This window comes from Deinococcus budaensis (assembly GCF_014201885.1).
Taxonomy (GTDB): Bacteria; Deinococcota; Deinococci; order Deinococcales; family Deinococcaceae; genus Deinococcus; species Deinococcus budaensis.
The window spans coordinates 55,119-96,046 of the sequence record NZ_JACHFN010000014.1; the positions used below are offsets into that span (position 1 = coordinate 55,119).

General features: G+C 70.1%; 51 protein-coding genes and 1 riboswitch (1 of these 52 only partly in view). Of the genes, 30 read left to right on the plus strand and 21 right to left on the minus strand.

The window, feature by feature from the left end; translation table 11 throughout:
- Both HNQ09_RS15260 and HNQ09_RS15265 read right to left on the minus strand, forming a co-directional pair.
- On the minus strand, window positions 1-173 hold the beginning of the coding sequence (locus HNQ09_RS15260) for a hypothetical protein (protein WP_184031064.1). 322 nt of this gene lie to the left of the window's left edge; the window shows 173 of its 495 coding nt (coding positions 1-173); its start codon is at window positions 171-173; its stop codon lies beyond the left edge, outside the window.
- Between the two features lie 272 nt (window positions 174-445).
- On the minus strand, window positions 446-1,054 hold the full coding sequence (locus tag HNQ09_RS15265) for an NTP transferase domain-containing protein (protein WP_184031067.1): 609 nt from the start codon (window positions 1,052-1,054) through the stop codon (window positions 446-448).
- Between the two features lie 198 nt (window positions 1,055-1,252).
- On the opposite strand from HNQ09_RS15265, the gene HNQ09_RS15270 reads away from it, so the two are divergent.
- The 3 genes from HNQ09_RS15270 to coaD all read left to right on the plus strand — a co-directional run bounded on the left by HNQ09_RS15270 (window position 1,253) and on the right by coaD (window position 2,818).
- Window positions 1,253-1,690: a superoxide dismutase gene (locus tag HNQ09_RS15270; protein WP_184031070.1), complete on the plus strand. Its 438-nt coding sequence runs from the start codon at window positions 1,253-1,255 to the stop codon at window positions 1,688-1,690.
- Between the two features lie 73 nt (window positions 1,691-1,763).
- Complete coding sequence (locus HNQ09_RS15275) at window positions 1,764-2,315, plus strand: RsmD family RNA methyltransferase (protein ID WP_184031073.1); 552 nt, start codon at window positions 1,764-1,766, stop codon at window positions 2,313-2,315.
- On the plus strand, window positions 2,312-2,818 hold the full coding sequence (gene coaD, locus HNQ09_RS15280; RefSeq protein ID WP_184031076.1) for a pantetheine-phosphate adenylyltransferase: 507 nt from the start codon (window positions 2,312-2,314) through the stop codon (window positions 2,816-2,818). Before HNQ09_RS15275 ends, coaD begins: the two co-directional genes overlap by 4 nt.
- A gap of 76 nt (window positions 2,819-2,894) precedes the next feature.
- Here the strand turns inward: coaD and metK are convergent, their stop codons facing one another.
- From metK to HNQ09_RS15295, 3 genes are all read right to left on the minus strand, one after another.
- Window positions 2,895-4,121, minus strand: coding sequence for a methionine adenosyltransferase (metK, locus tag HNQ09_RS15285; RefSeq protein WP_184031078.1), 1,227 nt, complete (start codon window positions 4,119-4,121; stop codon window positions 2,895-2,897).
- Between the two features lie 188 nt (window positions 4,122-4,309).
- Window positions 4,310-4,852 carry a DUF3809 family protein gene (locus HNQ09_RS15290; protein ID WP_184031082.1) on the minus strand — a complete coding sequence of 181 codons (543 nt, stop codon included), beginning with the start codon at window positions 4,850-4,852 and terminating at the stop codon, window positions 4,310-4,312.
- A complete protein-coding gene (locus HNQ09_RS15295; protein WP_184031085.1) occupies window positions 4,840-5,088 on the minus strand; it encodes a DUF3248 domain-containing protein in 249 nt (82 codons plus the stop codon). The genes HNQ09_RS15290 and HNQ09_RS15295 overlap by 13 nt, the downstream gene beginning before the upstream one ends.
- Before the next feature lie 45 nt (window positions 5,089-5,133).
- Here HNQ09_RS15295 and HNQ09_RS15300 point away from each other — a divergent pair, with 45 nt between their 5' ends.
- Window positions 5,134-5,472: a hypothetical protein gene (locus tag HNQ09_RS15300; RefSeq protein ID WP_184031086.1), complete on the plus strand. Its 339-nt coding sequence runs from the start codon at window positions 5,134-5,136 to the stop codon at window positions 5,470-5,472.
- On the opposite strand, the gene HNQ09_RS15305 is transcribed toward HNQ09_RS15300, so the two are convergent.
- Complete coding sequence (locus HNQ09_RS15305) at window positions 5,406-5,639, minus strand: hypothetical protein (protein ID WP_184031089.1); 234 nt, start codon at window positions 5,637-5,639, stop codon at window positions 5,406-5,408. The two genes, HNQ09_RS15300 and HNQ09_RS15305, sit on opposite strands and share 67 nt — an antisense overlap.
- Before the next feature lie 30 nt (window positions 5,640-5,669).
- On the minus strand, window positions 5,670-6,578 hold the full coding sequence (gene rocF, locus HNQ09_RS15310; RefSeq protein ID WP_184031091.1) for an arginase: 909 nt from the start codon (window positions 6,576-6,578) through the stop codon (window positions 5,670-5,672).
- Between the two features lie 250 nt (window positions 6,579-6,828).
- Here rocF and HNQ09_RS15315 point away from each other — a divergent pair, with 250 nt between their 5' ends.
- The gene (locus HNQ09_RS15315; protein WP_184031187.1) at window positions 6,829-7,422 is read left to right on the plus strand and encodes a metallophosphoesterase; all 594 of its coding nucleotides are present in this window, start codon (window positions 6,829-6,831) and stop codon (window positions 7,420-7,422) included.
- A gap of 307 nt (window positions 7,423-7,729) precedes the next feature.
- The gene (locus tag HNQ09_RS15320; protein ID WP_184031094.1) at window positions 7,730-8,215 is read left to right on the plus strand and encodes a pyrophosphohydrolase domain-containing protein; all 486 of its coding nucleotides are present in this window, start codon (window positions 7,730-7,732) and stop codon (window positions 8,213-8,215) included.
- Window positions 8,216-8,221: 6 nt separating this feature from the next.
- On the opposite strand, the gene HNQ09_RS15325 is transcribed toward HNQ09_RS15320, so the two are convergent.
- The 6 genes from HNQ09_RS15325 to HNQ09_RS15350 are packed head-to-tail and all read right to left on the minus strand — an operon-like array spanning window position 8,222 to window position 11,546.
- Window positions 8,222-8,770: a single-stranded DNA-binding protein gene (locus HNQ09_RS15325; protein WP_184031096.1), complete on the minus strand. Its 549-nt coding sequence runs from the start codon at window positions 8,768-8,770 to the stop codon at window positions 8,222-8,224.
- 53 nt (window positions 8,771-8,823) lie between these two features.
- Window positions 8,824-9,321, minus strand: a complete 498-nt coding sequence (locus HNQ09_RS15330; protein WP_184031099.1) for a MarR family winged helix-turn-helix transcriptional regulator — start codon at window positions 9,319-9,321, stop codon at window positions 8,824-8,826.
- The gene (locus HNQ09_RS19210; RefSeq protein WP_184031101.1) at window positions 9,318-9,788 is read right to left on the minus strand and encodes a DMT family transporter; all 471 of its coding nucleotides are present in this window, start codon (window positions 9,786-9,788) and stop codon (window positions 9,318-9,320) included. Before HNQ09_RS19210 ends, HNQ09_RS15330 begins: the two co-directional genes overlap by 4 nt.
- Window positions 9,785-10,243: a DMT family transporter gene (locus tag HNQ09_RS15340; protein ID WP_184031104.1), complete on the minus strand. Its 459-nt coding sequence runs from the start codon at window positions 10,241-10,243 to the stop codon at window positions 9,785-9,787. The genes HNQ09_RS19210 and HNQ09_RS15340 overlap by 4 nt, the downstream gene beginning before the upstream one ends.
- A gap of 57 nt (window positions 10,244-10,300) precedes the next feature.
- Window positions 10,301-10,669, minus strand: a complete 369-nt coding sequence (paaI, locus tag HNQ09_RS15345; RefSeq protein WP_184031107.1) for a hydroxyphenylacetyl-CoA thioesterase PaaI — start codon at window positions 10,667-10,669, stop codon at window positions 10,301-10,303.
- 43 nt (window positions 10,670-10,712) lie between these two features.
- A complete protein-coding gene (locus tag HNQ09_RS15350; RefSeq protein ID WP_184031109.1) occupies window positions 10,713-11,546 on the minus strand; it encodes a MerR family transcriptional regulator in 834 nt (277 codons plus the stop codon).
- 73 nt (window positions 11,547-11,619) lie between these two features.
- Between HNQ09_RS15350 and HNQ09_RS15355 the strand changes: the two genes are divergently transcribed.
- Window positions 11,620-12,669 (plus strand): M42 family metallopeptidase, encoded by a 1,050-nt coding sequence (locus HNQ09_RS15355; protein WP_184031112.1) that lies wholly within the window; start codon window positions 11,620-11,622, stop codon window positions 12,667-12,669.
- An 8-nt stretch (window positions 12,670-12,677) separates the two neighbouring features.
- Here the strand turns inward: HNQ09_RS15355 and HNQ09_RS15360 are convergent, their stop codons facing one another.
- Both HNQ09_RS15360 and HNQ09_RS15365 read right to left on the minus strand, forming a co-directional pair.
- On the minus strand, window positions 12,678-13,781 hold the full coding sequence (locus HNQ09_RS15360; protein ID WP_184031115.1) for a restriction endonuclease, SacI family: 1,104 nt from the start codon (window positions 13,779-13,781) through the stop codon (window positions 12,678-12,680).
- Window positions 13,748-14,644, minus strand: coding sequence for a DNA adenine methylase (locus HNQ09_RS15365; RefSeq protein ID WP_221269882.1), 897 nt, complete (start codon window positions 14,642-14,644; stop codon window positions 13,748-13,750). Before HNQ09_RS15365 ends, HNQ09_RS15360 begins: the two co-directional genes overlap by 34 nt.
- 159 nt (window positions 14,645-14,803) lie before the next feature.
- A riboswitch (FMN riboswitch) is annotated at window positions 14,804-14,992 on the plus strand.
- A gap of 44 nt (window positions 14,993-15,036) precedes the next feature.
- Between HNQ09_RS15365 and ribD the strand changes: the two genes are divergently transcribed.
- From ribD to HNQ09_RS15385, 4 genes are all read left to right on the plus strand, one after another.
- Window positions 15,037-16,146 carry a bifunctional diaminohydroxyphosphoribosylaminopyrimidine deaminase/5-amino-6-(5-phosphoribosylamino)uracil reductase RibD gene (ribD, locus tag HNQ09_RS15370; RefSeq protein WP_343057854.1) on the plus strand — a complete coding sequence of 370 codons (1,110 nt, stop codon included), beginning with the start codon at window positions 15,037-15,039 and terminating at the stop codon, window positions 16,144-16,146.
- Window positions 16,146-16,790 (plus strand): riboflavin synthase, encoded by a 645-nt coding sequence (locus tag HNQ09_RS15375; RefSeq protein WP_184031121.1) that lies wholly within the window; start codon window positions 16,146-16,148, stop codon window positions 16,788-16,790. The genes ribD and HNQ09_RS15375 overlap by 1 nt, the downstream gene beginning before the upstream one ends.
- Window positions 16,787-17,974, plus strand: coding sequence for a bifunctional 3,4-dihydroxy-2-butanone-4-phosphate synthase/GTP cyclohydrolase II (locus HNQ09_RS15380; RefSeq protein WP_184031124.1), 1,188 nt, complete (start codon window positions 16,787-16,789; stop codon window positions 17,972-17,974). Before HNQ09_RS15375 ends, HNQ09_RS15380 begins: the two co-directional genes overlap by 4 nt.
- Before the next feature lie 358 nt (window positions 17,975-18,332).
- The gene (locus HNQ09_RS15385; protein ID WP_184031127.1) at window positions 18,333-19,592 is read left to right on the plus strand and encodes a DUF4388 domain-containing protein; all 1,260 of its coding nucleotides are present in this window, start codon (window positions 18,333-18,335) and stop codon (window positions 19,590-19,592) included.
- 60 nt (window positions 19,593-19,652) lie between these two features.
- Here the strand turns inward: HNQ09_RS15385 and HNQ09_RS15390 are convergent, their stop codons facing one another.
- Window positions 19,653-21,170, minus strand: coding sequence for a carboxypeptidase M32 (locus HNQ09_RS15390; RefSeq protein ID WP_184031129.1), 1,518 nt, complete (start codon window positions 21,168-21,170; stop codon window positions 19,653-19,655).
- 50 nt (window positions 21,171-21,220) lie between these two features.
- Between HNQ09_RS15390 and HNQ09_RS15395 the strand changes: the two genes are divergently transcribed.
- Window positions 21,221-21,739 (plus strand): RNA 2'-phosphotransferase, encoded by a 519-nt coding sequence (locus HNQ09_RS15395; RefSeq protein WP_184031131.1) that lies wholly within the window; start codon window positions 21,221-21,223, stop codon window positions 21,737-21,739.
- Between the two features lie 9 nt (window positions 21,740-21,748).
- Complete coding sequence (locus HNQ09_RS15400; protein ID WP_184031135.1) at window positions 21,749-22,483, plus strand: SIR2 family NAD-dependent protein deacylase; 735 nt, start codon at window positions 21,749-21,751, stop codon at window positions 22,481-22,483.
- Here HNQ09_RS15400 and HNQ09_RS15405 read toward each other — a convergent pair.
- Window positions 22,473-22,853, minus strand: a complete 381-nt coding sequence (locus tag HNQ09_RS15405; protein WP_184031137.1) for a hypothetical protein — start codon at window positions 22,851-22,853, stop codon at window positions 22,473-22,475. The genes HNQ09_RS15400 and HNQ09_RS15405 overlap by 11 nt on opposite strands.
- Before the next feature lie 198 nt (window positions 22,854-23,051).
- Here HNQ09_RS15405 and HNQ09_RS15410 point away from each other — a divergent pair, with 198 nt between their 5' ends.
- The 3 genes from HNQ09_RS15410 to HNQ09_RS15420 are packed head-to-tail and all read left to right on the plus strand — an operon-like array spanning window position 23,052 to window position 25,429.
- Window positions 23,052-24,506, plus strand: coding sequence for a DUF512 domain-containing protein (locus HNQ09_RS15410; protein WP_184031190.1), 1,455 nt, complete (start codon window positions 23,052-23,054; stop codon window positions 24,504-24,506).
- A 46-nt stretch (window positions 24,507-24,552) separates the two neighbouring features.
- Window positions 24,553-24,936 (plus strand): large conductance mechanosensitive channel protein MscL, encoded by a 384-nt coding sequence (mscL, locus tag HNQ09_RS15415; RefSeq protein WP_184031139.1) that lies wholly within the window; start codon window positions 24,553-24,555, stop codon window positions 24,934-24,936.
- 28 nt (window positions 24,937-24,964) lie between these two features.
- Window positions 24,965-25,429 carry a DinB family protein gene (locus HNQ09_RS15420; protein ID WP_184031141.1) on the plus strand — a complete coding sequence of 155 codons (465 nt, stop codon included), beginning with the start codon at window positions 24,965-24,967 and terminating at the stop codon, window positions 25,427-25,429.
- A gap of 124 nt (window positions 25,430-25,553) precedes the next feature.
- Here the strand turns inward: HNQ09_RS15420 and HNQ09_RS15425 are convergent, their stop codons facing one another.
- On the minus strand, window positions 25,554-26,765 hold the full coding sequence (locus HNQ09_RS15425; protein ID WP_184031142.1) for a vWA domain-containing protein: 1,212 nt from the start codon (window positions 26,763-26,765) through the stop codon (window positions 25,554-25,556).
- A gap of 151 nt (window positions 26,766-26,916) precedes the next feature.
- Here HNQ09_RS15425 and HNQ09_RS15430 point away from each other — a divergent pair, with 151 nt between their 5' ends.
- The gene (locus tag HNQ09_RS15430; RefSeq protein ID WP_343057856.1) at window positions 26,917-27,843 is read left to right on the plus strand and encodes a DMT family transporter; all 927 of its coding nucleotides are present in this window, start codon (window positions 26,917-26,919) and stop codon (window positions 27,841-27,843) included.
- A gap of 11 nt (window positions 27,844-27,854) precedes the next feature.
- On the opposite strand, the gene HNQ09_RS15435 is transcribed toward HNQ09_RS15430, so the two are convergent.
- A complete protein-coding gene (locus tag HNQ09_RS15435) occupies window positions 27,855-28,346 on the minus strand; it encodes a hypothetical protein (RefSeq protein ID WP_184031144.1) in 492 nt (163 codons plus the stop codon).
- 149 nt (window positions 28,347-28,495) lie between these two features.
- On the opposite strand from HNQ09_RS15435, the gene HNQ09_RS15440 reads away from it, so the two are divergent.
- The 7 genes from HNQ09_RS15440 to HNQ09_RS15465 all read left to right on the plus strand — a co-directional run bounded on the left by HNQ09_RS15440 (window position 28,496) and on the right by HNQ09_RS15465 (window position 33,743).
- Entirely contained in the window at window positions 28,496-29,140 is a 645-nt protein-coding gene (locus HNQ09_RS15440) for a response regulator transcription factor (protein WP_184031146.1), read from the plus strand.
- Between the two features lie 50 nt (window positions 29,141-29,190).
- The gene (locus HNQ09_RS19005; RefSeq protein WP_246363409.1) at window positions 29,191-29,448 is read left to right on the plus strand and encodes a hypothetical protein; all 258 of its coding nucleotides are present in this window, start codon (window positions 29,191-29,193) and stop codon (window positions 29,446-29,448) included.
- The gene (locus HNQ09_RS15445) at window positions 29,445-30,362 is read left to right on the plus strand and encodes a serine hydrolase (RefSeq protein ID WP_246363410.1); all 918 of its coding nucleotides are present in this window, start codon (window positions 29,445-29,447) and stop codon (window positions 30,360-30,362) included. Before HNQ09_RS19005 ends, HNQ09_RS15445 begins: the two co-directional genes overlap by 4 nt.
- A gap of 189 nt (window positions 30,363-30,551) precedes the next feature.
- Window positions 30,552-31,409: a c-type cytochrome gene (locus HNQ09_RS15450; protein ID WP_343057858.1), complete on the plus strand. Its 858-nt coding sequence runs from the start codon at window positions 30,552-30,554 to the stop codon at window positions 31,407-31,409.
- A gap of 77 nt (window positions 31,410-31,486) precedes the next feature.
- Window positions 31,487-32,152 (plus strand): Rieske 2Fe-2S domain-containing protein, encoded by a 666-nt coding sequence (locus tag HNQ09_RS15455; protein WP_184031151.1) that lies wholly within the window; start codon window positions 31,487-31,489, stop codon window positions 32,150-32,152.
- Complete coding sequence (locus HNQ09_RS15460) at window positions 32,149-33,465, plus strand: cytochrome b (protein WP_184031153.1); 1,317 nt, start codon at window positions 32,149-32,151, stop codon at window positions 33,463-33,465. The genes HNQ09_RS15455 and HNQ09_RS15460 overlap by 4 nt, the downstream gene beginning before the upstream one ends.
- Before the next feature lie 77 nt (window positions 33,466-33,542).
- The gene (locus HNQ09_RS15465; RefSeq protein WP_184031155.1) at window positions 33,543-33,743 is read left to right on the plus strand and encodes a hypothetical protein; all 201 of its coding nucleotides are present in this window, start codon (window positions 33,543-33,545) and stop codon (window positions 33,741-33,743) included.
- 81 nt (window positions 33,744-33,824) lie between these two features.
- Here HNQ09_RS15465 and HNQ09_RS15470 read toward each other — a convergent pair whose 3' ends face one another.
- Complete coding sequence (locus HNQ09_RS15470) at window positions 33,825-34,073, minus strand: DdrH (protein ID WP_184031157.1); 249 nt, start codon at window positions 34,071-34,073, stop codon at window positions 33,825-33,827.
- A gap of 128 nt (window positions 34,074-34,201) precedes the next feature.
- On the opposite strand from HNQ09_RS15470, the gene HNQ09_RS15475 reads away from it, so the two are divergent.
- From HNQ09_RS15475 to HNQ09_RS15500, 6 genes are all read left to right on the plus strand, one after another.
- Window positions 34,202-34,624 (plus strand): HesB/IscA family protein, encoded by a 423-nt coding sequence (locus HNQ09_RS15475; protein ID WP_184031159.1) that lies wholly within the window; start codon window positions 34,202-34,204, stop codon window positions 34,622-34,624.
- 229 nt (window positions 34,625-34,853) lie between these two features.
- The gene (locus HNQ09_RS15480; RefSeq protein WP_184031169.1) at window positions 34,854-36,614 is read left to right on the plus strand and encodes a peptide ABC transporter substrate-binding protein; all 1,761 of its coding nucleotides are present in this window, start codon (window positions 34,854-34,856) and stop codon (window positions 36,612-36,614) included.
- A 183-nt stretch (window positions 36,615-36,797) separates the two neighbouring features.
- Complete coding sequence (locus tag HNQ09_RS15485) at window positions 36,798-37,793, plus strand: ABC transporter permease (RefSeq protein ID WP_184031171.1); 996 nt, start codon at window positions 36,798-36,800, stop codon at window positions 37,791-37,793.
- Window positions 37,794-37,800: 7 nt separating this feature from the next.
- On the plus strand, window positions 37,801-38,733 hold the full coding sequence (locus HNQ09_RS15490; protein ID WP_184031173.1) for an ABC transporter permease: 933 nt from the start codon (window positions 37,801-37,803) through the stop codon (window positions 38,731-38,733).
- Between the two features lie 88 nt (window positions 38,734-38,821).
- On the plus strand, window positions 38,822-39,322 hold the full coding sequence (gene ruvC / locus HNQ09_RS15495) for a crossover junction endodeoxyribonuclease RuvC (protein ID WP_184031175.1): 501 nt from the start codon (window positions 38,822-38,824) through the stop codon (window positions 39,320-39,322).
- Window positions 39,323-39,331: 9 nt separating this feature from the next.
- Window positions 39,332-39,982, plus strand: a complete 651-nt coding sequence (locus HNQ09_RS15500) for a PrsW family glutamic-type intramembrane protease (RefSeq protein ID WP_184031177.1) — start codon at window positions 39,332-39,334, stop codon at window positions 39,980-39,982.
- 16 nt (window positions 39,983-39,998) lie between these two features.
- Here HNQ09_RS15500 and moaD read toward each other — a convergent pair whose 3' ends face one another.
- Window positions 39,999-40,673, minus strand: a complete 675-nt coding sequence (gene moaD / locus HNQ09_RS15505) for a molybdopterin converting factor subunit 1 (protein WP_184031179.1) — start codon at window positions 40,671-40,673, stop codon at window positions 39,999-40,001.
- Window positions 40,674-40,928 lie beyond the last annotated feature (255 nt).

Sequence of the window (40,928 nt, forward strand, 5' to 3'; positions counted from 1 at the left end):
GACTTGGAAAAGACGTCGGGCGAACCGGGCAGATGGGTGATCTCAAAGGCGCTGCGGTTGGGAAAATCAATCAGGCCGCTGGGCGCCACATGGACGACTTGCAACTCGGCGTGGACCACCCAGAGGGCCGCCGCGTGGACGGCGAGGTAAAGGGTGGGGCGTTCTTCGGTCATGCGTCTCCTCGGGGACAGGCACGGATGCAACCCCGGCCCACAGGGTACGCAACGGTTGACCCTCCGGGGCCTCACGCTTCAGGTTTTCCCAGGTCCGTCAACCTGGCCTTGAGACGGACCTCACGGCAGCGTGCCATGAACTTTTCCCCCGTGCCGTGCGGCCAAACCCGGGTGCGCCAATGCCGGACCAGACTGCCGGGCGTGTCCGGCAGCCCCACAACGTCGCCCCGCATCAGGTGAGGCCCCATGAAGGGCGCGCTCTTTTGGTTGCATCACCGCCCAGGAGGGCGGTCCCCCCCGAGCACCAGCGCCGCGAGGTCGTCAGCCGTGTTCACGTTCTGCAAGGCGCCCGGACTCACCGTCTCGATCACGGCGTGCGGCACGGTCCGCGTTGCGCCGGGCGGCGCGGCGGCGCGCAGGCGGCGTTCGCCCGCGTCGAGCTGCGCCGTGACGGCGGGCCGCAGCGACGTGTGGTACAGGGCCGCCAGCGGCTGCGGCCGGTGCTGGGCGTCCAGCGCCTGCACCGCGCGCACGTCGGGGCCACGTTCCTGCGCGAGCGCCCGCCAGTACGCGGGCGTCAGGCGCGGCATATCCACCCCGGCAAAAGCCACCCAGACCGGGCCTGCCTGGGCCTGTGCCGCCGCCAGCGCCGCTTCCAGCGCGGCGAGCGGTCCCTGGCCGGGGCGCGTGTCGGGCAGCTCGCGCCAGCCGGGCAGATCGTAGCGGCCCGGCGGCACCACCAGCAGCCGCAGCCCCACCCCCTCCAGGCTCGCGGCCACGTGGGCCAGCAGGGTCCGGCCCTCCAGCAGCGCCCCGGCCTTGTCGCGGCCAAAGCGGCTTGAGCGCCCGCCCGCCGTGATCGCCCCGACCAGGTCCTGCACGGATCAGCGCCCCGGCGCCGGGGCTGCGGCCGGGGCTGTGCTGCGCGGCGGCGCTGGCCGGGTGCCCGGTCTCTGGCCTGCGCCCTGGGTCTTCATGGTTTACCTATATTGCACGCTGACCGACACTGCCGCGCCGGGCCGTGCGGGCACACTGCTCTTGTTCACATTTCAGCTCAGCCGTGACCAGGAGGTATACCCATGAACCGACTCCTCGTGTTCGCCCTTCCTCTGCTGCTGGGGTCCTGCACCCTGATGACGGCAGGCAGCCCCTACACGCTGGGCAAGCAGCCGGCCGCCGGGGAGCTGAACCCCAGCGGCACCGTCAGCGTGCAGCGCTCGGCCTACATGGTGATGACCGAGGCCCGCGCCAGCGGTCTGCGGCCCAACCAGGCCTACGTCGCGCACTACCACCTCCAGGGCACGGCGGGCGCGCCGCCCTGCGAGAGCGGCGGCCCGCCCATCATGAGCAGCAAGATCGTGGCCACGACCGACGCCAACGGCGTGCTCACCATGTCGGGCCGGGTGCCCAGCGGCGACGTGCTGGCGGCGACCTACTTCAACATCCACACCGCTGCCGACGCCGAGGGCACCCCGGCGGACCCCGGCGTGGCCTGCACGGCGGTGCGGTTGCAGTAACGCCGCCCCCCTTCCCCGCCCGCGCGCCCCTGCCCCTGCCGGTGGGGGCGCCAATCTGGGTTAGCCTGCGCGCGTGAGTCTGCGAATCCTGGGCGGCAGCGCGAGAGGCCGCGCCCTGAAAGTTCCTGAGAGCGCCCGGCCCAGCGGCGTCCGTCTCCGCAAGAGCCTCTTTGACCTGCTGGCGGCGCGCAAACCCTCGGGCAGCTTCCTCGACCTGCACGGCGGCAGCGGCGCGGTGGGCCTGGAGGCCGCCAGCCGGGGCTACGCGGTCACCCTGATCGAGCTGGACCCCCGCGCGGTCCGGGCGCTGGAGGACAACGCCCGGCAGCTGGAGTTGCGGGTGCGGGTGCTGCGCGGCGACGCCGAAGCGCTGCTGCCGGGGCTGGGCGCCTTCGACGTGGTGTTCAGCGACCCGCCCTACGTGCAGGACATTCCGCGCCTGGCGAAGAAGCTGCTGGCCTCCGCTGTCCTGGCCCCGGGCGGCCTGCTGGTCTGCCAGCATCCTGACCGCACGGGGCTGCCGGAGGCGCCCGGCTTCGTGCGCGAGGAGCGGCGCTACGGCAGCAATACCCTCACGCTCTACGTGCGCGCCGAAGCGGGCGACCCGGCAGGCGGCCCCGCATGAACGCCGTCTTTCCCGGTTCCTTCGACCCCATCACCAGCGGCCACATGGACGTGTTGACGCGGGCGTCGCGCATCTTCGATCAGGTCACCGTGACGGTCATGCACAACGCCCGCAAGCAGGGCAAGCACCTCTTTACCCTGGAAGAGCGCCTGGCGATCTTGCACGAGGCGACCGCGCATTTCGGCAACGTCAGCGTGGACACCTTCGGCGGGCTGCTGGTGGACTACATGGCCCGGCAGCAAAAAGGCATCATCGTGCGCGGCCTGCGGGCGGTCTCCGACTACGAGTACGAACTCCAGATCGCGCACCTCAACCGCCAGATCGGGGAGGTCGAGACGGTCTTCATCATGGCCGCGACCCGCTGGAGCTTCGTCAGCTCCACCATGGTCCGCGAGATCGCCAGCTACGGGGGCGACATCTCCGAGATGGTGCCCCGCGCCTCGGCGGCGGCCCTGCGGCGCAAGTTCGCGGAGGTGTACGCGGAGCGGGAAGCGGGCGCCTAGCTAGCCGCGAGCCGTGAGAAAAGGCGCGAGGCCGGGGGCGCAGGGTCCGCCCTCCCGGCCTCGCCGCTGACGCCCTTCAGACCGGCTGTTTCAGCTCCTCGGCGGCCGTGCGCAGCGCCCCGGCGCGGTCGGTGGCCTCCCAGGGCAGCCCCTCACGCCCGAAGTGGCCGTAGGCGGCGGTCTGCGCGTAGATCGGGCGCAGCAGGTCGAGCTGCGCGATGATCGCTTGGGGGCGGGCGTCGAAGTGGCGTGCGACCAGTCCAGCCAGCACCTCGTCGCTGACCGTGCCGGTGCCGTAGGTGTCCACCCGCAGGCTGACTGGATGCGCCCGCCCGATGGCGTAGGCGACCTCGACCAGCGCCCGCCGCGCCAGCCCCGCCGCGACCACGTTCTTGGCGATGTAGCGCGCGTAGTAGGCCGCCGAGCGGTCCACCTTGGTGGGGTCCTTGCCCGAGAACGCGCCGCCGCCGTGCGGGACGGCTCCCCCGTAGGTGTCCACGATGATCTTGCGCCCGGTCAGGCCGGTGTCGCCGTGCGGGCCGCCGATCACGAACTTGCCGCTGGGGTTGATGAAGAACTTGGTCTCGTCGCTGAGCAGCTCCGCCGGGATCACCGCGCGGATCACGTGCGCGATCATGTCGGCGCGAATGCTCTCCTGGCCCACGTCCTCGCTGTGCTGGGTGCTGATGACGACCGTGTCCACCCGCGTCTCGCGCGCCTCGTGCGGTTCGCCGTCGCGGACGACCGTCACCTGCGCCTTGGCGTCGGGGCGCAGGTAGGGGAGGGTCCCGTTCTTGCGCAGCTCGGCCAGCCGCCGGGTGAGTTTGTGCGCCAGCGAGATGGGCAGCGGCATCAGCTCGGGCGTCTCGTCGGTCGCGTAGCCGAACATCAGGCCCTGGTCGCCCGCGCCGATCCGCGAGTGCTCATTCTCGGGGCGGGCGCGCTCCTCCTCGCTCATCTCCCGCCATTCCTCGGAAAAGTTCACGCCCCCGGCGATCTCGGGCGACTGCTCGTGCAGGGCGACGAGCACGGCGCTGTACTCGGCGTCGAAGCCGTAGTTGGCGCGGGTGTAGCCGACTTTCATCACGGCGTCACGCACGGTTTTTTGCACGTCCACGCGGGCCGTCTGGGCCGTCACCTCGCCCGCCACGACCGCCATGCCGGTGGTCAGCAGCGTCTCGACCGCGACCCGGCTGCCCGGTTCCTGGCGCAGAAACTCGTCCAGAATGGAGTCCGAGATGAAGTCGGCCAGCTTGTCCGGGTGGCCTTCCGATACCGATTCCGACGTGTAGAACTTCCGCATCCTCTGCTCCTTCGCGCGGGGGGGCGTCTCACAGAACAGCCTGGAGAGGGATGGCGCTGAGGTCCCCCGCGCGCGTGGCCTGCTCCACGGGGGGAGACGGGGCACCCCGGCAGCGTAACGCAAGGGCCGGGGCCAGGAAAAGGACGGCTGGCGACAGAGGGCCGCTTCCCCTGCTTCTGAGGGGGCGGCTACGGTGAGCGCTGCGCCTGACCTGGATCGGCCGCCATCGCCGCCGCGATCCCCGCCGGCAACTCCCCCGCCACCCGCTCCAGCGTCCGGGCCGCCGCCGCCCGCACCATCTTCTCGAAGGCCGCGCCGCCCCAGCCCTCAGCCTGCGGCAACCCCAGGTGCGCGCGAAAATGAAAGTGAAAGGTGGCGACCCCCGCCCCGTCCACCTGCGCCTGCCCGGCGACCTCCACCCAGGCCCGCTCGCCCGCCACCGGCTGCGGGAGAAGGGCCGCGCCCTGCGGCGTCTCCTCCAGGCGGCTCCGGAAGGGCAGGTCCACCTCGCCCAGCACCGGCACCGTGACCACCAGCTCGCCGCTGACCCCCCCCGGCCCGGCGCGCAGGTCGCGCAGAAACTGCACCCGCGCCAGCGCCCGGCCCGCGTCGCGCACAAAGGCCAGGGCCGCCGCCTGCCCGCCGGGGTGGGGGAGGGCAAAGCTCTGGGCGGCCTCGATCTGGAGGTCCGGGGCGCGGCCGGGGGGGTCGCCGGGGGTCAGTCCACCCACTCGATCACCACGCGGTTCTCGGCGACGGCGGCCTGCAACTCGGCGTCGTTCGCGCTGCGCAGCCGGGGCAGGTGCGCGAAGCGGGGGGTGGCCGAAGCGTAGCCCAGGCGCACGATCACCTCGTCGCTCACCTCGTCCTTGCCGATCCGCCACACCAGCTGGCCGCCCAGCGTTTCCAGGTGCCGGGTCAGGTCCGGGGGCAGCTCGCCGGAGGGGCCGGGGGCGGAGGCAGTCATGGGGGCCATTGTGGGGGAAGCGGGCGCGGGAGTACAACGGAGGGCATGACCCGCGAGAAGCTCTCCCCAGAGGACACGGCCTCCCTCTCCTGGCGGGCGCTGGAAACCCGGGTGGGCCTCGGCGCCCTGCCCGCCTTTCACCGGGCCTTTCTGACCTGGCGCGGCGTGGCGGGCACAGACGAAATGCCGCTGCGCCGGGTGGGCCAGCGCGTCGAGGCCGAACTCAACCGGCTGGTGCAGTCGGGCCAGGCCACCCGGGAGGGCGAGGACTGGGCGCTGGCGCCTGGAACGCTCGGCGGGTTCGAGGCGGCCCGTCCCTATCTGCCCCCCTCCGGCGCCTCGGCGGGCGAGGCCGGGGCCAGCGGCAGCTCGACCACCTCGTAAAGCCACTGGCCGTCGGTGGCGACCCGCGCCGCCTCGTCGGCCTCCTGCGCGCTGCCGAAGACCCGGCGCTCGCCCGCGTCGTCTTCCAGCCAGTGCGGTTCGTCCAGCAGAGCGTCCTGGCCCTGGGCATCTTTGTGAACGTACTGAAGGCGGACGGCGTGGGGCATGGCCCCCAGGCTACAAGACGGGGTGGGCCGCTACAGAATGCGCTGGCCCAGCAAGCTCGCCGCCATGCTGACCATGACCTCGGCGGTCTGGTTGCGGGTGTCGAGCACCGGGTTGACCTCCACGATGTCGAGGCTGGTGACCCGGCCCGACTCGGAAAGCAGTTCCATCAGCAGGTGGCCCTCGCGGTAGGTCAGGCCGCCGGGGACCGGGGTGCCCACGCCGGGGCAGACCGAGGGGTCCAGCGCGTCGGCGTCAAAGGACACGTGCAGCCGCTCCACGCCCGAGAGCCGCTCCAGCGCTTCTTCCGTGATGCGGGTGATGCCCAGCTGGTCCACGTCCTTCATGGTGTAGGCCTTGATGCCGGCTTCCCGCAGCAGCCCCCGCTCGGAGGCGTCCACGCTGCGGATGCCGACCATCACGATGTCCTCGGGGCGCAGGGTCCAGCCGCCGCCCAGGGCCGCCAGGCCGGGGTCGCCCAGGCCGGTGAGGTGCGCGACCGGCATCCCGTGAATATTGCCGCTGGGGCTGCTCTGGGGGGTGTTGTAGTCGCTGTGGGCGTCCACCCAGAGGAGTCCGGTGCGCGCGCCCCCGCCGCCCGCCGGTTGGCCGCGCCGCGCGTTGCCGCTCACGGTGCCCATGCTGACGCTGTGGTCGCCCCCCAGCGTGACCGGAAAGCTGCCTTGGGGCAGCGCCGCCAGCCGCTCGGCCGTGGCCCGGCAGGCGTCCAGAATGGGATCGAGAAAGACCAGCCCGCTCGCCGCGTGCTTGTCGAGGGTCTCGGGCAGCGCGACCGGCACGTCGCCCAGATCGGTGACGTGGTGCCCCAGGTCCCGCAGCGTCTGGGCCAGGTGGGCGTTTCGCAGGGCCGAGGCGCCCATATCCACGCCCCGGCGCCCGGCCCCCAGGTCCATCGGAATGCCCAGAATAGTCACGTTCATGGCCCCCAGCCTAGGGCCGCCGCCGCGCTATGCCTCAGCCTTGCAAGAATATGTGGCCGGCGGCGGCGGAACAGCGGCCAGGGCGCCCTGCCGGTGAATAGTCATAAGCAGTAGGTGGCCGCGTCGCGGGGGGTGAGGGCGGATTGGCCGGGAAGCGCCGCGCTAGACTCATCTCCCGCCCGTGACTGCTCTCCTGCCTGCCTCCCTGCCCCCCGCCGGATCGCCCCCCACCGGGTCGCCGCGCCGCGTGATGGTGGTGGCCGACTACGTGCATCCCTTCGTGTACCGCGAGGGCTTCGGGCAGCGGGCGCCTCCCGTGGACCTGGTGCTGGCGGCGGGCGACCTGCCAGGCTACTACCTGGAATTTCTGGCGAGTTCGCTGCCGGTGCCGGTCGTGTATGTCCACGGCAACCACGGCGACGAGACCGTCCACGAGGGCGAGACCCGGGTGCCGCCCCGGGGCGTGGTCGCCGCGCACGGCCGGGTGGTGACGGCCGCCGGGCTGCGCATCGCCGGGTGGGGCGGCGTGCCCCGCTACCGCCCGGGCGGCGAGGGCCAGTACAGCGCGGGGCAGGCCCGCCGGGGGCTGCGGTGGCTGGGCTGGCAGGCGCGGGGCGGCGTGGACATCCTGCTCACGCACGCGCCGCCGCTTGGTCCGCACAGCGGCAGCGACTACGCCCACCGGGGCTGCGAGGAAATCACCCGCTTCATGCGCCTGCGCCGCCCGCGCGTGGTCGTCCACGGCCACGTCCACGACTACGAGGGCCGCAAGCTGGCCTACCTCGACGAGGCCAGCGGGGCCAGGGTCGTCAACGCCTACGGCTACCACCTGCTCGAAGTGTAAGAAGGCACGGATTTTGCCGTTCAGTACGCCATTTTCCTTAAGGCCAGGTGGCCGACTGGCACATGAAGGCCCGCTGCGGGGGCGGCATACTGCGCCCTGGCTCAGACGCGGCGACCAGCGGCGCGGGGGAGCCGGAGGGAGACGCCCACCTCCCATCAAACGGGCGCGCGAGCGGGGCGGACGCAGGCCGACGGGGGGGTTCGACACCCTTCACCCGCACCATCAGGGAGGGGAGCCGAGTCAGGCTCCCTTCTTTCTTGGCCCTTTCTTGGCCCCGCGGACCGTGGGCTTGCCCTAGCATCGGGCGGTGTCCGACGCTGCCCAGACGAACGCCGCCCGCGTCACCGAGCTTCACCGCGCCTTTGGGGTGCCGGTGCCCGAGCGGCCCGCCGTGCCTGGCCCTGACCTGTTGGCCCTGCGCCGCACCCTGATCCACGAGGAGACGGCGGAGGTGGAGGCCGAATTCGCGGCCCTGGCGACCCGCCTGGGCGCGGGCGAGACGGTCCCGCCCGGCGACCTCGCGCCGCTGGCCCACGAACTCGCGGACCTGCTGTACGTGACCTACGGGGCGCTGACGACCCTGGGCATCGACGCCGACGCGGTCTTTGCCGAGGTCCACCGCGCCAACCTGAGCAAGCTCGGCGGCCCCAAACGCGCCGACGGCAAGTGGCTCAAGCCCGGGGGCTGGCAACCTGCCGACGTGCGGGGGGTGATTGAGGGGCAGGCAGTGGGGAGTCGCCCGGGGGAGGGAGGCCAGGGTGGTCCCGCAAACCCCCGGCCTCCTGACCCCTGACCGTTCTCAGAACGGCGTGTCTTCCTCGGCCACCGCGACCGGAGCGGGGCGGGCGGCGGGTTGGGGGCGGGTGGGGGCCGGACGGGCGGCGGGGGCGCCCGCCTGGGCTGCCGGACGGTTCCCGCCGGGCACCGCGTAGCGCTCCTGCCGCTTGCCGCCCCGGAAAATGGCGAGGGTCACGTACTCGAACTCGCCGTCGGCCTTCTCGCGCACGTGGTCGGGATCGGTGTTCTTGGCGCCGCGCGAGTACTTGACGGCGGCAGGCAGCTTCATCTTGCGGCTGTCCACCGCTTCCAGCTCGCGGCGGCGGTAGGCGTGGCCCCGGTGGATGACCAGGTCCTCGCCGTCGGGGCTGGTCCACTTCCTGGCGCCGATCAGGTTCCAGTCGAAATCGGCCTCGTTGTCGTGCGGGAACTGGTAGCCCCCGGCGGGCAGGTCGCCGCTGGTCCAGCCCAGCCGCCCGTACTGGCGCTGAACCTCGAGCAGCTTGTCGGCACTTTCCACGTCCACCGTGACGCGCGCCCCCAGATCGGTGATGAATTCGATATGCAGCATGCTGCCTCCTTACGTAAATAACATAACACAAGGGCGCCGGGCCTGCACGGCCCTCACGGCCCCTCCGCCGCCGGGGAAAGGCGGCCCAGCAGCTGCCGCAGCGTCCTCCGTTCGTCGGGCGTCAGCTGGCCCAGCAGGGCTTCCTCGTGCGCGACGTGGGCGAGGAGCAGTTCGTCCACCGCCGCTCGTCCTGCGGCGCTCAGGGCGGCGCGGACCGTTCTGCGGTCCCCGGGGTCCGGGTGTCTCGTCACCCACCCCCGGCGCTCCAGACCGTCCACCCGCTTGGTCACGGCGGGCGGGGTGACGGCCATCCGGTGCGCGAGGTCACCCAGGGTCAGGCCCTCCGGCGGAGCCGAGCGGCGCAGGGTCGCCAGCACGTCAAAGGCCGAGGGGGTCAGGTCGTACCCAGCGAAAAAGGCCTCCAGAGCGCCCTGAAGCAGCTGACTGGTCCGCTGCACGGCGATCACGGTGAGCATCGGTTCGGGATTCACGTCCGGACGAGCTGCCTGCCAGTCGCGTTCGATCCGCTCCAGCAGCTCGGCGGTCTTCATGCTTCCCCTTCCGGGCGCGCGGCCGCCCGGTGCCGGTCCCAGGCGAGCAGCGCGACCGCCCCGGCCAGCAGCCCCGCGCTGAGGGCCGCGCCGGGAGAGGGCGCCTGCCGCGCCTGACCCAGCCACCCCAGGGCCGGCAGGATCAGCGCGGCGAGCAGTTGCCCCAGGGTCGCGGCCACCGTGCCGACCCCGACCCCCAGCCGCGCGGCTCCCATCAGGCTGAGGGTCACGTAGGCGGCGCCCAGCAGGCCGCCCGTCAGCGTCCACCCGGGCGGCCACCCCGCAGGGCGCGTGCCGTCCACGCCCAGCAGCCACAGCCCGCCCAGCAGGCCCCCGCCCACCAGGAAGGTGACCAGGGTCGCCGCCAGCGGCGTGCCCAGCGCCCGCGCCAGGCGCACATTGAACGCGAGGCCCGCCGCCAGGCCCAGTCCGGCGCCCAGCGTGCCCAGCAGCAGCGCGAGATTCACGCCGCCTCCCACAGCCGCGCGCCCAGCGCGGCGAGCACCAGTGCCAGGGCCGCCGCCCGCGCCGGGTTCACCCGCCGCCGCTTCAGCCCCAGCGCACCCAGGTGATCGAGCAAGATCGCCGTGAGCACCTGCGCGGCGATCACGAGCGTGGTCGCCAGGGCCGTGCCCAGCCTCTGCGTGAGCACCACGCTGCCCACCACGTAGGCGCTGCCCACCACCCCACCCAGCCAGCTCCAGCGCGGAGCCTGCCGCCCGGCCGCCCAGTCGGGCCGCTGCCGCCCCAGCGCCAGCAGCAGGGCCAGCCCCAGCGCGCCCACCGCGTACGACACGGCCCCCGTGAGCGTGACCGAATGGAGCTGTCCCGCCAGCGCCCCATTGACGGCGAACTGAAGCGGCAGCAGCCCCCCGGCCAGAAGGGTGAGGCCCAGGGGCAGCCAGAAAGAGCGGATGGTCACGAGGCACCTCCTTGTTTTTCCAGTAAACACTTTACCGGCGAAATAAACAAGGCCAGGCTAGTCCCGGGTGGGTGCCCGCCGCGAGACGGTGCCCAGAAAGAGCGCCAGCACCTCTCCCTGCTCGCCCCGGCGAACCTCCACCCGGTAGGTTGCCAGGGTGCGGCCCACCCGCTCGGGGGTGGCGACGGCGACCAGTTCGTCTCCGGGGCGCGCCGCCCGGAAAAAGCTCAGGTGCGTCTCGACCGCCACCGCCTGGGCGCCAAGGTTGCTGATGACTGCAAAGGCCTCGTCCGCCAGCGAGAACAGCAGGCCGCCGTGCGCGGTGCCGTGCCTGTTCAGGCCGCCTTCCGTGACGGTCAGCGCGGCGCGGGTGAGGTGCGGCGCGGCCTCCAGCACCCGGATACCCAGGGTCTCGGCGTAGGTCATGGAAGCAGCGTAACGCCCCCGGCCAGGGGCGGGGGCCGGGGGCTTAGCGGCGCGGATCGAAGGGGCAGGCGACCTCGCCCGCCGGGTCGGCGGGACCCGCCGCGTCCCAGTCGTGGGGGTAGACCTCGCGGCACGCCAGGCCGTTGCGGGCGCCGTGGGCGCGGGCGTAGCGGTCCACCGCGTCGTAGGCGGTCATCAGCTCGTGGTACTCGAAGTCGGCCTTGCGGACGGTCACGAAGGCCTCGGTATGGGCGGGTTCCTCGCGGGCGGTGAAGTCGCCGCTGGGCTGCACCTGTCCCCGGTAGGGCACGCAGACCTCCACTGGGCCGTCCGAGTCGGCATTGACCTCGCCGTGGTAGATCACGACGGGCGGGCCAGCGGCCTCCGCTCCTTGTGCTTGCACCTCGGCGTGCAGGCGGTCCATCGAGGCCCCGATAAAGGCGCTGAGGTCCGGCAGGAACACCCGGCGCTGGGTGGTCAGGACCGTCTGGGCAGGGATGTCGCGGGTCTGGACTTCGTAACTCGTGGGCATGGGGTCTCCTCTGAGGGTGTGGATCAGATGCCGCGCGACGGCGGCCCGCTGAAGGTGAAGGGCCTGTGCCTCCCGCCAGTAGGCTTCCACCCGCCCGGCCCGCTCATGCGCGGGGGCGTCCAGCAAGGCGCGGATGTCGGCCAGCGGCATCTCGACCGTGCGCAGCAGGCCGATCAGGCGGGCCGTCTCGATCTGGTCGGGCGCGTAGAGGCGGTAGCCCGTGTCGGGGTCCACCCGGTCGGGGGGCAGCAGGCCGAGGTCGTCGTACAGCCGCAGCGCCTTGAGGCTCAGGCGTGAGGCGCGGGCAAAGGCGCCGATGGTGAGGGGGTCCTGGGTGTCGGTCATGCGGCCCTCCGGAGGTGAAGGCAGCATGCGGCCTGCCCCAGGGGGAGGGTCAAGGGCTGGCTATGATGCCCCCATGACCGCCGCTCCGCCCGCCGCCTTTGACCTCCCCGCCACCCTCGACCTGCTGCTGCGCCTGCTGAACACCCCCAGCCCGACCGGCTTCACCGAGGGGGCCGTCCGGTTGCTGGAAGGCGAGCTGGGCGCGCTGGGCGTGCCCCACGCCCGCACCAAAAAAGGCGCCCTGACCTGGGAGGTCGCCGGCAGGGGCGTGGGCCACACCACCTTCAGCGGCCATGTGGACACCCTGGGCGCGATGGTCAAGGAGATCAAGGAGGGCGGCCGCCTGCGCCTCGCCATGCTGGGCGGCTACGACTGGGCGACCGTTGAGGGCGCATACGTCCAGGTCCACACTCAGGGGGGCGCGGTCGTCACGGGCACCGTCGTGAACACCTTCCAGAGCACCCATGTCCACGGCCCCGCCCTGCGCGAGCTGCGGCGCGAGCAGAGCGTGATGGAGGTCCGGCTCGACGCCCGCACCGCCTCTCCCAAGGAGACGCGGGCGCTGGGAATCGAGGTGGGCGACTTCGTGAGCTTCGATCCGCGCGCGGTGCTGACCGGGGCCGGGTACCTCAAGAGCCGTCACCTCGACAACAAGGCGGCGGTCGCCGTGTTTGTGGGCGTCACCCGCGCCCTGTTGGAAACGCCGCCCAGCCGCACCGTCGCCTTTCACGTCACCACCTACGAGGAGGTCGGGCACGGGGCCGCGACCGGCATCCCGCCGCACACGGACGAGCTGATCGCGGTGGACATGGCCGCCGTGGGCGAGGGGCAGACGAGCAGCGAGCATCACGTCACCCTCTGCGTGGCGGACAGCGGTGGGCCGTATGATCACGCGCTCGGGAATCGGCTGCGCGAGTCGGCGCGGCGGGCGGGGCTGGAGCTGCGGGTGGACCTCTATCCCTACTACGCTTCCGACGGCACGGCGGCCTGGCGGGCGGGCGGCGACTACCCGGTCGCCCTGATCGGCCCCGGCGTGGACGCCAGCCACGCCTACGAGCGCACCCACGTAGGCGCGCTGGAGGCCACCGCCCGGCTGATGCTGGCGCACGTGCGGGAGGAATGAGGGAAAGGTCAGCTCTCGGCGCTTCCCCGTAAGGCCAGCCACGCCGTTTTCAGCTCTGGCCGCACGGCGCTGTCGGGTTCAGCGAGCAGCAAGTCCTGGTAAGCGTTCAGGAACGTCAGGCGCTGGCGGTGAAAGAAGTGCAGGAGGTGCCGGGCGAACCTCAGGGCATCCAGCACGGCGAACTCGATCCCGGTCGCCTCGTGCAGCGTGCGGGCGTAGTCGGCCACCTCGCGCTCGATAGGGTGTGTGGTCACGAAGAGATAATTCTCTGGGGGAGCCGCTGCGGCCGCGACCTTGCGCGCCGCGTGTTGCACGTCGCCCAGCGTGACGGGCCGGGCCTTGACCTCGTAGACGGTAACGGGGCGTCCGGGGGCGGCGAGCAGTTCGACTTCGATGTCTCCCAGGGCGCCTGTGCGCGCATCGGCGGCGTTGTGGGCGCCCAGGGTGAGCGCCCGCTCGCCTGCGACGCTTCCCAGCGTGCGGTACAGCGCCGCCACCACCAGCACGGGCAAGCGGCTGGCGCGTTTGCTGCGGAGGTGCTGCTCGATCAAGGTCAGCACGTCCTCGGTGGACAGGGTGCCCGCCCCGCTGCCCGCCGAGAGGGCCGCTTCAAGCGCCGCTTCCCGCTCGTCGCGCAGGGCGAACAGTTCGGCCAGGGCCTGCGCCAGGACGTCCTGCGCCCGCACGCTGCCGGCCTCCACCCTCTCCAGCACAAAAGCGGCGTCCTGGTACACCTGCCGGGGCCGGCCCTCGAAGACCGTGGCGCTGCGCAGAGGTTCGTTCGCGTTTCTGAGCGTCGGGGTCAGGAACGCGGTGGTGGGGTTGAGCGGCAGGCGGTGGGCGTGCAGCAGGACAGCGACGTGCTGCTCGTCGTAGCTGCGGCCCGAAAAGGACCGCCCAGAGCGAATCTCGGTGTACGGCTCGGTGGCGTCCAGTTCCGGCTGGTGGGCTTTGGCCAGCGCGCAGGCGAGCACCAGCCTTGCGGGCGCGCGGTTACTCTCGCATCGCATGACCCGCCGCAACGCCGCCAGCACTTCAGGGGCGGCGAGAAAGGGGGGCCGCTCGGTCTGCGCCCGCTCTACTGCGCGAACAAGCTGTGTTCGGGGGTCCATTCTTCCGCAGTCTCGCCCGGCTTCCCGGGCGGGCGCAACGCCCCGGCGGGCAGGTCGTAGTTGACCCACAGCACCTCGGTGCGCGCGCCCTTGCTGCTGTGGATCATGCGGGTGGGCGCTTCCAGGCGGGTCCAGCCCGCGTACAGGTCTTCATACAGGCTGCTCGCGTAGCCGCTGACGGCGACCTTGCCGCGCGCGCGCACCAGCACCCCGGCCAGCGCCTCGTGCTCCTGATCGGTCATTTCGAAGCCGTAGGCCTTCGCGTCGCCGCGCGCGGCGTGGACATAGGGCGGATCGCAATAAAAGAGCGTCTCGGGGCTGTCGTAGCGCCGAATCACCTCCAGGGCAGGCGCGTTTTCGATCTGCACGCGCAGCAGCCGTTGCACGATCTCCGACAGACCCTCCACGCTGCCCAGCCAGCGTGACACGGCGCCGCCCATGCCCGCGCGGCTGGTGAGCAGGCAGTGGGCCCAGCGGCCCTCGCTGGCGGTCTGGGCCAGGCCGGTGCGCACCTGCCGCGCCCGGACGAAAAACCGCCGCGCCCGTTCGAGGTCGCTGAGGCCGTCCACGTCCTCCTGCGAGGCCAAGCGCAGCTCCTCACGTGCAAAGGGCGTCAGGCCGATGCTCTGAATCAGGGCGTCCTGCTGGTCGCGCAGCACCCGGAAGAAATTCACCACCTCGCTGTCGAGGTCGTTGTAGGTTTCGACCGGCGCCGGGGGGCGGTTGAGCAACACTGCCGCCGAACCGCCGAACGGCTCGCAGTAATGGGTCGCGGAAGGCAGCAGCGGCAGTAGCCAGCCCAGGTGGGAATACTTGCCGCCGTACCAGCCGAAGGCGATTTTTTTGGTGCCGCGTTGAGCCATGCCGCCCAGCATAGCGGCCCGCCTGATCCGGCTCCGCGCCGCCGTGCGGGGAGCGCCGGACCCACCCGGCCAGACCAACTGAAAGGGAGCACGTACTCTCGCCACCCAGCCCCGCGCTAGCATCGGCCCTGGCTCCCGTCTCCTCGCGGGACCGGGGCCGACCTCTTTCGGGGCGGGGTGAGACTCCCCACCGGCGGTGATCCAGCCCACGGCTGGTCAGCCCGCGAAGCCCGCGCAAACTGCACGACGCGCGCGGCCCGACCCGGTGCGATTCCGGGGCCGACGGTAAGGGGGACGTGACGGGCCAGGTGGCCGTCACTCCTGAAGTCCGGATGGAAGAAGGAGGCCGCCTTCCCCGCCACCCCGGCGGGCGGCGACACCGTATGTCTGGAATGAACAGTCCCGGGCCAGCCCTCAGGCCGCGCCCGGAAGACGAAGCCCCCATGCGCCTCGCGCTGGAGCAGGCCGCGCGGGGCCTGGGCCGCACCGCCCCCAACCCGCCGGTAGGGTGCGTGCTGGTGCGGGAGGGCGAGGTGATCGGGCGCGGCTTTCACCCCCGCGCGGGGGATTCCCACGCCGAGGTCTTTGCGCTGCGCGAGGCCGGAGAACGGGCACGCGGCGCCGCCGCCTACGTCACCCTGGAGCCGTGCAGCCACTTTGGTCGCACGCCGCCGTGTGCCGACGCGCTCGTCGCGGCGGGGGTCGCGCGGGTGGTGGTCGCCGCGCTCGATCCCAACCCGCAGGTCGCCGGGCGCGGCGTGCGGCGGTTGCGCGAGGCGGGGATCGAGGTCACGGTCGGCGTGGGCGAGAAAGAAGCCCTGCGCCAGCAAGCGGGCTTCCGCTCGCTGGTCACGCGCGGGCGGCCCTGGGTGATTTACAAGTACGCGATGACGCTGGACGGCAAGGTGGCGGCGCCGGGCGAGGGAGGCGGGGGGGTCACCTCCGCTGAAGCGCGGGCGCGGGTGATGCGCTGGCGCGACGAGCAAGACGCCCTGGCGGTCGGCGTGGGCACCGTACTGGCCGACGATCCCCGGCTCACCACGCGCGGGGTGCCGGGCGGCCGTGACCCCCGCCCGGTGATCTTCGACCGCCGCGCGCGCACCCCGGCGGCGGCCCGCGCCCTGCGTCCCGGCGCGGTCGTCGTCACGTCCCCGCAGGCCCAGACCGCGCCTCTGGAGGGGGCGGGCGCCGTGATCGTCCGCGCCGGAACCCTGCCGGAAGCGCTGCGCGAACTGGGCGCCCTGAACGTTTCTACCCTGCTGCTGGAGGGCGGCCCGACCCTCGCGGGCGCGGTGCTGGAAGCCGGGCTGGTGGACGAGGTGCGCGCCCTGATCGCGCCCAAACTGCTGGGCGCGGGTCTCTCCCCACTGGGCGCTCCCGTGCGCCCGATGGCGGGCGCGGCGGCGCTGCGCGGCGTCCACACCGAACCCCTCGGCCCCGACCTGTTGATCTCGGGCCTGCTCAATGACATTCCCCGCCTGAGCGCGGGAGGAGAACCCTGATGTTCACTGGAATCGTGGAACAGGTCGGCCGCGTCACGCACGCCGCCGAACAAAACGGCAACCTCACCCTCACGGTCACGCCGGGGCGGATGTGGCCCGACCTCGCGCTGGGCGAGTCCATCGCCTGCTCGGGCACCTGCCTGACCGTGACGGGGTGGGACGCGGCGGGCTTCACGGTGGACCTCAGCCGCGAGACGCTGGACAAGACGGCCCCCCACTGGCGACCGGGCGCCCGGCTCAACCTGGAGCGCGCGATGACCGCCTCGGGCCGCTTCGGCGGGCACGTGGTGAGCGGGCACGTGGACGGGACCGGCGAGATTCTGGAGGTGCGCGCGGAACCCGGCGCCTACACCATGCGCGTCCGCGCCTCCGGCCACCTCGCCCGTTATCTGGTGCCCAAGGGCAGCGTCACCGTGGACGGGGTGAGCCTCACGGTGGTGGACACGGGCGGTCCCGGCGGCAGCCGCGCGGACCTGGGGGCCGACGAGTTCACCCTCTGGCTGGTGCCGCACACCCTGGAGGTCACCACCCTGGGAGACTGGCGCCCCGGCACCGTGGTCAACCTGGAAGCCGACCAGCTGGCGAAGTATGTCGAGCGGCTGCTCCTGATGCGCGGTGTCGAGCGGGCGGAGGTGGCGCGGTGAGCCTCGCGGCCATCCCCGAATTGCTGGCCGAGCTGCGGGCCGGGCGCCCGGTGATCCTGGTGGACGACGAGGGCCGCGAGAACGAGGGCGACCTCCTGATGCCCGCCGCCACCGCCACGCCCGAGTGGATCACCTTCATGGCCCGCGAGGGCCGGGGGCTGATCTGCGTGACGCTGACGCCCGAGCGGGCCGCCGAGCTGGACCTCACGCCGATGGTCCGCTCCAGCACCGACCCCAACGGCACCGCCTTTACGGTCAGCGTGGACCATGTCAGCAACTCCACCGGGATCAGCGCGTTCGACCGCGCCGCCACCATCCGGGCGCTGGCGGACCCGGCCGCACGCGGGGCCGATTTCCGCCGTCCGGGGCACATCTTCCCGCTGGTCGCGCGGCCCGGCGGGGTGCTGCGCCGCGCCGGGCATACCGAGGCGGGCTGTGACCTCGCCCGGCTGGCGGGCTTCGGGGCCGCCGGGGTGATCTGCGAGATCATGGGCGACGACGGCGAGATGCTGCGCCTGCCCGACCTGCTCGCCTTTGGGGAAAAACACGGCCTGTTGGTCGGGTCCATCGAGGCCCTGATCGCCTACCGGCTGAAACACGATCCTTTCCTGCGGATCGTGGCCGAGGCCCGGCTGCCTACCCGGGACGGCGAGTTCCGCCTCGTGGGCTTCGAGGACACCCTCTCGGGCGCCGAGCACGTCGCGCTGGTGATGGGGGAGGTGACCCCCGAGCCGCTGCTGGTGCGGGTGCATTCCGAATGCCTGACCGGGGACGCCTTCCACTCGCTGCGCTGCGACTGCGGGCCCCAGCGCGACGCGGCGATGCGGGCCATTGCCCAGGAGGGGCGGGGCGTGCTCGTCTATCTGCGCCAGGAAGGCCGCGGCATCGGCCTGCTGAACAAGATCCGCGCCTACGCCCTGCAAGACGCCGGGGCCGACACCGTGGACGCCAACTTGCAACTGGGCTTTCCCGCCGACGCCCGCGACTTCGGCATCGGCGCGCAGATGCTGCACCTGCTGGGCGCCCGGCGGCTGCGGGTCCTCACCAACAACCCCCGCAAGCTGCACAGCCTCAGCGGCTTCGGGCTGGAAGTCGCCGAGCGGGTGGCGCTGCACGTCGGCCAGAACCCCCACAACGCGGGCTATCTGGCGACCAAGGGCGCGCGGCTGGGGCACTTGCGCTGAGCCGGGTCCGGGTCTTTTCCCCTCCTCCCCCCGCCCGGCGGTGACAAACCCGTGACAACCCCCGCCGCTCCGGCCCGCCGAGGGGCACGGGGGGGCCTCGGGGGCACTCCGGCCGCCCCGGCAGGGCGGGGGGGGGGAACCGGGCTGGCCTCCGTGCTGCCGGGCGGATTTGGCCGCGTGAGCCTGAAGCGCTGTCCGGGTGGCCGGGGGACCGGCGGGGGCTGGCCGGGAGGGTGACCCGCCGCCGGGCTGTGACGGAGCGGTGATGGGGGCTGCCCTAACGTGGAGCCGTTCCACCGGGGAGGCCGAGGCCTCGCCGCGGGACAGACGGCGGCCCACCCGGGCAAAGGAGACAGCCATGACTGCCACAACCCGCGCTGTCTCCCTGCTGCTGATCGGTGACCAGGACGCGCTGGTCGCGGGCAGCCTGCGCCGTCACGTTCCGGCGGCCGGGGACTGGGCCGTGCGGGCCTTTCCCGACGCGTCGGCGGCCCTGCGCGAGGCGCCGGACCTGATGCCGGACCTCGCGGTGCTGAGCTGTACGGGCGCGGCCGACACCCTGTGCGAGGCCGCGCTCGCCCTGCTCGATCATGCCAAGCGGCACTGGCCCCACACCTCGTTCGTGGTCGTCAAGGCCGGGCACGTCACCAACCTGCCGGAGGTGTTCGGGCGCTACGGGGTCATGCCGGTCGTGGACCGCGCCGAGACCCTGGCGGTGGCCCAGACCATCGAGCGGGAGATCAGCACGCTGAGCCGCGGCTCGGTGCAGGGCGTGTCCCTGCCGGGTTTTCTCCAGATGATGGAGTGGGACCGCAAGAGCCTGTCGGTGCGGGTGGAGGCGGCAGCCGGCTGGGGACGGCTGCACCTGCTGGACGGCCGTCTGGTGGACGCCTACGCGCACCCCGGCGACCTGACCGGGGAGGCGGCCGCCCTGCGGATCATGACCTGGGGGGACGTGTCGCTGCGGCTGGAACGCTCCTACCACAACGGCCGGGGCAACGAGTTGCCGCCCCTGACCTCGCTGCTGATGGAAGCGATGCGCCGCAAGGACGAGGCGGAGCGCGCGCCCGACCCGGCGGGCGACCTGCTGCTGGACGACCCGGAGGAAACCGTGTTCAGGAGGCCGAAAAGCTCGACCGCCCACCTCAAGAAACCGCCCGGCGGCGGCGACGGTCCGCCCCCCGAACCCACCCTCCCCCCGCCGGGCGCCGACCTGGCCCCCGCCCCCACCCCTGCTCTCAGGCAAGAGGAGATCAACATGGCAAACGTCAAAGAAACCCTGGTCAGCGTGATGAACATCGACGGCGCGAACGCCGCCGCCCTGGTCGACTACGGCAGCGGCATGGCGCTGGGCACCATGGGCGTGGGGGTGGACCTCGAGGTCGCCGCCGCCGGAAACTCCGACGTGGTGCGGGCCAAGCTCCGCACGATGGAGGCGCTGGGCATCGAGGGCCAGATCGAGGACATCCTGATCACCCTGCAAGATCAGTACCACGTGATCTACCTGATCCGCGACCAGGGCCTTTTCCTGTATCTCGTGCTGGACAAGGAAAAAGCCAACCTGGCGATGGCCCGCTACAAGCTGCGCTCGCTCGCCAAGGACATCTCGATCGCCTGATCGGGGCAACGGCAGCGGGCGGCGGGCAGTCATGCTCCGCTGCCCGCTCTCCTGCGGTCCTTACAGCGTCACGCCGTACAGCGCCCCGTACTTCTCCCGCAGGTACTTCAGGTACGGCTCCACTGTCATGCCCTGCCCGGTCGCCTGCTCCAGCAACTCGTTCGGCGTGTAGCGGCGGCCGGGCGCGTACACGTTCTCGCGCAGCCAGCCGTGCAGCCGCCCGAAGTCGGCGCGGGCGATGTCGCCTTCCAGACCGGGGTTGGCCCGCTCGGCGGCGGCGTAGAACTGGGCGCTCAGCACGTTCCCCAGCGTGTAGCCTTGAAAGGCCCCGCCGATGCTCCCGAAGTACCAGTGCACGTCCTGCAAGACGCCGTTCACGTCGCTCTCGGCCCGCAGGCCCAGGTTCGTCTCGTAGGCGGCATGCCAGGCGTCCGCGAGGTCACGCACGGCCAGCCGCCCCGACAGCAGCTCGCGCTCCAGCTCAAAGCGGGTGATGACGTGCAGGTTGTAGGTCAGCTCGTCGGCGTCGGTGCGGATCAGCGAGCGGGCGACCACGTTGGAGGCGCGGTGCATCTCCTCTTCGGTCACGTCCACGAGCTGCTCGGGGAAGGCGTCCCGGAACTTGCCGAAGTACGCTGCCCAGAACGCCCGGCTGCGCCCCACGAGGTTCTCCCACAACCTCGACTGGCTCTCGTGGACCCCGGCACTGACGCCGCCGCCCAACGGGGTGCCCAGCAACTCCTCTGCGACACCCTGCTCGTACATCGCGTGGCCCGACTCGTGCAGGGTGGAATACAGCGCTTCCGTCGGGTCGTTGTCTTTCACCCGCGTTGTAATCCGCACGTCCTGCCCGCCCAGCCGGGTCATGAAGGGGTGGTGGGTGAGGTCCTGCCGCCCCTGGGTGAAGTCGTAGCCATAGTCCCGGATCACGCTCTCCCCGAAGACGAGCTGATCTGCGCCGGGGTAGTGCCGGGCCAGAAAGTCGGTGCGGGGCGCCTCGGCCCCGGTCACGGCGTCCACCATCGGGACCAGCGCCCGCCTGAGCGCCGCGAAGACCTCGCCCACCTGCGCGGCGGTCATACCCTCGTCGGACTGGTCAATGAAGTAGTCCATCGGGTCCGCGAACTCGGGGAAGTAGCTCGCGGCTTGCAAGCTCATGTCCAGCGACTTCTCCAGGTAGGGCACCATCCGCGCGAAGTCGTTCCCCGGCCGCGCCCCAGTCCACGCCGAGTAGCTGTCGCCGCCGTGCTGACTCCACTCGGCCACGAAGGCGGCGGGAAAGCGGGTCGCTTCCTCGAACTCCTTGCGGGCCACCGCGATCATGCGCGTCTGGAGGGGGGAGAGGTCCTCCCGCCCGCTCAGCGTGTCGAGGAGCCGCCCATACGCCGGGTCGGTCGCCCGTTCGTGCCGCAGCCGCGAGAGCAGCGCCTGTTGCCGCGAGCGCCCGGCGGCGGCCCCGGCGGGCAGGTAGGTGCTCTGGTCCCAGCCCAGCAAGGAGCCGATGCCGCCCAGGTCGGCGAGTTCCTGAAACCGGGTCTGGAGTTCAGCCCAGGCTGTGTCCGTCGGGGGTGTGGTCACGGGACCAGAGTACCGCGCCGGGGCCGCCGCCCCCACAATGGGAGGCGAGCATGACCGACGAACAACTCTCCCGCCGCCTCTCCTACCTGCTGCGGCACGCGCCCGAGAAGATGAAGGTGACGCTGGAGCCGGGCGGCTGGGCACCCGTGGACGCCGTGCTGCGGACCCTGCGGGTGCCCCGGCCCCGACTGGAGCGGGTGGTCGCCGCCGACCGCAAGGGGCGCTACACCCTCCAGGGTGAGCGTATCCGCGCCAATCAGGGCCACAGCGTGGCCGTGGACCTGCGGCTGCCCCTCACCGTGCCGCCGCCGCTGCTGTACCACGGCACCCACGCGGGCGTGCTGGAGGCCATCCGCGCAGAGGGGCTGAAGCCGATGGGCCGTCACCACGTTCACCTCTCGCGCGACGAGGCCACGGCGCGGCAGGTCGGGGGGCGGCGCGGCCAGCCGGTCGTCCTGACCGTGCAGGCCGGGCAGATGTACGGGGCCGGGCATCCCTTCTACCGCAGCGAGAACGGGGTGTGGTTGGCCGAAGCGGTGCCGCCCGAGTTTCTGGAAGTTCCAGAGTAGGCTGACCCTATGACCCTGGAACAGGCCCGCGCTGCCCTCGCAGCCGCCCGCCGCGTGGCCGTCCTGACGGGCGCGGGTGCCAGCGCCGAGAGCGGCATCCCCACCTTCCGCGACGCGCAGACGGGGCACTGGGCACGCTTCCGCCCGGAAGACCTCGCCAGCCCGGACGCCTACCGCCGCGACCCGGAGACGGTCTGGGCGTGGTACGCGGGCCGTTACCGGGACGTGACCCAGGCGCAGCCCAACGAGGCCCACCACTTGCTCGCCCGGCTGGAACGGGAGAAGGGCGACGGCTTTTTCCTCGCCACCCAGAATGTGGACGGCCTGCACGCGCGGGCGGGCGGCGAACGCCTGGTGGAGTTGCACGGCAACCTGAGCACCGCACGCTGCGAGACGTGCGGGACGGTGGCGCCCCTGCCCGATCCGGAGACCTTCACGCCGCCGCCGGGTTGCCCGGTCTGCGCGGCCCCCATGCGCCCCAACATCGTCTGGTTCGGGGAGTTCCTGCCCGAGCTGGCGCTGGAGGCCGCCACCCGCGCCTTCGAGGAGGCGGACGTCGCCCTGATCGTGGGCACCAGCGGGCAGGTCTACCCGGCGGCGGGCCTCGCGCTGGAGACGCGGCGGGCGGGCGGCGTGGTGATCGAGGTCAATCCCGACGAGACGGAACTCACGCCTTACCTGACCTACAGCGTGCGGGACGTGGCCTCGCGGGGCCTCCTGGCGCTGCTGGACCCTACGGACTGACGTTCACGGTCAGCGTCTGGTTGACGCTGTGCTGCTTGTTGTCGTGGACGACCACCAGAAAGGTATGGCGCCCCGGTTCCGCATTGCTCGCGGCCTCCACCCGGAAGAAGGTGGAATCGTCGGCCCCGAGCGAGGGACCGAACGTGGTCACCCGCACGCCCCGGTCCGTGTCCGGGGAGACGCTGAGGAAATAGTCCTTGGGGTCGCCCTCATAGAGGTACTTCTTGAAATACACCGTGACATTCGTGCTCTGACCGGGCTTGAGGGTCACCGACCCCGGTGAGAGGCGCAGCGTGGCGTCCGGCAGGGGGGTATTGCCGCAGGAAGCGAGGGCCAACAGGCCAAGGGCGAGGAGCGGATTTCTGAGCATGGGGAGCCTCCTGGGCGAACGTGGGGGATGAACACGTCACAGTAGAGGAGCGGAGGTCCAGGGGTGGACGAAAGTCGGCAGGCCCTCAACCGGGACGCCTGTCACACCCGGCCCCCGCCCCCACCTGTTAAACTTCCCCGTTTGACCGGGGCCATGACGTGTCCCGCACAGGGGGATGACGTGACCGCAGCCGAGACGATGCCGCAACCGACCGAGGTGTTTCCCGCACCGATCAAAGCCGTGGAACCGGGCAGCCCCGCCGAGCGGGCGGGTGTCCGGCCCGGCGACCTGCTGATCCGGGTGAACGGGGAGAGCGTCACCGACGTGCTGGCCTACCGCCACCGCCTCTCGCAGGGGCGGGCGACGCTGGAGATCAGCCGCCCGGTGGAGCGCCCCCTGGTCCTGTCTGGCGTGCTCGGCGTGGCGCAGGACCACCACCGCCTGGAATACGATCCGGCGGCGCCGACCTTCACCTTCGCGGTGGAGTGGGAAGACCCCGGCCTCGACTTCGAGGAAGTGCTGTTCGACGGCATCAAGAAGTGCGCCAACAAGTGCGACTTCTGCTACGTGCACCAGATGCCGCGCGGCTTTCGCAAGAGCCTCTACATCATGGACGACGACTACCGCCTGTCCTTCCTGTACGGCTCCTTCGTCACGCTGACCAACCTGACCGAAGGCGACATCAACCGCATTCTGGACGAGAACCTCTCGCCGCTGTACGTGTCGGTCCACACGGCCAACCAGGACCTGCGCCAGGACCTGATGAAGTGGTGGAAGCTCAAGGTCAAGGACCCCCAGGCCGTGCAGATTCGCGGCATGATCGAGCGCCTCGAATCCATCGACCTGTACACCCAGATCGTCCTGGTGCCGGGCCGCAACGACGGTGAGCACCTCGACGACACGGTGGAGTACCTCAGCAGCCGCCCCAACGTGATCTCGGCGGCGGTCGTGCCCATCGGCCTGACCGGGCACCGCAAGAACCTGCCCGACGTGCGGACCTTCACGCGGGAGGAGGCGCAGGATACCCTCGCCCGCCTGAACCGCTGGCGGAGGCAGTTCCTGCAAGAGCGCGGCACCCGCTTCGTGTTCCCCTCCGACGAGCTGTACCTGCTGGCCGGGGAGCCGCTTCCCACCGAGGAGGAATACGAGGGCTTCCCTATGCTGGAAAACGGCGTGGGCATGATCCGCGACTTCCTGACCGAGGGGCTGCCCGAGCTGCCCGCCGCGCTGCCCGCGCCCCGCAAGGTGATCTTGGGGACAGGGCTGCTGTTCGCCGAGTCGCTCGACCGGGCGGTGGAAGCCCTGCGGCAGATCGAGGGCCTGGAGATCGAGGTTCGCGCGGTCGAGAACAAGACCTTCGGGCGCGTGACCACCGTGGCGGGCCTGCTGACCGGCCGCTGCTTCCGCCACGCGGTGAAGCCTGGCGAGGCCGACCTCCTCATCGTCCCGCCGACCACCCTGCGCTACGGCACCGAGCTGATGCTGGACGACACCAGCCTGACTGAGCTGCGGACCGAGTTCCGGATGGACGTGCGCCCTGGCGGGGCGACCCTGGGCGAACTCGCCCGCGTCATCCTCGACGGCGTGCAGAGCAGCGGCCACCAGTGGGGCATGAGCGCCCACGCGGTCAAGGAGAGCCGGGGCCAGGCGTAATCCGCGCCCGCGTTGTCAGCCTCGGCGGTGCATGGCAAGCTGGAGCATGTTGAAAGGCTTCCGGGAGTTCGTGCTGCGTGGCAACGTCGTCGATCTCGCGGTCGGTGTGGTGATCGGGGCGGCGTTCACAGGCGTGGTGACCGCCTTTTCCAATGGCTTCATCAACCCGCTCATTAAGGCAATCACTGGGGGTGGAGCCACGGTCGGCGGAACGTTCCGCGTCAACGGGGCGGTGTTCGACTACGGCGCCCTTCTCACGGCGCTGCTGAACTTCCTGATCGTGGCGGCCATCCTGTATTTCCTGGTGGTCGCGCCGCTCAACCGCCTCAACGAACGCCTCAAGCGGGGGCAAAAGGCGCCAGTCGCGGAACCCAGCCACCAGGAAAAGCTGCTGGCCGAGATCCGCGACGAGCTGCGGCGGCGCCCCTGACCGCCCCGCGCTGCCCTATCCTCTGCCTATGCCCATGAATCCCGCCGAGCTGCACGCCCGCACCTTCCTGATGCACCGGGAAGCGCTGATGGACCTCTACGCCCAGCTTCCCGAGGAGCACGGCACCTTTTCCGCCTGGGAGGGCGGCATGAGCCTGATCGGGCAGGCCGACCACCTGGCGGGCAGCAGCACCATGCTGCTGGGCATGATCGCCGGACAGGCCCCCGCGCGCCCGGCTCCCGGAGACGGCAGCGCCAGCGTGGCCGAGGTGCGCGGGCGCCTGCGCCAGACCACCGATCAGGTGGCCGCCGCCCTGCGCGCCCTGAGTCCCGAGGACCTCGCCCGCCGCGTTCCGGCCTTCGGGGGCCGCGAGATGCCCGTCGCCGCCCTGATCGATTCCCTGATCGGACACGAGGCCCACCACAAGGGCCAGATCTGGGTGATGGCGCGCATGGTGGGCATGCAGCCGCCGATGTTCGTGAAGATGGGGTAGGGCCGGGCGCCGCCCCGGGCCGGGCGAGCAGGGGAAGGCCGCCTGTCGCCAGAAAGTCAGGGAGGAGGAACGCTCATGCCCGAGCGGTCCTCCCCTGCTTGTGCTGGCCGCTGGCGACGGGCCGCTAGTTCACCAGCTTCGTCTTGTTCGTCACGAAGTCCATCAGCACGTACTGGCCGATGTTCTGCGGCGTCGTGAAGTAGGCCTTGCCGCGCGTCATCTCGGAGACGCGGCGCACGAAGCTGACAAGTTCGGGGTCGCGGGCCAGCATGAAGGTGTTGACCTGAATGCCGCTGCGGCGGCAGTTGGCGACCTCGCGCAGGGTAGCGCCCAGCACGTAGGGGTCCAGGCCGTAGGCGTTCTTGTAGATGCGGCCGTCGGGCAGTGTGAGGGCCGAGGGCTTGCCGTCGGTGATCATCACGATCTGCTTCATGTCCTTGTTCTCGCGCTTCAGCAGTTGCTGCGCGAGCCGCAGGCCGCCCGCCGTGTTGGTGTGGTACGGCCCGATCTGCGCCTGCGCGAGCTTGGCGACCGGCACCTCCTCGGCCGAGTCGTGGAACAGCACGAACTTGACCGTGTCGCCGGGGTACTGGGTGCGGATCAGGTGCGCCAGTGCCAGGGCCACCTGCTTGGCGGGCGTGAAGCGGTCCTCGCCGTACAGGATCATGGAGTGCGAGCAGTCCAGCAGCACGATGGTCGCCGCCGAGCTGTTGTATTCCGCCTGCCGGATGACGAGGTCGGATTCCTCGAGCTGGTCGAAGCCCTTGCCCATGATGTTCCCGAGGGTGGCGGTCGTGTCGAGGTTCAGCGTATCCCCGAACTCGTAGTTCTTGAGTTCGCCCGTCATCTCGACGCCGGAAGCGTACTCGCGGGTGTCGTGGGCGCCCGCGCTGGAGCGGCCCAGCCCACCCATCAGGTCGCGCAGGCTCTTGTAGCCCAGAAAGTCGATGCTCTTGTCGGTGAGCTGAAAGCGCGACTCGCCGCTCTGGCCCTGACCGCCCTGCCCCGGGTCCTCGTCGAATTCCTTGCGGATAAAGCCGTCCTGCTGAAGTTTGTCCATCAGGCGCTCGATCTGCTGGCCCAGCGGCGTCTCACGCACGTCGTCGGACTGCATGGCTTCCAGCAGCTGCTCTTCGGGAATCATGCCCCGGTCGGCCAGCGCCTCCAGAATCGCGTCGAAGAGGTCGTCCATGCTGGGGCGCGCGTTGGGGTCGGGGTCGTAGGGATCGTTCATCCCCTGGCCCAGCAGCGCTTCTTGAATCATCTGCATCAGCTCGCTGGAGTCGAGCTGATCGAGTTCGCCCTCGAATTTGCTGTACCGCGTGATGCGCGCCATACCGGTGACCTCCGTGGCCGACAGCATGGCGCCCCCGGCGGCGGGCATTTGTAACGGGTACTCAGGAGAGCAGGCTTTCCCCCGGTGCGGGCGGCGGGGCCACCGGCCGTGCCCGGCCCGGCCTCCCCCCGCGTCCCGTACAATCCTGGCCGTGTCTCCCCACGCCGTCGGCCTGCTGCTGCTCGTTCTGGTCACGGCCCTGTGGGGCAGCACCTTCGCGGTGGTCAAGGAACTCGGGGAACTGTTGGCGCCGCCCGTGCTGATCGCCTGGCGCTTTCTGATCGCCACGCTGGCCCTGCTGCCTGCGCTGCTGCTCACGCGGGGGCAGGCGGCGGCGCCCGCGCCCACCCGGCCCCTGTGGCGCGACGGCCTGATCCTGGGGGCGTGGCTGATCGCCGGATACGGCACCCAGACCATCGCGCTCCAGACGACCGGGGCCAACCGCGCCGCCTTTTTCACGGCGCTCAGCGTGGTGCTGGTGCCGCTGTGGCTCACCCTGGCCCAGCGCCGCCCGCTGCCGCTGGCCCTCTGGCTGGCGCTGCCGCTGGCGGTCGGCGGGCTGGCGCTGCTCTCCTGGGAGGGCGGGGCGCTGGTGGTCGGGGACGCCTGGGCGCTGGCCTGCGCCGTGACCTACGCGGGTTTCATCCTCGCGCTGGAACGCACCGCGAGTCGGCACGGGGCGCTGCGCTTCACCTTCGCGCAACTGCTGGCGGTCACGGCGCTCGCCTGGCTGTGGGCGCTGCTGGCCGAGCCGGGGAAGCTCTGGCCGCCCGCCGCCGCGTGGGGGCCGCTGCTGTACCTGGGCGTGGCCGCCACCGCCGTGACCACCCTGCTTCAGACGGTCGGGCAGCGCCGGGTGAGCGCCGCCGAGGCCAGCCTGATCTACGCGCTCGAACCGGTCGCCGCCGCGCTGTTCAGCTTCCTCCTCATCGGGGAGCGCATCGGCCTGCGCGGGGCGCTGGGCGGGCTGCTGGTGGTCGTCGCGACCCTGCTGGGCCAGCGCGCCGGCGAGCAGGAAGGCACCCCGCCCCACCCCGAGGTGCCGACCCCACAGGCGGCCGAAAGCGGCCAGGCCTGAAGACCCCGGTCTCAGCGCCGGTCGGGCACCAGCAGCGTGCGCAGCCCCGCGCCCGCGTCCCACACGCCCATCAGGCCGTCTTTCAGCACCGACTGGTTGACGGCCGTGTACAGCGCGGTCGGCAGGCGGGTGGAAGGATAGACCCCCGTGCGGCCCTGGGTCCCCACCCGCACCTCGATGGGAAAGCCCAGGGTCAGCGTGGCGACCAGCACCCCCCCCAGCGCCGCGCCGCCCAGGCCCCCGGCCAGCCCATGCCAGCGCCGCCCCGGCACCACCGCGCACCAGCGCCGCAGCGAGAACGCCAGCGCCGCGCCTGCGCCCACCGCCAGTCCGGCGGCCAGCAGCAGGCCCCCGGCCCCGGCCCGCCCGGCCAGCAGGTTGACCAGCAGGCACGCCGCCACCCCGCCCAGGCCCCACAGCAGTCCTGGCAGCCCGCGCCGGGCGCCCAGCGCCGTCACCACAGCCCAGACCGTTACCAGCAGCGCGTCGAACCAGGTGATCACGCCGGGCAGTCTAGAGCAGCCGCGGGCGAGGGCGCGCGCGGTTGGCCGGTCCCCCCGGCCCCGCGCCTCAAGGCGGCATAAGGCCGGGAACGCAGGCGATGGTAGGCGCGGCTGCCGTCTGCACGGCCCGCCGCACTACACTGAGCGGCATGATCCGTGTGCTGCTCGTTGACGACCACGCGCTGTTCCGTCAGGGGCTGCGGAGCCTGCTGGAGTCCGAGGGAATGCGGGTGATCGGGGAAGCCGCCAACGGGCGCGAGGCGATCCGCTACGCCGCCGACACCCACCCCGACGTGATCCTGATGGACATCCAGATGCCCGAACTCGACGGCGTCAAGGCCACCCAGAGCATCCTGGAAATCGACCCCGGTTCCAGGGTCATCATGATCACCATGTACCGCCAGGACCGCTACGTCTTCGAGGCCGTCAAGGCCGGGGCGCGCGGCTACGTCCTCAAGGACGCCGACGCGGCCACCCTGATCGACGTGATTCGCCGGGTGGCGGGCGGCGAGGTCTTGCTCGACGCCGACATGGCCCAGAACGTCCTCGACGACTTCCGCGACAAGCGAGAAGAACTGCCCAACGAGAAGCACGCCGACCTGAACGAGCGCGAGACGATGATCCTCAAGCTGCTGGCCCAGGGCTTTTCCAACCAGGACATCGCCCTGCGGCTCGACATCTCGGAGAAGACGGTCCGCAACCGCCTCTCCGAGATCTTCACCAAGCTGCAACTCAACAACCGCACCCAGGCGGCCCTCTACGCGATCCGCGAGGGCATCGCCAACCTGGACTAGCGGCGAGGCCGCAAGGGGCGCCCCCCGCCCCTTGGCCACTCCCCAACCCTATGCCCAAGACCCGCCTCCCCCCGCCTGCCGCCCGGTCCCCGGCCGCCTCGCCCCGCACCTTCCGGGCGGGGTGCCTGCGTGAATGGACCGCCGTTTCCGCCGCCGCCGACCTCGCCTACACCGAGCAGGCCTTTTCCGAGTGCCCCACCTGCCCCCACCGGGTCGAGCCGGAGGGCGCCTTGCCCTTCTGCACCCTGCGGCCGCTGGGCACCCCGCACCCCTTCGCGGCGCTGGCGGGCCTGGAGTGGCCCGAATGACGGCCCCGGCCCTCACGCCCGCAGCCTGGGCGGCCACCCTGCGCGCTCACGGGTACTCCGGCGAGGTGGGCCTGCTGGTCAGCGACCTGACCGGGCGTGAGCTGTACGCCCTGAACCCCGACCGCGTCTTTCCGGCGGCCAGCACCATCAAGGTGCCGCTGCTGGTCATGGCGCTGGAAGAAGCCCAGGCGGGCAGACTCGACCTGCGCGGGCGCGTGACGCTGCGTGCCGGGGACCGGGTGCCCGGCTCGGGCGTGCTGCACGAACTGGAAGCGGGACTGACCCTGACCTGGCAGGACGTGCTGACCCTGATGGTCATCGTGAGCGACAACACCGCCACCAACCTGTTGATCGGGCGGCTGGGTCTGGACCAGGTGGGGGGCTGGCTGGAGGCGCGCGGGCTGGGCGATACCCGGCTGGTGGGTCCCCTCCAGCTCCCGCCCGAGCGGCGCAACGCGGCCCAGCGCCGGGGCGAGCGCAACCGGACCTCGGCCCGCGATCAGGTGGCGCTGCTGGCGGCCCTGGCCCGGGGTGACCTGCTCGATCCGGGCCACACGGCACTCGCGCTCTCCATTCTGGAGCGTCAGCAACTGCGCGACCTGCTGGGGCGGCATGTGCCGCGCGGCGCGGATGGGGAACCCCTCTACCGGGTCGCCAGCAAGAGCGGCGAGCTGGGGGGCGTTCATCACGACGTGGGGGTGCTGTTCACCCCGCGCCCGCTGGTGGTGGCCCTGCTGTCCGAGGGCGGCCTCGACCCCCGCGAACATCCCGACAACCGCGACGTGGGCCTGCTGGCCGCCTGCCTGTGGCCGCTGCTGGCTGGCCTGGGAGAAGTCCTCGCCCCGGGTCCCGGCTCCCGGCCTGTTCCGGCCCCCCACCCGGCCCCCGAATTGGCCTTCCAGGGGGACATTTAACCGCTCGGTCAGGCCTAGGCTGAGCGTGCAGAGGTCTGGCGGTTTTCGCCGTATGGCACGGCAGGAGAGGCAGATGGTGCGTGCTATGCTGGCCGCCATCCGGCTGCCTTGAGCAAGGCGAGAGGCGGGCAGAGAGAGGCACGTAGGCGCAAACTGGAGCAGGCCCCCTGAAGCGCGAGGAGAAGGAACGTGGAGAGAAACGACGCTGTTATGCCCTGGGTCGCCATCGTCAGTGCGGCCATCATGTGGATCATCCTGCTGTTCCTGTTCAACAAGGAGACAGCGCCCGAACCCGTCGTCGTGGACCCGGCAGTGGTCGCCACCATCAACCAGACGTGGCCGACCACCGGCAAGGCGGTCTTCACCTCGGCCGGCTGCGCGGGTTGCCACGGCGCGGAAGGTCAGGGCGGCGCGGGTCCGGTGCTGGCGGGCAACGAGCGCATCGTGGACGACCCGGTGTACGTGCACACCATCATCGTCAATGGCAAAGGCACCATGCCTGGTTTCGGGGAGCAGCTCAAGGAAGAAGAAATCTACGCGGTGGCGAACTACGTCCTGCACTCCTGGGGCAACGACATCGAGGAGCCGCTGACGCCCGCCACGGTGGCCGAGGGCCAGACCAAGATCGACCCAGCGGTCCTGAAAAACCGCAGCCGCTTCGTGCCCGAGGACATCAAGCTGCCCGAGATCTTCCTGGCGTCTTTCATCATGGTGCTGCTGACCTACGGCCTGATCGGCCTGTACAGCGTCTGGACCGAGGGCCAGGAGCTGCACCCCGGCATCCACAAGGTGCGCTCGACCCCGCTGGCGATGCTGGGCATGGTGGCGACCCTGGGCCTGGCCCTGCTGTTCAGCGTGCTGTTCGTGCGCCAGATGGTCATCGACTACGCCGCCTGGGCCAACCAGGAGATGCCCAACGTGGCGATGGAAGGCTTCTACGCCGCGATGATTCTGCTCATGCTGGCGCTGGCGACCGGCCTTTACAAGAAGTTCTTCATGGACGGCGAGGTGCTGGTCGAGGACGCCAGCGGCGAGTTCCCCTGGTAAGGCGCGTGGGCTGCGCGCCAGGACCGGCTTCCCCCCAAAACCCCCCACCCTGAACCCCTGATACGGAGGGCTGAGACATGACCCGCTTCAAGAGAAACGATCCCGAGATCACCCGCCGCAAGTTCATCAACGTGGCGATGGGCACCACCGCTGCGGTGGGCGGCGTGAGCCTGCTGAGCACCCTGGGCGCCGCCAACCCGGTCTTCCGTCTGACGCCCGACAAGATGCCCCCCCTCAAGGGCGACCTGCTGGTCCACGCCGAGGGCAGCAAGGAAGGCCGTCCGGTCCGGCTGGAGGACCTCAGCATCCAGCTGGTCCGCGCCTGGCCGATGGGCAAGAACGAAAACGGCGAGGACGTGATCCGCAAGGGCGACCCCAACAACATCCTCGCGCTGTACCGCTTTCCGCAGGGACAGCTGGTGGCGCCGACCAATCTGGAGGCCACCATCAACGGGCAGGTCGTCGCGTACAGCGATGTCTGCACGCACGCGGGCTGCTCGGTGTCCGACAGCGACGTGAACGCCGGAGAGATGCGCTGCCCCTGCCACTCCGGCCAGTACGATCCCAAACGCGGCGCGGTCGTCACCGGCGGTCCGCCTCCCCGTCCGCTCGCGCAGCTGCCCATCACGCAGCAGGGTGAGAATCTGGTGGTGTCCGGCTTCTTTCTGACCTACCCTTACCCCTTCACGAGTAAGGAAGAGTGGGAAAGCCATATTCAGGAAGTGGAGGAACAGCTCGCATGAACCAGTGGCTTGATGAGCGTCTGCACATTTCGCGCCTGAACGACAAGTTCCTGCGCAAGGCCTTCCCCGTCCACCACTCCTTTTTCCTGGGGGAGATCACCCTTTTTAGCCTGATCATCCTGATTCTGACGGGCATCCTGCTCGCGCTCTCCTACGAGCCGAGCAACAGCCTGGTCGTGAACTCCTTCGACCCCGGCACCGCTGACGCGCCGAACCTGATTCCGGCGGCCTACCACTCGGCGCTGAAGATCAACGCGCAACCCTTCGGCGACATGCTGCGCCGCATCCACCACTGGACGGCCAACATCATGGTCGCGGCGTCCGTGATCCACATGATGCGCGTGTACTTCACCGGGGCCTTCAAGAAGCCGCGCGAGATCAACTGGTGGATCGGCATGCTGCTGCTGATCTTTGCGGCGCTGACCGCCGTGACCGGCTACGTGCTGCCCTACGACAACTACGCCTACCAGACCCTCAAGGTGATCTACTCCATCGCCGCCTCGATTCCCTGGGTGGGCGAGTGGGTCGCGCAGGCCGCCTTTGCGGGCAAGTTCCCCGGCGACGGCGTGATTCCGCGCGTGTACGGTTACCACATCATGCTGCTGCCTGGCATCCTGCTCGGCCTGACCGCCGCGCACATGCTGATCATGATCAAGCAGAAGCACACCCAGCCGCAGTACGCCAAGCGCATCGCCTACAAGAAGATCGTCGGCGTGCCGCTGATGACCCAGCAGACCCCCATCATGCTGATGCTGACGCTGCTGTTCGCCGGCATCGTCGTGCTGTTCAGCGCCTTTATTCCGGTTCACCCGGTCGAGTACTTCGGTCCGCCCAGCACCACCCCCATCGAGAACATCAAGCCCGACTGGTACCTGCTGTGGGTCTTCGGCGCCCTGGCGATCATTCCCGGCGACCTGGGGTTCAGCCTGCTGGGTGGGGACATCAACTCGGAATTCCTCGGGGCCATCGTGCTGCCGACCCTGATTCTGGGCCTGATGTTCGCCGTGCCCATGCTCGACCGCAGCCGGGAGAACCTGTACTACGCCGAGAACCCCACCAACCACCCGGTGCGGCTCGGCCTGGGCGTGGGGTTCATGATGCTGCTGATCGTGTGGTCGGTGGCCGGGTACAAGCCCGAGCTGATCAGCGCCGGTATCCTCAGCAACACCAACGCCAACACGGTGCTGTGGATCGCGACCTTCCTGCTTCCGGCGCTGTCCTTTTTCGCGGTGCAGGGCATCGTACGCGGCATCCGCTCGCTGCGTGAGGCCGACGCGCGCGACCGCGCGACCTTCCAGGCTGCCGACGACTGAAGCCCCGCCTCAGCTGTTCGCACCGCCCCGGTTACCGTGTCCGGGGCGGTTTGCTGTGCTGCCGCTATGCTGGCAGGGTGGACGACAATGCGCTGGCCCGTTACCTCGCCCGGCAAGCCCAGGCGCTCGGCCTCGACCTCCGGACCCTGGACTGCGCCGGCCCCGAGGCGCTGAGGGCCTTCGCTGAAGCTAGCTTGCAGGAGCTGAGCGCCCGTGGCCTGCTGAGCGGCGAGGAGGCGGTGGGCTGCTGGAGCGCTCCCCGGTTCAGCGGGCATTAGGGCCAAGACGTTACAGAAATGGGGGAGAGGAACACAGGTTTCCTCTCCCCCGGAAGGGTACGCGCGGCCGAGGCGCCCGGTTCAGGCCTGGACGCGGGCAGGGCGCGGCGCGGCCACCGCCGCTTCACCCTGGCGGGCACCCGCCGCGTACCCGACCTGGGCACCGAACTGCCAGGCCAGCTTGATCATGAACTGAATGGCTTCCTCGTCACGGCTCTGAACCAGGGCGTGCAGGTGTTCGGGCAGACCGTCGGGAAGCGGCATGGCCTTGAGCTGCTCGCCGTACTCCGCGCGGAGCTGCTCGAACCACTCGGCGTAGGGGTTCGTCATGTCCTCAAGCTTAACATGGTCACGCTCAAGGAATGTAAGCGTTCACGGCAGGAGTGGGCCTGCTGGTGGCCCGCGAACTTTGCTGGGCGGGCACCATTTTCTTTTTCCAATGGTGTTACGCTTCACCCATGACGGCGACCTCTTTCCCCGACGCGGGCCACCCGGTGCCCGGCCAGGAGATCAGCATCAGCGAATTCGGCGCCCAGCGGGCTTTGGCGATCCTGGCCCAGAGCGGCAAGGACAACGCGGGCGTGCGGGTGTTTATCAAAAGTGGCGGGTGCAGCGGCTACCAGTACGGCATGGCGATTGACGACCGCGAGCTGGAGGGCGACACCATCGTGGTGGACCGGGGCGTCAAGCTGCTTGTCGACCGCATGAGCCTGCCCCTGCTGCGCGGCAGCGAGGTGGACTTCGTCGAGAACATGATGGGCGGCGGGTTCACGGTCCACAACCCCAACGCCACCAGCAACTGCGGCTGCGGCCACTCCTTCCGCACCGACGGCGCCCAGTCGCCTGACGGTGAGGGCAGCGGCGGCTGCGGCAGCCACTGAACCTGGCTCCCCGCAACTCCGGCGCCCCACCCCTCCATCTGCACTCCCCGGTCCTCAAGGCCGGGGGATTTCTTTTTGCTGCTCACTTCTGCCCGCTGGACGCGCCCAGCAACTTGCGGCCCACCGGCCTCAGGCGGCGCGAAGGTGCGCTTGACAGCCTTTAGGCATCGCCTATACTGCGCTCACGTTTCAATCCAGGGCGCCCTCGCCCAGCTGTACCGGAGGATTCATGAAGAAAACCCTGGTTCTATCGGCATTGCTTCTCGGGATGGCGCTGGCCGGTCCGGCCAACAACAGCCTGGTGGTGGGGACCTCGCAGGAGCCGCCCAATATCTACGATCCCTGGAACACCAACAACCTCGCGGTGACCAGCGAGATCAACGGCTACATGGGCGCTGCCCTGATCGCCCCGGATGACGACGGCGACCTGTACGCGGACATCGCCACGGCGGTGCCCACCCTCGCCAACGGCGGGTACAAGGTCGTGAAGAACGCGGCGGGCGATGTGGTCCGCAACAGCATGACCTACAGCATCCGCAAGGACGCGAAGTGGAGCGACGGCACGCCCATCAAGGTGGCCGACTTCCAGTTCTGGCTGAAGGTCGTGAACGACGACCGCGTGCCGGTGCCCGAGCGCACCCCCTGGAACCGCGCCAAGATCACGGCGGTGGACGGCGACACCTTCACGGTCACCTACGAGCCGCCCTACCTCTTTGCCGACCAGACTGGCCCCGGCCTGGCGCCCTCGCACATCATGAGCGCCTCCTGGAACGCCTTTGACAACGCGACCAAGAACCAAAAGGACGCCAAGGTTGTCAACGAGGAGTGGAAGAAGTTCATCTCCGCGTTCACCACCGCCCGCAACCTGCCCAAGGTCGTGGCGGGTCCCTTCCGGCCCACTAGCTGGCGCTCCGGCAACAGCCTGACCATGACCCGCAACCCCAACTACTGGCGCAAGCCCAAAGGGGACCTGAACAACTACGTTCAGACGGTCACGTACCGTTTTATTCCGAACACCAACACCCTCAAGGTGAACGTGCTGTCCGGCCAGCTCGACGCGATCAGTGCGGTCAGCCTGACGTTCGATCAGGCGATCGACCTTCAGCGCAGCGAGCGCGGCAAGTTCAAGACCTACTTCGTGCCGGGCGCCATCTGGGAGCACATCGACGTGAACGCGCGCGGCACCAAGGCCAAAGAACTCGACCTGGACGATCCCCGCATGCGCCAGGCGCTGCTGCTGAGCATCGACCGTGACGCGCTCACCAAGGCGCTGTTTCAGGGCAAGCAGGCCGTGTCCAACAGCTGGGTCAACCCCATCAGCAAGCTCTACAAGAAAAATGTCCGCGACTACAACCAGAACGTCGCGCAGGCCCGGCAGCTGTTCACCCAGCTGGGCTGGACGCCCGGCAGCGACGGGATCCTCCAGAAAAACGGGCGCAAGCTCGCCCTGAACTTCAGCACCACCGCCGGGAACTCCACCCGCGAGCGCGTGCAGCAGATTCTGCAAGACCAGTGGAAGAAAGTCGGCGTGCAGGTCACGATCCAGAACTACCCCGCCAGCGTCTTTTTCGGCCCCGACATGCTCAGCAAGGGCCAGGAAGGCAAGTGGGACCTGGCGATGTACGCCTGGACCGGCAACCCGATTTTCGAGGAAGGCAACCTCTTCAAGGCCGAGAGTATTCCCACCGCCGCCAACGGCTACGCCGGGCAGAACTACTCAGGCTGGAACGACGCCGAGTTCAACCGGCTGCACAAGCAGGCGCAGACCGAGTTCAGCCTCCCCGAGCGCATCAAGCTGTTTGACCGGATGCAGACCATCTGGTCGAGCGAACTGCCCGCGCTGCCGCTGTACTACCGCGTGAACCCCTACACCAAGGTGACGGGCCTGAACAACTACACCTTCAGCGCCTACACCCTGTATCCCAGCTGGAACGCCTACCAGATCGGCTGGGCCAGCCGGGGAGCCGCCGAGGTCAACAAGCAGAAATAAGCATCAAGGGCGCGGGCCGCCAGGGTGCTCGGCCCGGTGGGGGGAAGCCAGCGCGCTTCCTCCCACTGCGTTTGAGCACGCTGTGGCGGGGCGGCAGATTCGGCCGCAGGACCTGGCGGCGCGGCTTTACCGGGCCGGGCGGGTCCCGCGCCGCTAGGTTCAGCCCGCGAGAGGAGTTCAGCCATGGGAACCTACATCCTGAAACGCATCTTGCAGATGATTCCGCTGCTGCTGCTGATCAGCCTGGTGATCTACGGGCTGACGGCGCTGCAACCCGGCGACCCGGTCGATCAGCTCACCTTCGGCAACACCAACATCACTCCCGAGGACATCGCCCGGCTCAAGGCCGCTTACGGCCTCGACCAGCCCTGGTATACCCGCTACCTGTTCTGGCTGGGCCAGGCGGTGCGGGGCGACCTGGGCTACTCGCAGGACTTCAATATTCCCGCCACCGAGTTCGTGTTTCAGCAGCGGATGCCCAACACGCTGCTGCTCACCGTACCGGCCCTGGTGCTCAGCACCCTGATCGCGGTGCCGCTGGGTATCTTCTCGGCAATCCGGCAGTACTCGCTGCCCGACTACCTCCTGACGTTTCTGAGCTTCCTGGCCTTCAGCGCGCCGGTCTTCTGGGTCGGGGCGATGGCGCTGTACCTCTTTGCGATCTTCTTGCCCAACGTCACGGGGGGCGCGGTGTCGCTGCCGCCCGGCGGCCTGGGGGGCGACGTGCCCGCCGACGCGGGCTGGTGGGCCGTGGCGCTCGACAAGCTCAAATACCTGATTCTGCCGCTCTCGATCCTGATGCTGCGCGAGATCGCCGTGACCACCCGCTTTATGCGCGCCAGCATGCTGGAGGTCATGAACCAGGACTTCATCCGCACCGCCCGCGCCAAGGGGCTGCCCGCGCGCCGGGTGCTGTACAAGCACGCCCTGCGCAACGCGCTGGTGCCCATCCTGACCATCATGGGCCTGTCGATTCCAGGTCTCTTCGGCGGCGCGGTGATCACCGAGACCGTCTTTTCCTGGCCGGGCATGGGCAAGGCGATTCTCGACGCGCTGGTCAGCAAGGACTTCAACGTCGTGATGGTCTCCTTGATGCTGCTCTCCATCCTGACGGTCGTGTTCCAGCTGCTGACCGATCTCGCCTACGCGGCCGTCGATCCGCGCATCCGGTACTCCTGAGGCCCCCATGACCACCGTCCCCGCCGCTTCCACCCCGCCGCTCCAGAGCCGCTCGACCTTGCAGATCTCTCTGCGGCGCCTGCTCAAGCACAAGGCCGCGATGCTCAGCCTCGCCGTGATCCTGCTGCTGATCCTGATGGCGATATTCGCCCCGTTCCTGGCGCCCTACGATCCCAACACGCAGGATCTGGGGGGCATCTACGCCCCGCCCGGCCCGCAGCACCTGCTGGGTCAGGACGAGCTGGGGCGCGACCTGCTCTCGCGCATCATCTACGGCAGCCGAGTGAGCCTGCTGGTGGGCTTCTCGGTTGCCCTCATCAGCATCCTGATCGGCACCCTGATGGGCCTGCTGGCCGGGTTCTTCGGCGGCCGCACCGACACCCTGATCAGCCGCTTTATCGAGTTCATGCTCAGCCTGCCGGGGCTGCCGCTTCAGCTGGTGATCAGCGGCCTCTTTGCCAGCAGCGACGCGCCTTTTATCACCACGCTGCGCCAGACCCTGGGGGCCACCGCCAGCGTCGTCATTATCGTCACGATCTTTTCGGTGTTCGGCTGGATGGGCACGGCCCGTCTGGTGCGCGGCGAGGTCCTGCGGATGAAGAACCTGGAGTACGTGGACGCCGCCCGCGCGCTGGGAGCCAGCAACAACCGCATCATGTGGCGCCACCTGCTGCCCAACCTGTTCGCCATCGTGATCGTGCAGGCCACCCTGGATGTCGGCAGCGCGATTCTGGGAGAAGCGGCGCTCTCGTTCCTGGGCTTCGGCATCCAGCCGCCCGTCTCCACCTGGGGCAACATGCTCAGCAACGCGCAGGAAGTCGTGCTGCAATACCCCTGGATTCCGCTGTACCCCGGCCTGGCGATCTTGCTGACAGTCCTGGCCTTCAACTTCCTGGGGGACGGCCTGCGCGACGCCTTTGACCCCAAGAGTCGGCTGTAGTCACGGCGGCCACCCGCACTGAGCCGCGCGTGGCGAGGGAGAGGATCTTCCGCCCCCCGCCGGTTCCGGTCTGCCCTATCCTGCGGGCATGATCGTGCTTGGGGTGGACCCTGGACTGGCGAATCTGGGGCTGGGGCTGGTGGAGGGCGACGTGCGCCGGGCGCGTCACCTGCACCACGTCTGCCTGACCACCGAGAGTGCCTGGCTGATGCCCCGCCGCTTGCAATACCTGCACGAGGAGGTCACGCGCCTGCTCGCCGCCTACCAGCCAGACGCGGTCGCCATCGAAGACCAGATTCTGCGCCGCCAGGCCGACGTGGCCTTCAAGGTGGGCCAGGCCTTCGGGGTCGTGCAGCTTGCCTGCGCGCAGGCTGGGGTCCCAATTCATGCCTACGGTCCCATGCAGGTCAAGCGCACCCTGGTGGGCACCGGCCGGGCCGACAAGGAGCAGGTCATCTACATGGTCAAGGCGTCGCTGGGCATCCGCGAGCTGTTCAACAACCACGCCGCCGACGCCCTCGCGCTGGCCCTGACCCATCTGGCGCATCAGCCGATGCAAGCGGCCGCCGCCCGGCTCGCCCGGCGCTAGGTCCCGGGCGTGGCCCTCGCGCTGCCGCTGCTGCTGTCGGCCGGGCTGACCTTCGCGTGGCTGTGGTTCTTCGTGCGGCGGGACCGCCACCCCGAACCGCCCCGGCTGCTGGCGCGCACCTTCGGCTGGGGCATGGTCGCCTGGGCCGTCTCGGCGGCGTTCGGCGGCAGCTTCGGCACGCTGAGTTTTCCGCTGCTGGTGGTGTTGCTGGCGGCGGTGATCGAGGAAACCAGCAAGTTCCTGGCCGCCAGCACCGCGACCACCGAGCAGGCCTTTGACGAACCGATGGACGGCCTGGTGTACGCGGTCACGGCGGCGCTGGGCTTCGCCTTTCTCGAAAACGTCACCTACACCCTGGGCTTCGGAGCGCCCGCGGTCACCTGGCACGCGCTGCTGACCACCCTGGCCCACGCCCTCTTTAGTGCGCCGCAGGGGTACGCCCTGGGCGGGCGGCATCTGCGCGGAGGGCGCTGGTGGCGCTCACGGGGCCTGCTGCTGAGCATCACCCTGCATTTTGTCTTCAACGGTCTGCTTACCGGGAACGCGGGCTGGCCGCAACTGCTCGCGCTGGGCGTGACTGTGGCCTTGATGGCGCTGCTGGCGGGCCGCTACTACCGTCACTTCGAGACCCATGCCCGCGAAAACCTCCACAAGCCCTGACCACCAGGGATCCTGACTAGAGGGTCGGGTGCCCGCTCTGGCCGTCGACCCAGTGGGTGCCCGAGTCGTCGGCTTCATGCTTCCAGACCGGGAGCTGAACCTTAAGCTGCTCGATCAGAAAGTCGCAGGCTTCCAGCGCGGCCCGGCGGTGCGGACTGGCGACGCCGATCAGGATGCTCGCTTCAGCAGGCCGCAGGCGGCCCACCCGGTGCTGAATCAAGACGCGCAACTCGCCATGCCGCCCGCGGGCCTCGGCAGCGGCTTCCCGCATGACCTTCTGTGCCATGGGCGCGAACGCCTCGTAATCGATAAAGTCCACCACCCGGCCCTGGTTGGGAGAGCGGACGGTGCCCACGAAGTAAGCCTGAGCGCCGTATTCCGGCCGGACCAGAAACGCGTCCGCGTCGGCAAGCAGCAGTGGCGAAGCGGTCACCTCGCAGTGGGTGGAATCGTCGGCCCCTCCCGCCACCGGCGGCAAAAAGGCCACCTCGTCTCCGGGATGCAGCGGCTGCTCGGGCCGCGCGTAGGTCTCGTTCACAGCCACCATACAGCCGCGCAGGCTCAGGCCGTATCTCTCCTCAACCTGGGCCGCCAGGTCCCGAACCGTGGACCCGTCGGTCAGCTCGACGGTCGCCATCTCCAATCCGGATTCACGCTTCAGGCGCGCGAAAAAGACCACTTGGACCTGCATAGCACGAGCCTAACACGGCCCTCCCACCGCCGCCTCAGGGCTTGGCCAGGGCCGGGGGGTTGACAGCCTGATTGGAGGCCTGTATCTTTTCTGAGCCTCAAGCGAGGCGAGCAGCATGACAAGCGAAGGACGTGCGAGAAACGAGCGCATAGATCACGGTGGCTGTCCCCCTTCGGGGGTCAGCGCCGAGTGAACAAACTGCTGCTCCCCAGCGAGCAGCAGTGGAACGGTCAAGATAACAAGGGTCCACGGTGG

Bases quoted from the DNA above. Each gene is read 5' to 3' on its own strand.
- HNQ09_RS15350 (WP_184031109.1), bottom strand. From the start codon at position 11,546: ATGACCGACACCCAGGACCCCCTCACCATCGGCGCCTTTGCCCGCGCC.
- HNQ09_RS15270 (WP_184031070.1), top strand. From the start codon at position 1,253: ATGAACCGACTCCTCGTGTTCGCCCTTCCTCTGCTGCTGGGGTCCTGC.
- HNQ09_RS15405 (WP_184031137.1), bottom strand. From the start codon at position 22,853: ATGCTCAGAAATCCGCTCCTCGCCCTTGGCCTGTTGGCCCTCGCTTCC.
- HNQ09_RS15420 (WP_184031141.1), top strand. From the start codon at position 24,965: ATGCCCATGAATCCCGCCGAGCTGCACGCCCGCACCTTCCTGATGCAC.
- mscL (WP_184031139.1), top strand. From the start codon at position 24,553: ATGTTGAAAGGCTTCCGGGAGTTCGTGCTGCGTGGCAACGTCGTCGAT.
- HNQ09_RS15400 (WP_184031135.1), top strand. From the start codon at position 21,749: ATGACCCTGGAACAGGCCCGCGCTGCCCTCGCAGCCGCCCGCCGCGTG.
- HNQ09_RS15315 (WP_184031187.1), top strand. From the start codon at position 6,829: ATGGTGGTGGCCGACTACGTGCATCCCTTCGTGTACCGCGAGGGCTTC.
- ribD (WP_343057854.1), top strand. From the start codon at position 15,037: ATGAACAGTCCCGGGCCAGCCCTCAGGCCGCGCCCGGAAGACGAAGCC.
- HNQ09_RS15360 (WP_184031115.1), bottom strand. From the start codon at position 13,781: ATGGACCCCCGAACACAGCTTGTTCGCGCAGTAGAGCGGGCGCAGACC.
- HNQ09_RS15410 (WP_184031190.1), top strand. From the start codon at position 23,052: ATGCCGCAACCGACCGAGGTGTTTCCCGCACCGATCAAAGCCGTGGAA.
- HNQ09_RS15385 (WP_184031127.1), top strand. From the start codon at position 18,333: ATGACTGCCACAACCCGCGCTGTCTCCCTGCTGCTGATCGGTGACCAG.
- HNQ09_RS15355 (WP_184031112.1), top strand. From the start codon at position 11,620: ATGACCGCCGCTCCGCCCGCCGCCTTTGACCTCCCCGCCACCCTCGAC.
- HNQ09_RS15325 (WP_184031096.1), bottom strand. From the start codon at position 8,770: ATGCTGCATATCGAATTCATCACCGATCTGGGGGCGCGCGTCACGGTG.
- metK (WP_184031078.1), bottom strand. From the start codon at position 4,121: ATGCGGAAGTTCTACACGTCGGAATCGGTATCGGAAGGCCACCCGGAC.
- HNQ09_RS15395 (WP_184031131.1), top strand. From the start codon at position 21,221: ATGACCGACGAACAACTCTCCCGCCGCCTCTCCTACCTGCTGCGGCAC.
- HNQ09_RS15475 (WP_184031159.1), top strand. From the start codon at position 34,202: ATGACGGCGACCTCTTTCCCCGACGCGGGCCACCCGGTGCCCGGCCAG.
- HNQ09_RS15425 (WP_184031142.1), bottom strand. From the start codon at position 26,765: ATGGCGCGCATCACGCGGTACAGCAAATTCGAGGGCGAACTCGATCAG.
- HNQ09_RS15470 (WP_184031157.1), bottom strand. From the start codon at position 34,073: ATGACGAACCCCTACGCCGAGTGGTTCGAGCAGCTCCGCGCGGAGTAC.
- HNQ09_RS15375 (WP_184031121.1), top strand. From the start codon at position 16,146: ATGTTCACTGGAATCGTGGAACAGGTCGGCCGCGTCACGCACGCCGCC.
- HNQ09_RS15330 (WP_184031099.1), bottom strand. From the start codon at position 9,321: ATGAAGACCGCCGAGCTGCTGGAGCGGATCGAACGCGACTGGCAGGCA.
- HNQ09_RS15295 (WP_184031085.1), bottom strand. From the start codon at position 5,088: ATGACTGCCTCCGCCCCCGGCCCCTCCGGCGAGCTGCCCCCGGACCTG.
- HNQ09_RS15445 (WP_246363410.1), top strand. From the start codon at position 29,445: ATGACGGCCCCGGCCCTCACGCCCGCAGCCTGGGCGGCCACCCTGCGC.
- HNQ09_RS15455 (WP_184031151.1), top strand. From the start codon at position 31,487: ATGACCCGCTTCAAGAGAAACGATCCCGAGATCACCCGCCGCAAGTTC.
- paaI (WP_184031107.1), bottom strand. From the start codon at position 10,669: ATGACCTACGCCGAGACCCTGGGTATCCGGGTGCTGGAGGCCGCGCCG.
- HNQ09_RS15490 (WP_184031173.1), top strand. From the start codon at position 37,801: ATGACCACCGTCCCCGCCGCTTCCACCCCGCCGCTCCAGAGCCGCTCG.
- rocF (WP_184031091.1), bottom strand. From the start codon at position 6,578: ATGAACGTGACTATTCTGGGCATTCCGATGGACCTGGGGGCCGGGCGC.
- HNQ09_RS15365 (WP_221269882.1), bottom strand. From the start codon at position 14,644: ATGGCTCAACGCGGCACCAAAAAAATCGCCTTCGGCTGGTACGGCGGC.
- moaD (WP_184031179.1), bottom strand. From the start codon at position 40,673: ATGCAGGTCCAAGTGGTCTTTTTCGCGCGCCTGAAGCGTGAATCCGGA.
- HNQ09_RS15300 (WP_184031086.1), top strand. From the start codon at position 5,134: ATGACCCGCGAGAAGCTCTCCCCAGAGGACACGGCCTCCCTCTCCTGG.
- HNQ09_RS15440 (WP_184031146.1), top strand. From the start codon at position 28,496: ATGATCCGTGTGCTGCTCGTTGACGACCACGCGCTGTTCCGTCAGGGG.
- HNQ09_RS15460 (WP_184031153.1), top strand. From the start codon at position 32,149: ATGAACCAGTGGCTTGATGAGCGTCTGCACATTTCGCGCCTGAACGAC.
- HNQ09_RS19005 (WP_246363409.1), top strand. From the start codon at position 29,191: ATGCCCAAGACCCGCCTCCCCCCGCCTGCCGCCCGGTCCCCGGCCGCC.
- HNQ09_RS15485 (WP_184031171.1), top strand. From the start codon at position 36,798: ATGGGAACCTACATCCTGAAACGCATCTTGCAGATGATTCCGCTGCTG.
- coaD (WP_184031076.1), top strand. From the start codon at position 2,312: ATGAACGCCGTCTTTCCCGGTTCCTTCGACCCCATCACCAGCGGCCAC.
- HNQ09_RS15480 (WP_184031169.1), top strand. From the start codon at position 34,854: ATGAAGAAAACCCTGGTTCTATCGGCATTGCTTCTCGGGATGGCGCTG.
- ruvC (WP_184031175.1), top strand. From the start codon at position 38,822: ATGATCGTGCTTGGGGTGGACCCTGGACTGGCGAATCTGGGGCTGGGG.
- HNQ09_RS15305 (WP_184031089.1), bottom strand. From the start codon at position 5,639: ATGCCCCACGCCGTCCGCCTTCAGTACGTTCACAAAGATGCCCAGGGC.